The organism is Rhodococcus sp. BP-261, assembly GCF_019835205.1.
Taxonomy (GTDB): domain Bacteria; phylum Actinomycetota; class Actinomycetes; order Mycobacteriales; family Mycobacteriaceae; genus Rhodococcoides; species Rhodococcoides kyotonensis_B.
In genome coordinates this window covers 57,672-115,342 of record NZ_JABUCO010000016.1, presented here as the reverse complement: position 1 = coordinate 115,342, position 57,671 = coordinate 57,672, and the positions used below count along the sequence as shown (strand labels likewise).

Genomic DNA, 57,671 nt, shown 5'->3' with positions numbered 1-57,671 from the left:
CGGCCAATGCCTGCCCGGAGGTGGCGCCGTAGGTGGCGATCGCGACGGCGATGGCGAGTTCGAAGTTGTTGCCCGCTGCGGTGAACGCGAGGGTGGTGGTGCGTTCGTAGCCGAGTCCCATTGCGGCGCCGAGGGCGTAGCCGCCGCCCCACATCACTGCGAAGTAGACCAGCAGCGGGATCGCGATGCGGACGACGTCGAGGGGTTGGGAAGCGATCTGATCACCTTGCAGCGCAAAGAGAATGACGATCGTGAACAGTAGTCCGTAGAGTGCCCACGGTCCGATCTTCGGAATGAATTTTGCTTCGTACCAGTCGCGGCCTTTGGTGCGTTCGCCGAAGTAGCGGGAGGCGAATCCGGCGACGAGGGGGATGCCGAGGAAGATCAGTACCGATTTGGCGATCTGCCAGGGTGAGGCCTCGATGGTGGTTTGCTCGAGTCCGAGCCAGCCGGGCAGGACCGAGAGGTAGAACCAGCCGAGGATCGCGAACATGATGACCTGGAAGACCGAGTTGATCGCCACCAGCACGGCGGCGGCTTCGCGGTCACCGCAGGCGAGGTCGTTCCAGATGATGACCATCGCGATGCATCGGGCCAGGCCGACGATGATAAGCCCGGTCCGGTATTCGGGTAGGTCGGGTAGGAACAGCCAGGCGAGGGCGAACATCAACGCCGGCCCGAGGATCCAGTTCAACACCAGGGATCCGGCGAGGAGTTTCTTGTCGCCGGTGACGGTGTCGAGGCGGTCGTAGCGGACCTTCGCCAGCACCGGATACATCATGATCAGTAGACCGATCGCGATCGGCAGCGACACCCCGTCGACCGAGATCGAGGAGAGGGCATCGTTCAGGCCGGGGATCAGTCGGCCCAGAAGCAGGCCGGCGAGCATGGCGACGCCGATCCAGACCGGCAGGAACCGGTCGAGAGTGGAGAGCTTGCCGACGACAGCTGGGTGGTTCGAGGTGTTCGAGGCGGTGCTCATGCGGTCACCAGGCCGGCATCGTCGGTCGCCGGGTTCGCTGCATCGAGGACATCCGAAAGCTGTTGCAGCGCAGACGGGATCACCCAGTAGTAGACCCAGGTTCCGCGGCGTTCGCAATCGAGAAGTCCGGTCTCACGGAGAACTTTGAGGTGGTGGGAGATCGTCGGCTGCGACAGGTCGAACTGTGGGGAGATGTCGCAGACGCAGGCTTCGCCGCCTTCGTGGCTGGCGACGAGACTGAGCAGGCGTAGGCGGACCGGGTCGCCGAGGGCTTTGAACATGCGAGCGAAGTCCACCGACCGATCGACCGTCAGTGGTTCGCGGATCAGCGGTGAGCAGCACTCGTCGCTGGAGATGTCCGTGATCGGTAAGGACTGTTTCGACATACGTCTATATTGATGGTTACCGAATCAGACGTCAAGTGAACAAAGCGCCAACTCGCCGCATGGGTGGATTCGACGCATCTCCGCTTGAAGCGGTGACGATCCGGGAATCTTCGAGAAACTAGGCCGAGGCTTGCTCTGGGGATGCCAAACCAAAAGATGTAAACCTTGGTCTTATTGTGAACTAGCAACTTTCACAGACCGGCTAGAGAACGACGGCCAACGCCGCACCTTCCCCGGAAAGTGGCCGTGTTGTGTCGACGTGTGTTGGCGGACGAGTTGGCACTCGGGGTCTGCGCGGAGCCACCGAGGTCGACGCCATAACTGCGGTACACCCTGGTTATCGAGCTTCGATGACGCCCATCATGCCGAGGTCTTCGTGGTCGAGGATGTGGCAGTGGTAGACGGTGCGGCCTGGGTAGTCGTCGAACGCCACGCGGACTGTCACCCGGCTGCGGGCGGGGATGTTGACCACGTCTTGGCGGATGATCTCGGTGATCTCCCGCCCGCCGGTGCGCAGCAGTTGCATCGGCCACACGTGCAGGTGCAGCGAGTGGTCCATGGCCGAATCGTTGACGAGGGTCCATTCCTCGACGGTGCCTATCCGCACCGTGTGGTCGGTGCGGGCGGGATCGAATTCTCGGCCGTCGATCGTGAACCGCATCCCACCGGCACCCATTCCCATGCCCATTCCCATGCCGAGGGTGAACGTCGCGGTGGCGGCGACGGTTTCGCGTCTGAGGTCGCGCGGTGTGGGCTGAGGTCGCGCGGTGCCGGTTGTGGGCCGGCGATACCCGAGACCTCCAGGGCGGCGAGGATCGTCTCCGTTGCGTCCTGGCCACGCGGCGGGATATCGCGCATGCCGGGGTTTCCCATGCCCATCCCCATGATGCCCATGGCGCCCCGGTCGACGGGCAGCGCCCGCAGTTGGGCCGATCCCGCCGCGGTGGACACCGTCAGGTCGGCACGGTTCCCACCGGCCAGCACGATTTCCTGGACCGGTCACGGCGCGGGGAAGCGGCCCGAGTCCAGTCCGAGCAACTGCAGCTGTTGCCCGTCCAGCCGAAGCCGCAGGTACCGGCTGACGCAGGCGTTGACGATGCGCCACCGCTCCCGCGTGTCGGGTGCGGCAGTGATGGTCGGACGGTGGCTGGCCGTTGACCAACACCAGGTTGCCTTCCCGGCCGAGCATCCGGTCCATCATCGAGGCGGGAGCGATCCGACCGGTGCTGTCGAGAGTCAGATCGGAGATCACCAGCACCCGGTCCCGGGTGACCGGTATCGGCTTGGGGTCGTCGACGATGATGGCCCCGTACAGGCCGCCGAAGATCTGATCGGCGACGAGGCCGTGATGGTGCGGGTGGTACCAGTACACCCCGGGCGGGTGCGTGTCGAGCAGCCGGTATTGGTAGTCGAAGTCCTGGCCAGGCTCGATCCGCAGGAACGGGTTGTCGCCGTTGCCTGCCGGGGAGACGTGCAGCCCGTGTAGGTGCAGGTTGGTCGGTTCGGTCAAGCGGTTGCGCAGCGTCACCCGGAGCCGGTCGCCGGGCCGGATGCGCAGGGTGGGGCCGGGTACGCCGTTGTTGAACCCGAGGACCCGTGCCCGGCCCCCGGCAATCGGGAGGTTTCCCTCGGCCGCCTCGAGGTGCGCCCACCGGTCGGTGTCCTCGGTGCTGGTGCGGGCGGCGACCATCTCGGCGGTGTAGGCGGCACGGACGGCGGTGGGCATCGCGGTCATGACGCGGTCTCCTTCGAGTCGGCGGAACGAGATTCGACGAACAGGGCGGCCAGCAGCAGGATCACCCCACAGGTGAGGAAGGTGTCGGCGAGGTTGAAGGTCGGGAACCACCCGGTGTGCAGGTAGTCGGTGACCTTCCCGTCGAGGGTGCGGTCGATGACGTTGGCGGCGGCGCCGGCGAAGATCGCCCCGAGCCCGACGATGGTGGGCCACGAACTGGTGGGCGCCGCCCGCCACGCATACACCGCGACCGCGGCGGTGATCAGCCCGGTCACCGTGAGCAGCACCGGGGCCGGCAACTGGTTCCCCATGCTGAACGCCACCCCGGTGTTGTAGGCCAACCGCAACTGCAACACACCGAGGTCGATGCTGCGGGCGCCGGTCAGGGTGTGCTGGGCGACCGGGTCGACGACCAGCGCGACCGCGACCAGCCCGGCAGCCACGACGACCAGCAGGCGCCGCGACCGCCGCGACCGCGACACCGGTGCGGCGGTCACGGGTGGGCCGCGGGCGCCGGAACCGGTGCGGGCGCCTCCGCCGCCGGGCCGGTGAGGCCGCGGGCGCGGCCGGCGCGGACCCCGTTGCCGATGACCACGATCTCGGCGACCTCATGGACGAGGACGACCGCGGCCAACCCGAGCACCCCGAACAGCGCCAGGGGCATCAGGACGGTGATGATCGCCAGCGAGAGGCCGACGTTCTGCAGCATGATCGCCCGCGACCGCCGCGCGTGTTGGAGGGCCTGCGGGAGGTGCCGCAGGTCCTCACCCATCAGGGCGACATCGGCGGTTTCGATGGCGACGTCGGTGCCCATCGCGCCCATCGCGATCCCCAAGTCGGCGGTCGCCAGGGCCGGGGCGTCGTTGACACCGTCCCCGACCATCGCTGTCGGCCGCTCCTTGCGGAGGACCTCGACGATGCGGGCCTTGTCCTCCGGGCGCAGGTCCGCGTGCACCTCGTCGATGCCGACATCGGCGGCCAACGCGTGTGCGGTGCGCTCGTTGTCGCCGGTGAGCATCGCGACGGTGTAGCCGTCGCGGCCGAGTCCGGTGACCACCTCGCGGGCCTCGGGGCGCAGCTCGTCGCGCACCGCGACCGCCCCGATCAGGCGACCGTCGCGTTCGATCAGCACCGCGGTGGCCCCGGCGTGCTGCATCCGCTCGATGTCCGCGGCCAGCGGGCCGGGGTCGATCCACCCCGGCCGGCCCAGGCGGGCGGGGATGCCGCCCACGTGGCCGGTCAGTCCGGCGCCGGGGACGGCGTCGACGTCCTCGGCCGGCGTGTACTCGTCGACCGCGGCGAGGATCGCTGTGGCCAGGGGATGTTCGCTGCGGGCCTCCAGGGCGGCCGCGACAGCCAGAACGTCGTCGGGGGAAGCATTGCCGGTGGTCGCGACGTCGATGACCTCGGGACGGTTGCGGGTCAGGGTGCCGGTCTTGTCCAGGGCGATACCGCGGATCCGGCCCAGAGCCTCCAGCGCGGCGCCGCCCTTGACCAGGACACCGAGCTTGGAGGCGGCACCGATCGCGGCGACCACCGTCACCGGAATCGCAATCGCCAGCGCACACGGGGAGGCGGCGACCAACACCACCAGGGCCCGTTCGATCCACACCAGCGGATCGCCGAACACACTGCCGATACCGGCGATCAGCACCGCGGCGACCATCACACCCGGGACCAACGGCTTGGCGATCTTGTCCGCCAGGCGCTGCGCCTCACCCTTGCGGGACTGCTCGGCCTCGACGATTTTCACGATCTTGGCGAGCGAGTTGTCCTCCGCCCGGGCGGTGACCTCGACCTCGAGGACACCGGTGCCGTTGATCGATCCGGCGAACACCTCCGCGCCCGGTCCGGCCTCGACCGGCACCGATTCGCCGGTGATCGCCGAGGTGTCCAGCGCGGTGCGCCCGGACCGGATGGTGCCGTCGGTGGCGATCCGCTCCCCGGGCTTGACGATCATGAGCTCCCCGAGCGCCAAATCCGCTGGGGGAACGGTCTGTTCGCGGCCGCCGCGGAGCACGGTCGCGGTGTCCGGGACCAGGGACAGTAGGGCGCGCAGGCCGCGGCGGGTGCGGGTGACCGCATACTCCTCGAGCCCTTCGCTGATGGCGAACAGGAAGGCCAGCATCGCGGCCTCGCCCACCTCGCCGAGCAGGACGGCGCCGACGGCGGCGATCGTCATCAGGGTGCCGACCCCGATCTTGCCCTTGGCCAGGCGCGTGAGCGTGGAGGGGACGAAGGTGTAGCCGGCGACGACCAACGCCACCGCTTCCAGGGCCAGCTCCACCGGGCGCGGGCCGTCGGCCCACCCCACGGCCAGGGCGGCGACCAGCAGCACCCCGGCGACGGCGGCGGCCCGGATCTCGGTGACCTGCCACAGCTTGTCGGGTTCGTGCTCCTCGTCGCCCTCGGGGCGGGGTTCGTCGTGGCCGCAGCCGCAGGCGTCGCTCACGGGGTCACCCCCGCGCCGGTGTCGGTGCCGTAGTTCGGGCACAACGCGACCGCGTTGCCGGTGGCGGCGAGGAGGGTTTCGGCGGCGCCGAGCAGGTCCAGCAACTCCGGGCGGGTCAGCGAGTAGAACACCTGCCGGCCCTGCGGTCGCCCGGTCACCAGGCCGCAGTCCCGCAGACAGGCCACGTGCGCCGACACCGTCGACTGCGCCAACCCCAGCTCGCCGACCAGGTCCGCCACCCGGGACTCCCCGTCGGCGAGGCGCCGCACGATCGCCAACCGAGTCCCGTCGGAGAGGCTGTGGAACAACGCCACCGCCGCGTCCAGATTCGATCCGGTGCCCGCCGCGGCGAGGCACCCATCCGCACCATTAATCGTCATACGACGATAATAACCGTGCTCCGGCGATGCCGAAAGGGTCACATCGACAATCGAGATACCCATAGGGGGTATTTTTTAGGGTTTCAGTAGTAAGGGCGCAAAAACCAACGAAGTTTGCGTAGCGCCTGGTCAGTGGGTAGACGGACGCTCTGTTGGTGGCCGTTATCGGTGGCTGCGTTCGGGGCCGATGAGGCTGGTGATGCCGCGCATTGCTGCCGGTGAGGGTTTGAAGTAGCGGCGTAGGTTCTCGGGTTTGCGGTGGCGGGACTTGGCCATCAGCTCTACCAGGCTGGCACCGGCCTCGCCGAGATGCGTCAGGCCGGAATGCCGAAGTTCGTGCAGATCCCAACCGGTGCCGGGCCCATTCGTCGCGGTGGCGGCATCCAGCACGGCGCGGGCCTGGCCGTAGGACAGCCGTGCCAGCCCGGTGTCGGGGCAGATGTCCCGGTCGGCGGCGGCCTTGCCGGGGCCCGGTCGGCGGTGGGTGACGAACAGCGGTCCGCGGGTGCGGCCCTTGGTGAGGCGTGGCAGGAGCCGGGCGGTGCCCGCGCCCCAGTACACGAGCTCGTGCTCGTACTCGTGGTAGGTGGCACCGCGGCGGCGGGTGCGGGGCTTGGCGCCCTTGGACTTCACCGGGCAACACCGCCCGGCCAGATCGAGGTCCTCGATGTTGACCTGGAGCAGTTCCTCGGTGCGGGCGCATGTTTCGTAGAGCATCCGCCACAGCGTCTTCTCCCGGATGTCGATGTCGCGGCGGGCGATGAGCCGGTCGATCGCGGTGCGCGAGTGCACCGGGGTGTTCGAGTCCGGTGGAGTGGAGCGTTTCACCCAGGCCGGGACCGCCGGGGCGAGGTGGCCGTGCTCGCGGCACCACGCCCAGCCACGACGCGACCGCGGCGCGGCGGGCGTTCCAGGTGTTGACCGCCGCCTCATCCCACAGGATTTCGAGTGCTTCGCCGATCTCGTCGTCGGCGACATCGGCGAGCCGCCGGGTCTCGCCGAGCGTGGCGGTGGTCTTGTCGACGGCGATGCCGTAGGAGCGGCGGGTGTTCGGGGAGCCGATCGAGTCGAGGAAACTGTCGCCGGCGGCGCGGACGGTGACCCGGACGGCACGGTGGCACCTCCCTCACTGGGCTTGCCGCAGATAACGGGGCCGCGTCGCGCACCGCCGGAGCGGAGTCGGCGCAGGCCGGATGTCATGATGCTACAGATAACGGGGTGTTATCCGTGGCAAGCCCGGGTGCGGTCAGCTGTGCAGCAGGTGCCCGAAAATGGTCGTGCCGAGGTGGTGGGCGTCGGGGAGTTCGACGATGACGCAGTCGCAGCTTCGGCAGTCGTGTCCACCGCCGACAACCCGGCCGCCGATCGGCGCAGGGCAGCATGTGTCGCCACACAACCCTCCCCCTACAGGGGCATCGGACCGCACAGCATCACACCGGACGCGGCCAGTAGGCCGGTGACCAGCGGGCCTGTGGCGATGAGGGCGGTCGCCGTGGTGAGCAGTGCCCGGGTCCGGGCACGTTCGGTGGGCCTGGACGGGGCGGCCAGTCGCTGCGCACGATCGAGCACGGCGATGCTGGTGGCGCCCACGGCGCCGGCCGGCAGGGGAGCACCGCCGGAGAGTGCGATCAGCCCCGTCAGTACGGTGCGTGACCCATGGGTGCGTGCGGCGCAGTCGTCGGCACACATTTCCAGGAGCCGGGCGACCTCGGTTTCGGCGAGGGTGAACAGCGCCATCCGTGGCAGGCTGGCGGCAAGGCCTCGGAGCAGGGCAAGCAGTGGCAGGTGCCGGCCGGTCAGATGGGCGCGTTCATGCGCGAGGACCGCGTCGAGCTGGCGGCGATCGAGGGCGTCGAGTGCAGCGCTGGTCACCACGATCGCGTTCGGTCTACCCGCCACGCAGTACGCGGCCCGCTCGGGGACGTCGAGGACCACGGCATCGACCCCCGCGACGCGGCGCCCGACGAGGCGGGTCATTCGCGCGTGCCCGTGTGTGGAGCTGCGCATGCGCAGCAGACGGCGGCACAGCCGCCCCACGACCAGGGAAACCGCCAGGATCGCCAGCACCGCCAGCACCACGATCCCTGCCTGGACGGCGATCCCGGCGCGGCCGCTGACCACGTCGCGGAGTGTGGCAAAGCACGACCCGAGCAGCGCCCGGCCCGGTTGGGTTCCGGTGAGCACCAGCTCCGCGGCGACGACGGCCCCGGCGGCCACCCAGGACAGCACCACGCTGCCCAGTGCTGCCATCCACGCGGTGACCCCGAGTCGCGGGGCAACACCGTGGTGGGTCAACCGCACCAGCAGCGGCGGGGCCAGGACTGCGACGACGAAGCTGTAGAGCAGCAGGCAGGTGGCGACACTCATCCCGCGTCCTCGACGGGGCTCAGGCGCTGCAGGGCCGCGCGGAGACTGGCCGACTCCTCGTCACTCATCCGATCGACGAAATGAGCCAGTACGACGTCGGTGCGCCCGCCGCCGTCGAAGGCGTCCCGCATCAGGTTGGCGCTGTGCTCTTCGCGGGTGAGCGTGGGCCAGTACCGAAAGGCCTTGCCCGCCTTCTCCCTGGCGAGCCAGCCCTTGCGATGGAGGTTGTCCATCGTCGACATCACCGTGGTGTAGGCGATGTCACGCTGCTCGGTGAGTTCATCGAAGATCTCCCGAACCGTCGTCGCTCCCTCGCGGGCCCAGACCCGATCCATCACGACCGCTTCGAGCTCCCCGAATCCCCGCACACGCACTGCATACCTCCACTGTCGGCGTCTCAAGGGTACGTCGGTGGTGCTGCCGGCGAACACACCCACCAGGGGCTCCGCGGACTCCGGAATCCTCGTTCGGGTGCCGGGCATCGGGCGCCGCTACCGCCAGATACTATCTACGTACGGAGATCGTAGATAGCCCGGAGGGGTCCTCCGGGCGCACGAGAGCTAAGGAGTTCACGATGGACATGCTGGCGAACCTTCAGGCCTGGTGGAGCTGTCAGATGATGATGCTGGGCGGTCAGATGTGTGACATGTGCGCGAACATGAACATGTGATGGCGATCGACCATTCGAGATGAGCATGAAGCGAGTGCGGTGAGCAATCCGGCCGCGGGCGCACTGCTCACCCCCGGACTCCGGCGCGCTCTCGGTGAGCGCGCCGGAGTCGGTTCGACGTGATGTCCCTGACCCGCGGCCTGGCCCGGGTGGTGCTGGTGCTCGTCGCGCTGGCCGCCGCCGCGCTCGGGGGTGCCGGCCCGGCCGCCGCCCACCCGACGCTGCTGTTCACCGAGCCCGGTACCGACACCGCGGTATCGGAGCCGCCGCAGTCGATCACCCTGCTGTTCAACGAGGCCGTCGCCCTCGGCCCACACCCGGTCAGGGTGCTCGATGGCGCCGGTCGGGACATGCCGGTGGGCGCGGCGACCACCGGCAAGGACGGGCGTGCTGTCACCGCACCGGTCACCGGTGCGCTGACGCCCGGCACGTACACGGTGCGCTGGCAGGTGACCGGGAGCGATGGCGACCTGGTCGAGCAGGACTTTCGGTTCGCGGTCGGCACTGCACTGACCGGCGCCGGATCCGAGGCCGGTCAGACGATCGCGTGGCTGGATGCGGTGTTGCGGTGGATGCTCTTCGGCGGGTTGGCGGTGGCGCTCGGCGGACTGATCGGTGAACGATTCACCTCCTCGGCGCGGGCGGAGAATCCGGCGCTCCCGGCGCTGCGGTCCCAGGTCGCGGCCGGGGCAGCGATCGGGTTGGCCGGGGTCGCGGGCCTGGGGGTCCGGCTCGTTCTCGGCGCGGACACCGCCCTTGCCCTGTGGCAGGGCGGGGCGGGTCGAGTGTTGACGGCGGAAGCTGTGGGCCTGCTGGTGACGCTCGCCGTCGTCGCGGCCGGCCGGGGCCGTTGGGCGATCTGGCCGCTGCTGCTCGTGGTCGCCGCCGAGGGGGTGCGTTCGCATGCCGATACCGCCGAGCCCGGGTGGGGCGCTGCGCTGACCGGTGTCCATCTCGCGGCCGCCGCCCTCTGGGTCGGCGCGTTGGTGCACACGACCCGGGCGGTCATCGCCTGGCGACGCGAGCCCGCGGCGGTGCGCTGGGTGTTGCGCGGTTACCTGCGGCTGGCGGGATGGGTCTTTGCCGCCGTGGTGGTCACGGGGGCGGTGAGCATGCTGGTGCTCATTCCGCTGCCCGCGTTGGTATCGACCACCTATGGGCGGGTGCTGCTGGTCAAACTCGCCCTGGTGACCGTCGCCGCCGGCCTGGCGCTCGGCGCGCGCCGGCTGGTGCTGCGTTCGCCGGGCCGAATGGCCGCCGTCGCCACGGTGGTGCGAGCCGAGAGTGCGGTCCTGGTGATTGTCCTGGCGGCCAGCGCGGTGCTGGTGTCCTCGCCCCCGGTCAGTGGCGCGCAGCAACAACCGCCGCCTCCGGCGCCGCAGGGCCCGGTGCTTCCGCTCGGGACACTCGCCGGGCAGGTCGGGGTGAGCGTCGCCGCCAGCGACGGGCAGGCGGTGGTGCGGTTGTCCACGCCGCGGCGCGGTGACTACTACGCCCCCGAGCCGGATCAGGACTTTGCTCTCACCGGCCGGCTCGACACCGGCGACGCCGAGGGCGGGGCGTTGTCCTTCCGCGGGTGCGGGCAAGGGTGTTTCGTCGCCCCGGCGCCCTGGACCGACGGTGACAATGTGCTCAGCCTGCACGCCGAAGCGGACGGCTGGCGCGGGGGCACGATCAGCGAGCTCATCGCGTGGCCGCCGGCACCCGCGGCCGCCGATCTCACCGATGCGGTCGCCCAGCTGCGCGCCGCCGGCACCGTCACCGTGTACGAGGCGGTGACCAGTGACACCACGACCGGCACACCGGATCCGATGCGGCTCGATCTTCCGGCGGACTTCTTCCTCGCGCAGGAACCGTACGCGGACGGCACCGCCCCACTGGCGGTGCGGATCTCGCGCGGCGACGAGCCGGTACGGCTCGCCCTCGGTTACCCGGCCGCGTCGATCAATGTCCTGCTCACCCTCGACGAGCAGGGCAGGATCAGCGAGGAAACCCTCGCCGATACCAAACACCTGGTCACCCGCCGATTCCTCTATCCCGACCACGAGTGAGCCGAGTTCGCCTCAGCCGCAGCCCATCCCCGGCATCATCGCAGTCATCGCAGAGGCGGCCGGGGACCCGGTGAACGCCGCCAGCAGCCCGACCAGCGCCGCCGCCGCAGCAGCGAGCAGCGGCGCACGGCGTTGCCACACCGGGGTGGGCGGCGCCGGGGGCGGGGTCGGGAGGTCGCGGGTCACCGCCGCGAGCTCCCCGAGTGTGCGCGCGCCGTACGCCGCCGCCACCCGATCGGAGTACTCGCCGAGGGTCAACCGGCCGGTGCCGACCTCGCGTTCGAGGGCGCGGACGACTCGGCTCCGGTCCGCGTCGGACGCCCGCATCCACGGCTCAGTCATCGCCGACACCTCCCTGCGCAGCACACGGCGTCGACATCACGGCTCCCGCGGCTCGGGCCGCTCGCCGCGTTCGGCCTTGAGCGCGTCGAGTTCTTCACGCATCTGCCGGAGTTGCCGTGCGGTCGCGTCGTCGACCGGTTTGTCCGAGTCGGCCCCGTTCTTGCCCTGCCGCATCATCATCCACATCATCAGGCCCATCCCGATCGGGCAGGCCAGGATCGCGAGCCCCCAGAACAACTGCTGCATGGCTCCTCCGACCGGGCCGGGGCGGCCGTCGACCAACCCTCATCTACTATCTCCGTACATAGATAGTAGATGATGGTTCGGGTCCGCGGGGCTTCTCGTCCCGGCCGATCCACGAGAACGAGGAACCAATGATCGGCACACACGCCGCGCCGAACCCAAACCTCAGCGTTCCCGTCGCCGCGGTGGCGGGACGTGTCATCCCGTCCACCCGCGTCCTGGATCGTCAACACCGCGTCGCCGCCGTCCACCTCAAAGCCCTTCCGGCGGAGGATCTCGAGCCGGTAGTCGAGCGCATCGCAGGGGAACCATGAGCTACCTCGCACTCGGTATCGGCACCAGTTTCCGCACCGCCGCCGCGACCGGGCCGATGATCTTGGCCCTCGGTGCCAGCATGCTGGCCGGGATGGTGTCCTTCGCCTCCCCGTGCTGTGTTCCCCTCGTCCCCGGATACCTTTCCTACCTGGCAGGAGTCTCCGGCGCGGACCGGCCTGCGGCAACCGTGGCGGAGGCCGTTGACAGGCGGGCCGGCCGCTGGCGCGTCACCGGCGCCGCCGCCCTGTTCGTCGGCGGGTTCACCGTCGTGTTCGTCCTCACCACCGCATCGGTCTTCGGGGTGATCGGCGTGCTTGCGATCAACCGTGAACTGCTCCAACGACTCGGCGGCGTCGTCACCATCGCGATGGGGCTGGCGTTCGTCGGGTTGATACCCGCCCTGCAAAAGGACACCCGGCCGACACCGCGCCGCGGGTCCACCCTCGCCGGTGCCCCCCTGCTGGGTGCGGTCTTCGGGTTGGGGTGGACGCCGTGCCTGGGTCCAACCCTCGCCGGAGTTCTCTCGGTCGCCGCCGGGACCGAGGGCACCACCGCCGCCCGCGGCGTGACACTGATCGTTGCGTACTGCCTGGGCCTGGGGCTTCCGTTCATCGTGCTTGCATTCGGCTCCACACACGCACTACGCGGTGTCGGATGGTTGCGCCGCAACGCCCGCACGATCCAGGTCTTCGGCGGGATCATGTTGATCGCCGTGGGTACAGCCCTGGTCACCGGTCAGTGGGAAATCTTCGTCGGGTGGCTCCGCGCGGAGTTCGTCTCCGACTACGTGACTCCGATCTGATGATCGGTGCCCCTCGGTCTCATACCCGATCCGACGGCGGCCGCGGCCACCCTGTCCCGGCCGGCAGCAAATCCGGCCAAATCTCGTAGCCCCGCAGCAGCATCCGGGGAACCGACACTCGCAGAAAGACGCCCCCATGCTTGGCAAACGCACCCTCCTCATCACCCTGTCCACACTGAGCGTTACCACCGTCACCCTGGCGGGGTGCTCCGCGCCAGACCCGACCCCACCGCGCACCCCGTCAGTGCCCGCAGTGCAACTGACCCCCGAACTCCACCACCTGCACGGCCTCCACATCAATGCTCAGGGAACCGTCCTCGCCGGCACCCACACCGGGCTCTTCGCCATCGAATCCACGGGGAACACCGAACGGGTCGGCGACTCCGACGACGACCTGATGGGACTGACCGGCGTAGCGGGCGCCGACACCATCGTCTCCTCCGGGCATCCCGGCAAGTCCAGCTCGGCGCCCAACCCGCTGGGGCTGCGGAACAGTACCGACGGCGGACGGAACTGGACGGCACAGTCCCTCGTCGGTGAAGTGGACTTCCACGCGCTGACCACCGACGGCACACTCCTCGTCGGTTTTGACGGCACCAGCGGGCTGATCATCTCCACCGACGGTGGCACGACCTGGGCCTCCGGCGCGGCCCTTCCTGCCGCCTCTCTCGCGATCACCGACACCGGCGTGTGGGCGGTGACCGCAGACGGACTCCAACGCAGCACCGACACCGCCGCAACGTTCTCTGTCGTCCCCGACGCCCCCGCCCTGACCTTGCTTGCCGCCGGCCCCGACAACTCACTCTGGGGCGTCGACGTGGACGGGAATGCATGGCGCAGCCGAGACGGACAGACCTGGCAGAAGAATTCCTACGTCGGGGACGTCGAAGCCCTGACCGCCGCCGATTACGACACCGCCTACGCTGCAACCGCCCAGAAGCTTTACACGTTGACCTGAGCCGAAGGTGAGGTGGTGAAGTGGGGGCAGTGTTGTCGCCCAGGTGCAGCGCCATGCGGGCGAGCCGGCCCGACGACGTCGTCGTCGAAGTCCGCAACACCGGCGGCGCCCCGCTCGATGCGGCGGCGGCGTGGCTGGCCACGCAGTGCTCCAAGAAGGCGATCACCGAATTGATGCGGATCGCCTGGCGCACAGTGGGGTCCATCATCGCCCGAGTGTGGGCTGACACCGCTTCCGGTATCGGTGCGCTGGCAGGCCTGACACGGATCGGGATCGACGAAATCTCCTACAAACGTGGCCACAAGTACCTGACCGTCGTCGTCGACCACGACACCGGGCGTCTGGTGTGGGCTTACCCGGGCCGAGACCGCTCAACCGTACGTGCATTCTTCGACGCGCTCGAGAAGTCGGGTGAGGGGAGGTGCGCCCGCATCACTCATGTCACCGCGGATGGCGCCTTGTGGATCTCCGATGTGGTCCGCGACCGATGCCCGGGTGCGATCCGTTGCGCCGACCCCTTTCACGTAGTCGGCTGGGCCACAGAGGCACTCGATGCCGTACGCCGCCAGGCATGGTCCGACGCCCGCCGCGGGAACACTCGACCGCACGGCTGGATCAATGGGCGACGCTCCACCGTCTCCACTGGTCCCGCCCGGGCGTTGCTCCGTTCCCGTTACGCGCTGTGGAAGAACCCAGAAAATCTCACTGATCGCCAACGCGTGAAGCTCCGCTGGATCGCATCCATCCACCGATCCACGTCTTTATCGCGCGTACCTGCTCAAAGAAGGGCTCCGCACTGTCTTCAAGCTCCCCGTCGACCAGGCCGCCGAAGCACTCGATCGTTGGGTTCAGTGGGCACGACGAAGCCGTATCGATTCTTTCGTCAACCTCCAAAGACGCGTCGCCGGCCACCGTGCACAGATACTCGCTGCCATTGAACACGGCCTGTCCAACGGGCTCGTCGAATCCATGAACACAAAGATCCGACTCCTCACGCGCATCGCTTTCGGCTTCGCCCGACCAGATGCGCTGATCTCCTTGGCCATGCTCACCCTCGGAGGGCACCGTCCGGGACTGCCCGGACGTAGATAACCCCACACATCAGTCACAAGGGCCAGATTTATTGACACTCCGGGCCTGTCGGCATGGTAATCGGCTCATGGCCGCTCGATGGTCTCGGGCTACAGGCTGCGTGTGGAGGCCCAGCGTCCGCTACCGGGGCGGCGATCGATCCACTCGTCTATCTCGCTGGGTGAGTACATCGGTTCCCGCCCTTGGTATTTGACCGGTTTTGGTGCTTGTCCGCGTGCGACGTAGGACCGCCATGTAGACGCGGCGATCGCCTTGCCGCGCCGCTGCTCGATCACGGCGAGAACCTCCGGCAGTGAGATCAACGTTTCTTGCCCATCGGTCATGGTGGTGGCGCCCATCCTCATCTCGTACGCCACTCAGCAGCAGCGAGTTTCGATCATACTACAGCGTATCGCTGTAGATAAAAACCTTGATAGTACAGCGCAACGCTGTAGTATGGGATGTATGACCACGACGCATACCGATCCGTTCGACTTCGCCGCCCTGATCGCCACGGCAGAGGCGGATCTTGCACGCCGCGAGGGTGAGCGTGAACGCCGGGAGCTACTCGATGCCGAGGCCGAGGAACGTGAAGCTCTGGCGCAGATCGCCGAGCTGCAGCGCACCGGCCGCGAGCTTCCGGTGTGGGCATTCGAGTTTCTCGACAGGGCATGACCGTGCGGCGATCACCGGCCACCGTGCCCGTCGCAGTGGGCCGCGACTACGGCGACGGGCAGCTGTTCGAGGTGTGCGCTCTTCCAGGGTGCAGCTACCCGGTCACCGAACTCGGTCAGGCCTGCACCAGCTGCCAGAGCGCATTCGGATCGATGCTGCGCGCCACCGAAGGGACGCTGCGCAGCCGCGACGAGATCGCCACCGAGTTGCGTGAGCGCGACCTCGTCGTACTCGACCAGTACCGTCGACGCACCACCAACACCGTGGAGGTCGAGGGGGACAGCGAACCGGAACGTCGCAGAGGTCAGATGTGTTGGCTGTGCGAGCAGCGCCGCACCTGCACCGCGTTGGAGACCGGCTGGGAGTGCGACACCTGCCGCGAGGTCACCGCCTGACCGACGACCGCGACGCGCTGGCGAACGAGGCCGCCGCCGCGGTCTACTACCCGGGGGACACGAACACCGTAGGGGGACGAACACCGATGAACGCTCCATCGCGACTCGATCGCGCACTCACCCAGTACACCCGCGCCACTGCCCGCATCGGCGCTGCCGCACGCGACGGCGCGGGCGGGGATCTCGCCGCGATGTTGCGCACGCGTCGGCAGTGGGAGAGCGAGGCCCGCGCCCAGGGCGCGAGCACCGCGGACATCGAAACCGCCAGCCTGACCGGGCTTACCTGAACCGAGAGCCGAGGACGATGACCGCGCTGCACGCAGTACCCGAACCCGACCCGAACGAGCGCCGCGACGACGACACCGAGGTGGACGAATCGGGCACCTACGACCTCCACACCGATCCGGAGGCACTGCTGCTGTGCGCGCTGATGTGGAGCTACCACCCGAATGCCGACACCAGCGAGATCGTCCGCATCACCACCACGTTGACCGCCGCCGACTTCGAAGACCACACGCACGGACGGCTGTTCACCCTCATCGCCGACCTGGTCGCCGACGCGGCACCGTTCGACGTCGCGTCGGTCGCGAACGCACTGATCCGCTCCGGCGGGGCCGGACAGAAAGACGGGCCGCTGCGCAAACGTCTGCTCAACATCGGCACCCTCGGCGCGTTCGCCCAGAACGCCACCCACACCGCCGATATCGTTCTCTCTCAGTCCTATCGGCGCAGCTTCCACACCACCGGGCGTTCCATCGTCCAGGCGGCCGACGAGCTACCCGAGGAAGACCTGTTCGACCACCTGCTCGAGCACGGCCGCCGACAACGCGCGGCCTTCAACCGGCTCAACACATTTCGACAACGCTGACCACGGCCGACACCACCAGCTCAACCATCACACACGAGACGGGCACCCACATAGACTGTGTGGGTGCCCGTCTCGTTGGTCGTGGTGCGGCAGGGCTGTTCGTGATCCTCCCGTGCGGCCTAGCCGAGTCCGTGATCGGCGGTATGGCTGGAGGCGGCGTGCACGGTCGGTGGTGTCGTCCGCGGCGAGGCAGCTTCGACGGCGGGGGAGCGGCGCGCAGGCGAGAGCTGAGGCGGAGTGCTGACCAACCCGCGCGGCCGCGTCGGTACCTCGGTTGCACGCGTGGGCGCTTCACGCGTCGCCGACATCGAGGTGTCGTCCACTGCGTTCGCAGTGCTGCGGCTGCGAAGTTCGTCGAGATCCTGCGCGAGCGCGGTGATGTGCTCGGCGTCGACGACCGGGTCCAACGCGGCAATGTTCGCCCGCAGTTCCTCCACATGCGTGTAGCGGTCGGCAGCCTGCTGGTCGACCTCGGACAGCTCGGCGACGTGAGCAATCCGCAGCACCGTGTCCCCGCGCATCGGCGTGACCTCGCCGCCCAACTGCTCCGCGAGCTCGTCAGCGACCGCGCGTGCACTCTCGTAGTCGTAGACCCGACATCGGTGCGCGAGTTCGGCAACGGATCGGGCCGGGTCGAATACACCTCGACCTCGACCGCGTCGGGATGGTCCAGGTCGATCCCCGGCGGCGGTGTGCGAGTCACGGCGGCGTCGACGACCGCGGTCACCTGCGCCGGTGGCGGCAGGACGGTGCGCCGCACACCGGGTGCGTAGTTGGGGTTCGATGCCAGCTCCCCTGCCAGCTCGGCGGGGGAGCCGATGAACTCCACGTTGGTCCCGGCGGCTTGTCCGGTGTCCCCGATGATCGACACAGCGACCTCGGGTACACCGCGCGTTTCCGAGAGCGCAGCGGATTGGGTGAGAGCGAACCGAGCAGCGGCAGTGTGGGTGTGGAACGCGCCGCGGTAATGCAGGAAACCGGGATCCTGGTGTTGGTCGAGGAACCGGATCTCCACCGAGATCTGCGGACCGGTCTGATCGGATGTGGGTCGTGCTGAAGTCATGGAGATTCTCCAAAGTCATTGTGGCGCTCAGCGAGGTACCGGCCTTCGGGGCGGACGCCGAGCAACGAGGACGGAAAAGAAGTGGGATGGGTCGAGTTCACGCGGGCGGTGAGGTCAGAAGAGCTGCGAACCCACTCACGTAACCGGCGACGACCAAGGTGTTCCCGACCGGATACGGACGGGCAATACGGTTCGAGGAGATGACGAGCAACCCGGCCGCCAGCAGCAGCAGACCGGTCGTCAACAGAACCCACGCGACCTCGATTGCGCCGACGAGCGTGTTCACTGCTCGCTCGGCGGCGCGTCGGGACGGCCGGTGTCATCTGCGGCGTGGTGCGGGCCGGAAGAGCTGCTGGCGGGGTAAGCGGGCGTCGTCTCGTCCGGAGCGATGTCGCTGGGTCGTCGTGGGGCGCTCGACCGCGCCGCCTTGGTGGTGTTCTTGCGGGATGCGGTTTTCTTCTTCGCCGGTGCCGTGGGTGCGTTCAAGCCGCTGGCTTTGAGTTCAGCAGCTGTCCATCCGGCGGCGAGTGCGTCGTTGTAGGCGTCGGCATGTTCGGCGTCGGCGCGGTCGGCGAGACGGGTTGCGGCCGCGACTTTGTCGCGGGCCTCGGCGGCTGCTTGGGCCGCGTCGATGAGTGATTCGACGAACTTGGTGCGCGCGAGCGCGGCATCGCGTGCACGCGCGAGAACGGTCTCTCGATCGAGAGCGAGAACAGGAGTGACAGACATCAGAGGTGAGGGCCTTTCGGAATCGGAGAGCGCAGATTCCTCACCCGGATAAATACCGAGCGCTACGAGAGCTGACCTACGCGCCGCACAGGAATGCGGGCACGGTCGATTCGGTATGGGTGAGGTGCGCTCGAACGTGACCCTCATCGACGTTCGAACTGGGCCCGAGTCTAAACCACTACGACGACAAACGCTCCGTCTCGCTGTTCACCGCTGCGGCACACCTTGTCATGAGGTCGACGGGCGTGACGAGATGTGATTAGTCGTCGAGCCGAAGACCCCACGAGCAGAACGTCACTGGTCATACGATGGCCGTTCCGATGCACCTTCTCGAAGGGATAGTGACGATGGCGTTCGGCCGCAAAAAGGAACCCACCTCCGACGTCGAAGCCGCGATCGCGAGCTACGACATCACTTACAAGGGCGGTCTCCGCGAGCTACCCAAGGCCAAGATCGGCAAGATCAAGCTCGAGGTCTACGCCGACCGGTTCGAATTCAAGCCGACGATCGGGTCGAAGTTCTGGCAACCGCTCACAGTCCCCTATTCGACTGTCACCGAAGTTACCGTCACCGACCGCACCGTGAGCACCGCCGAAGGGCTTCTCGGCGGCCTGGACTCCCGTCAGCTCAATCAAAAGAACAACATCCACTTTGGATTCGGTGACCAACTACTGCGCTTCGAGATGCTCACTGGTGTCACCGTGATGGGCCAGGCGAAGAAGTGCCAGGAGTTCGAGGACTTGCTGCGCTCACACGGGATCTATGGCCGGTTCGCCGGTGCGGCCGTGCCCGCAGCACCGGCCGGATCGAATTCGATCAGCGACGAACTGACCAAGCTTGCGAGTCTGCGCGATGCAGGCGTTCTGAACGACGACGAGTTCGCGGCTGCGAAAGCGCGACTGCTGAGCTGAGGCGCAGTCGATGAGCCAGGTGAGGGACGCCGCGCCTCCCTCACCTGGACCACCGATGCGCCGGGCACATTCGAGCGCGACGACCATAGCTCGCGGTGATCGCGTCGCCGTCTGACACGATCACCGCATGGCTGTCACCCTCCCGCCGCCGCTGACCGCAGACACAGACGACGCGGCGGTTGCCTTGCTCGAGCAGTACTACGGCCACACCTACCTCGGCGCCGATTGCTACACCGGTGCGTTCTTCGACAGCTGGGCACCACAGAACTACATCGCGGACAGCAACCGATTCACCGCGGACGATCTGGTCGCGATCACGTTCTTGTCCGTCGCCGTCAAAGTGGGAGCCGCACGCCAACTCCTCGTCACCCGCGCCGCACGATTCACCGAATTGCTCGATGCTGTCGGCCCGGACCGCGACCTCGTCGACGAAGCAGAGCAACTCACACCCGACGCGCCGATCCTGCTGTTAGAGGACGAACTACGCGCGGTGACCGATGTCGGTCGCACCATTGCAACGAAGTTGATGGCCCGCAAGCGTCCGCGCCTGGTTCCGATCTACGACGTCGTCGTCGGACGAGTGCTGAACACCGTCGCAGTTCACCGAGATCCCATCCGAGAAGCACTGCGCGCCGACGACGGTGCGCTGCACACGCGACTGCTCACGATCCGTTCGAAGGCTGGTCTGCCCGATCACATCAGTGCGCTGCGTGTCTTGGACGTCATCTGCTGGATGTACGGCACAGCACACTAACGGCGGCACCGAAGACTCAGTAGTAGTCGTAGCGGTACGGATCGCGGTAGTAGTCGCGGCGGAGTGGGCGCCGGTCCGCAACACCGCTCGCGCCGCCGAGCAGAAACAGCGGAGCCATGAAGAACAGCACCGCAGCGATCGCCAGAAAGATAGCGATGAACGATGCCGATACGACCCAGATCGCGACGATGACCGCGATCCCGCCGACGATGCGCAGAATGTTCGCAACGACACCCTTCCAACCGGGATCGTTGTCGACGATGTAGTGCACCAAGCAGATCACACCGCACACAGCGAGAATGGAAAGCGGAACGAGCGGGCCGGCGGTGTCGGACAACAAAGACAGATCCACGGGTCCAACTCCTTTCTCATCTTCCGACGGGTGTCGGTTCTGTTGTTCCTACATCAGGGGTCCGACACAGTCGCTGTGCGCGGGCGGTGTCAGAACAGTGTCGGTGCGGCGTCCCCGGCGATGGAGTGGCCGGCGAGAGCGGCGTGCAACAGCTCCGGGTCGTAACCGTGTTTGAGTGCGTCGCGAATCGCGACGGCACGTCCGTAGCGTCCGCGTGGATCACCACCGGCCGGGGTCGGTCCGATGTGACGTCCCATCGCAACGGCGTGCGCAAGGTTCGCTGATTGCGTTCCGAGTTTGAGGTGCCCGTCCTCGACACGCACGCACAGGGTTTCGTCGCAGTCGTGCTCGCCGACGATCCCGTCACCGAGGTCTCCGTGCGCGAGCAACAACGCGAACCGGTGCGCCGACAGAGTGCGTGGGGTGTCGCCGTCGGTGAAGGTGAATCGGCCGTAGCCGTCCGGAAAGGACACAGCTGAGCGCCACCACCAATGTGTCGGAGTTTTGACGACTTTCTTCCAGAACCGCGCCACTGTTTTCTCGGCCAAGGGTTGTTGCAACGGCCGCCACAACCGGCGGTTGGGAACGAGCGGTGCGATGTCGGTGTCGTCGCCGAACAACGCAAGCTGGACCGGCGGGGCAGGGGTGAGCGCGGGCTCGTCGTAGTCGTCGAACAACGACAGCTCGGTCATCTCACTTCCCGCCATGGGGCACCCTTGTCAGTGCTACGTCGTAGCCGCGTCGGACACGGCGCGAGCACCGGTGTCGGCGGGGGAGGGGCCGGACTGATCGGCGACAGCCGGGTCGTCTGCGGCCGTCTCGGCATCGGCATTGTCGGCGTCGTCGTCGGCTGTGCTCGGCGCAGACGCCGAGGTGTCGAGCAGTGCAACGAGCTTACGTGCCTGCCCGGTTCCGAGTCCGAGGATTTCGGCGGCTTTCGCGAGCGTGCCCTCCCGTCGACGGATCGCGTCGATCGCGTTCGCCATCACCAGCTGCGCCGCGTCGATCTGTTCGACGGCAGCGAAGTATTCGGTCATCGACGCGATGTTCGCGTCGTCGCGCGCCTTGCGGTCGGCGACCAGCTTTTGGTGCGCTGCCCGCGCCCGAGCACGCGCGCTCTGTCGTGCCTGCGTCGATGCCATGGCGCTCACCTTAACCCGAACCACCCCACAACCGCCGATTCCTGACACAACCTCCCCCCGTTTCACGAATCCGACCACCGAAACCGCCCGACCCCCAGACCCAATCCAGACCCTCCCTAGTCAGTTACCAATCCCGAGCCCAGAACCCACACACCTCATGCACTATGGATGCGTTCTGCGTTACCGCTGGTAGAGTCCACGCTGTGATGGGTCTGCACAAGCTGACCGCTGGGGACGGGTACGAGTACCTGACTCGGCAGGTGGCGGCTGCGGATTCGACCGAGCGTGGGGCCTCGTCGCTGGCCGATTACTACTCGGAGAAAGGGGAGTCTCCGGGCCGTTGGGCCGGGTCTGGTCTGGCGGAGCTGGGGTCGGTCGCGCAGGGTCAGCAGGTGTCCGAGGCACAGATGAAGGCGCTGTTCGGTGAAGGTTTGCACCCGAACGCCGACGTCATGTTCGAGTTGGCGATCGCTCAGGGCGCATCGGCGAAGGATGCGGAGAAGGCCGGCAAGTTGGGCCGGGCGTTCAAGATCGATTCCGGTGCAACGGCGTATCGGGTCGCGTGCGCGGAAGCGTTCGTCGCCCACAATCTTTCGCGCGGGGAGAAGTGGAACGCCGCGATCGAGCCGGAGGAGCGTGCGCGGATCCGCACGGTCGTCGGTACGCAGATGTTCACCAAGGAATACGACCGGCCACCGCTGGATGAGCGTGAACTCTCGGGCTGGGTGGCGAAGATCGGACGGCAGAAAACCACCGCCGTTGCAGGTTTCGACTTGACGTTCACACCCGTGAAAAGTGTGTCGGCGTTGTGGGCTGTTGCACCGCGGGAGATGTCGCAGCAGATCGAGGCCGCGCACGAAGCCGCGATCGCCGCCGCCATCGACTACTTGGAGAAGCACGCGTGCTTCACGCGCGTCGGGACCGGTGGTGTCGCGCAGGTCGACGGCAACGGTTTGATCGCCGCACAGTTCACCCACCGCGACTCCCGTGCGGGCGATCCGAACCTGCACACCCACGTCGCGATATCGAACAAGGTCGCCACCACCGGGCCGGACGGAACGACCAAGTGGCTCGCGCTCGATGGGGCTGCGTTGTACCGCAACAACGTTCCCGCCTCCGAGGTCTACAACACCGTGTTGGAAGCGCAACTGCGTGACCGCATCGGGGTGCGGTTCAGCGAGCGCCCGTCCGAGGATCGGTCGAAGCGGCCGGTGCGAGAGATCGACGGAATGGACGACCGACTCGCGCAGCGCTGGTCCTCGCGCAGTGCCGCGATCAAGGCACGCACCGCCGAACTCGCCCGCACCTTCCAAGCCGATCACGGCCGCGAACCGACCGCGATCGAAGCGATCTCACTCGCGCAACAAGCAACGCTGGAAACCCGTGCCGCCAAACACGAACCGGTCTCCCACGCCGACCAACGAGCAGGGTGGCGTAGCGAAGCGATCGAGATCCTCGGCTCCCATAAAGAGCTGTCGAGACTGGTTGCCTCGATCACCGGACACCCACCGGCGGTACGCACCACCGAGTTAGATATGGCGTGGGCTGCGAGCACCGCCGATCATGTTCTCGACATCGTCTCGCGGAAGCGATCACGGTTTCAGCGGCACAACATTCGTGCTGAAGCGTTGCGGCAAGTGCGCGCAGCGAACCCCGATACCGCGCGGATTGACGAGCTCGTCGAGATCGTCACCGACATCGCCTGCGGAACGGGAATGTCGATCGACCTCTCCGGCGCCGCGCACATCGATCCGGCCGCGGAGATCGCACCGACAGCGATGCGTCGACGCGACGGACTGGACGTGCACACCCGCCACGAATCAGCACTCTTCACCACCGAATCGGTGCTCGACGCAGAAGCGCGGATCGTCGCCCTCGCACAGCGCACCGACGGTGTCGCGGTCGATGAGAAGCACGTCGAGATGGCGCTGCTCGAATCGTCGGCGAACGGCCGCGACCTCAACGCCGGACAACGATCCTTGGTGCGGGCGATGGCGACCTCCGGTGCGAAACTGCAACTCGCACTCGCCCCCGCCGGCACCGGCAAGACGACCGCGATGAAAGCGCTGACCGTCTCGTGGCAGAACGCGGGCGGCCGCGTCGTCGGATTCGCACCGACCGCTGCCGCCGCCGCAGTTCTGCGTCAAGACATCTTGACGACGACGGATACGTTGGCGAAATTCGTCGACATCACCCGACACCTCCGCGACGGCGCACCGGTCAATGTGCCCGAGTGGTATTCGGCGATCGGGGAGCACACGCTCGTCATCGTCGACGAAGCCGGAATGACCGGCACCCTCGACCTCGACGAAGCCGTCTCGGCGCTCGCCGCACGCGGTGCGACGGTGCGGTTGATCGGCGACGATCAACAGCTCGCCTCCGTCGCCTCCGGCGGAGTCCTGCGCGATATCCACGACCGCGTCGGCGCACTCACGCTGTCGCAGGTGGTGCGTTTCCGCGACCCAGCAGAAGGCGCAGCATCACTGGCACTGCGCGACGGCGACGATTCCGCGCTCGGCTTCTACCTCGACCACGGCCGCGTCCACGTCGGGTCCATCGCCACCGCCACCGACGACGCCTACACAGCGTGGGCAGCCGACTACGCGGGCGGCAAGGACGCGATCATGCTCGCCCCCACCCGCGAGCTCGTCGCAGAACTCAACACCCGCGCCCGCACCGACCGACTCGCCGCCGCCACCGACGAACCTGTCGGCCCCCAAGCGGTCCTTGCAGACGGGCTGCAGGCCAGTGTCGGGGACACCGTGCGGACGCGCTCGAACGACCGCCGCAACGCACTGTCGAAGACCGACTGGGTCCGCAACGGCGACCGCTGGATCGTCGAAAAAGTCGGCCGCGATGGATCACTGCTGGTGCGGCATCTCGAACTCGGTCGCACCGTCACCCTCGACCCGGACTACGTCCAGTCGGCGACCGAACTCGGCTACGCCGGCACAGTGCACTCGGCGCAGGGCTCGACCGCCGACACCTGCCACGTCGTCGCCACCGGTGAGGAAACCCGCCAGCTCGCCTACGTCGCCCTCACCCGCGGCCGACAAGCGAACCACCTCTACCTCGCCACCGCATCCGAGGGCGACCTGCACACCGCGATGACCGAACGCGGACTACTCCCACCCACGGCGGTGGATGATCTGCGGGGCGTCCTGCGCCGCGACGGCGCGCAAGTGTCCGCACACTCCACCCTCACCGCTGCCGACGATCCACACCGCAACCTCGCACCAGCTGCACGTGCCTACGACTACTCCGTCGCCACCGGCTCCGAGATCCTCGTCGGTGCGGAGGTGATGGCCGCGATCGACATCGCCGCCGAAGAAGAAGCACCCGGCCTGACCGACGAACCAGCATGGCCGACCCTGCGCGGACACCTGGCCATCATCGGTGCGCACGGCCGCGACCCCGTCGCCGCGTTGCGCGCCGCCGTCGCCCAGCGCGAACTCGAATCGGCGGTCGACAAAGCTGCCGTCTTGGATTGGCGTCTGGACCCGACCACGGGGCATTCGGCCGGGACCGGACCGTTGCCGTGGTTGCCCGCCATCCCGACCCGGTTGGCCGAGCTACCGGAGTGGGGCGACTACCTCACCGCCCGCGCCGACCTCACCACCGCACACTGCGACGCGATCCGCGCCGACACAGCATCGTGGACACCGACCACCGCACCGGTGTGGGCGCGCCCGTTCCTCACCGCAGACCCCGACCGCGACCCCGACGTCGATCTGGACCTGCTGGCGGATCTCGCGATCTTCCGGGCTGCGCATGACGTCGATCCGATCGACCGCCGACCCACCGGACCGGAACAGCTCGCCGCCGCCTCGGTCAAAGCCCAACGCCGACTCGACACCCGCGCCGCGGCCGTTATCGGATCCGGCAACGATGCCGTGGCGCGGTGGCGTCCGTTCGTCGACGAACTCGACATCCACATCGCCCGCGACCCGTACTTCCCGATCCTCGCCGACCGATTCGCCGCCGCTGCGCGCGCAGGCGTCGACGTCCACACCCTCGTCCGCGAGTCCTTTATCGCCGCACCGTTGCCCGACGAGCTACCCGCCGCCGCACTGTGGTGGCGACTGTCGCGGGAACTGTCCGTCGCCGCGCACGAGAGCAGTACCGGTGACGCCACCGAACTCGCCCCGACGTGGACGGGCGAGTTGATCGAGATCCTCGGCTACGGACCCGCCGTACGCGTGATGTCCGACCCCGCCTGGCCCTCGTTGGTGGCCACCGTCGACGCCGCCGACCCGAACGCGTGGACACCAGGGCAGCTGCTCGGAACGGCGTACGAGTTCCTGCACGGCGGCATCGACCCGGTCGACCACGGCGTCACACTCCCCGCCCACGAACTCGCCACCGCCCTGGCATGGCGGGCGGAAATGCTGGTCCGCGAGAACCACGCCGCCCGCACCTACATCGGCCCCGACACCGAACCGATCACGGCCGAGGACGAAGAAGCACTCGCACCCGTCGACGAGACAATCGGGGACACCACCGGCGACGTACTACCGCCCGAATTCGCCGACCCCGACAACCTCCCGCCCGCCGTCAACACACGCGCCGATACCGGGCCGGTCGACGCAATGTCACCGTCGATCCTCGACGCCTCCGACGCCGACTACCAGGCATCGCTCGACCAATTGGATGCACCGGTCGAGTACGACGATGCACCGCCGCCACCGGAATTCGACGACACCTACGCACCCGACGACGCGTCGGCGCCGAGCAGCCTCCCGGGTTACGACGACGTCGACCCGGACGCCGGTCTCGATGTGCTCGACCGGCTCGCCGACATCATCGCTGTCGCCCCTGTCGCCCCTGTCGTCGAACTGCCGTACCCGACGGTCAGCAGCGAAGAACGCGTACGACTACTACGGATCGACCTCACCCGCGCCCAAGCAGCGGCCCGCGACATGCTCGAATCGATCGACAACGGCACCAGCCCGGCGCTCACGTTCGCCGACCCGATCATCCTCGACCTCCGCGCACGCGCCGACCGGCAAAAACCCGCCCGGATCGCCAAGCTCGACGCCGAACAGGACTGGATCGACGCCACCCTCGAAGCCGAAGCGCTATGGCACCACATCGACACCGTCCTGCGTCCCGCCGTCGACACAGCCTCCGACACCGTCGACGACGGCCTGCCCGAAGATGCTCGGCCGCCGTCCGAGCGCCAACTTGCGCAACGTGAACTCGACTACGAAATCTGGCGCGCCGGATTCGTCGACGACACCGCCGCCGCAGCACGGATCCGCGCGCAGGAGGCCGCCGCCGAATACGCGGCCGTCACCGCATCCGACGGCGGCGAAGTCACCGACATCGACGTCATCACCGCACGCGCCACCGCCACCGACATCGACCTCGGCACACTGGCAGAGCTCCGCGCCGACGCCGACAAGATCGAAAGCGCGCTCTGGCGGGCCGAACACTCCGCCCGCCGCGCCGCGATGAACCCTTCCGTCGCAGAACGGGAGCAGGGCGTCGACGTCCCAGCCGGGACCGACGACGCAACAGTCGAACCGCGCGACCTGACGGCTACAACCACAGCAGTCGACGTACCGGCCCGGGCCGACGTGGTGCAGACCGACGTACCAGCCCCGGACAAGGCCGTGGAACCAGTACCGGAGCTCCAACCCGAGAACACACTGTCCGACGCCGACGCAGCCCTGCTGGCGACGATGCAGCAGAACCCGATCCGACTCGTACCGGACGCAGAACTCAACGCACTCGTCGACCGAGCAGGACGAGGGCGGACCGAACCCACTGTCGTCGCCGATACGGAGAAGCTGTACGCCCGACTCGACGAACAAGCATCTGCAATCGCCGCCGCCCAGGAGCTCGAAGCAGAGCTGGCCCGTATCACTGCAGACTACGAGACGGCACGCAGTGAACACACCACCCTCGCGGCCCACATTCCCAGCGCGAAGCGGCGTGAACGCAAGACCCTCGAACCCGCCGTGACGGAGGCTCGACTCCGCGAAGAACGCCTCGCCCGCCAGGTCCGCGACACCCAGCGTGCTGCGCGCGACGCAGCCGGACGTGTCGGCGCCGACCCCAGCGAGTGGCCGGCGATCTCGGCGCGCGCCACAGACCCGGACCGCCGCGCAGCCGACCGCGCAGCGGCCGAAACGTTCGATACTGCGATCACCGAACGCGGCCGACGTCTACGAGCGATCACGATGGCCGCGGGGCGTTACGCCGACGAGATGCGACTTCGTGACAGTGCCGGAGCGGCACAGAGTATGAACCCGCCGAGGATCGAGGGAGTCACCGATCGAGCATCGACCGGTCGAACCGCTGCGGCCAGCGGTGCTGGCGAGCGTCCTCGCGGTCTGGTGGCGCCGACGACGAGCGCGAAGACCGGATCGGGTCGGTCATGGCGTGAGGGTGTGGAAATGCCCGGTGAGCAGACGACTCGGAAACCAGAGCAGGAGGTAGATCGCGGGCTGTAGGCAAGACACATCGAAAGCCAGAACTCCGGAAAAGTTGTCGGTTGAATGAACGATATGGAGCGCAAGAGATCGTTGCTAAATTTCGCTTCATGCCCCTCACGTCCAGGCCCGTTAAGCGGCTCTTCGCCACGATGTGCGGAGCAGTGCTCCTTGTGGCCGGTTGCAGCACTGATGAGACTGTGGCGGTCGAGCAGGCGAACGATAGCGGTTCCACCGGTTCGGTGGTCGAGACCAACGGCTCGACCACAACGTCGGCAGCAAAGAGCGTTTCGGACCTGTCCGACTTGAGCGGAATACTCGTAGGGCGCTGGAACGGAAGCAGCATGCCGTACGAAATCGGCACCATCGACCCCGAAACCGCCGAATACACGAAGTACATCGAGTTGGGGGGCCGTACATTTGAGGAAGGTCCAGGGACTGCCCTGTCCCCAGAACTGACCCGTCTTGCGGCGCGAAAGACGGAAGCCGATGGGACCGAACGCGCCGGTTGGTACGACCTGGACGGGACATTCGTTCCCGGCGGCCCCGAGATCGTCAACGGTAAGTTCGCGCAAGCTCAGCATTTCGAGTCAGTCAGGTTCGACTACCAAGGTCGACTCAACTACGCCGTGAAAACCGAGGGAACAATCGATTGGCGTTACTTCGTCGTTGACCCCGACACCCAGCAATCGACCCAGATCAACTCTTCTGGCGGATACGGGGTTCAGTTCCTGCCCGACGGAACCTACGCTCAGCCACAAAGCTGCTACCACGAGGTCTATTCGTTCACACCATCGAACAAAGCCCTGTTCGTCGACTACGGAGAGGCGAGTGACTCTCAGATTTACCTCGCAGACTTTGCCTCGCTCCCATCTCTCGCGAGCTGTGGCCCGACCGGCCAGAGACTTTTGCCGGAAACGAACGTCACTCAGGTCGCTCAACCTGTCATGACAAAGGACCAACAAAGTGTGGCATTCCTGCTTGGTCGTCCAAACAATCAAGAGCTCTACACAGTCGACCTTGCCGGCGGCGAACCCAAAGAGGTACCCGGCGACTGGTCAGACTTCACGCTGATGGAATGGCGAAGCCGGTAAGGGATTGGGGTATTTCGCAAAAATATCGACCTATATTCATCTCGTTCAGCTACGAATGGCGATGAAATCCGTTGCTTTTTCGCGACTGTAGGGCTTTGTCCAGAGGGCTTTGTCCAGCTGCATCAGGTCATTCGGTTGAATGACCTGATGCCCTTGATGGAGTTGTTAGTCGTATGCTTCCGTCTGTGACTATGTACATCCGACCGGCCTTCGGCCTGATCACGATGGCAATTGCCGTTGTCATGTCCGCGGCCGCGTGTAGCGGGGGGGACAGTGGATCAACCGTCGATGCAGCGGATTCCACACAGACATCGCTATCTGTCGCGCAACCGGGATTGCCCGAGAGCGGGTATAGCGGGCAGTGCGGAACTGACGGGGACAATCTCAGTTACGACGAATTAGGTGCGTCCGCGTTTGTGGGGTCAGGGCCCCCTGAGCTTCTCAGGGGGGTCGTTGATGCCACTCCGGCCGGGGGCCAACGAAATTTTCTCGACGGCTATTGCGCCGCCACAGTAGCCGCTTACGGTCCTGACGACGCGGTCAGCACCGGCGTGATCCTCGGTATGACAGAGATTGCGGAGACCAGGGCACACGCGCTCCTCAGTGCGTACGACAGTTGTTTAATAATCCAAGCGAACAGAAATCCATCCGAGACGTTCGAGCCGGATCTGCCGGGCACTTCTCCCACCAACGAAATTCTGAAAGTAACCAATACCTATCTCTGCCCGCAGATCGCTTTTCCTCAGTTCCCGTCGTGATGTACGTCGTACGTTGGAACAGTTGACCAAACGAAACACCGTGGCAATGCAATCCGTGGATGTATAGGTCTCTGTGCAGCGGTAGACCCGTTCGAACATCAGCGTTCGGAGCAGCCTGATTGCGCTGTCGCCGAACGGTATAACAGATAGAATTACTGCGGTCCGCCACCAATTAATGACGGACCGCATTTGCCGCGAGCCGTGCTGACTAGCTGTCGAGGTCGTAGCCCCGATCCGGTGGCGCGCCGGGTGTCGGTGGTTCCAGCTCGTTACCGGAGTCCTGCCATCGGCCGATGCCGTCGTTGTCCACGGCGCCGAGGAACCTACCAGGACGAGTTGAGGGGTCGCCTTGTTCTAGCCTTGCGACCCCGGTGTGCTGTGCTTTCGCTTCCTGGGCTGCGATGAGTTCGTTAGTACGCATCATCGCCCGCACGTCGTCGGCGGTGTCGAATCCGAGTGCTTCGACGACAGAGGGGGTGGGGTTGAGCTTGAGTGACCAGCCGGGTTCTCGTCCTTTCGCTGTTGCTCGTTCGGTGCGTGCTGCCTCCCGGGCGAGCGCTTCGGGACTGGACTCGGCTTCTTTGATCTCCCGGCGCAGGCGAGCGACTTCGTCGGAGAGGTCTTTGAGCTGCACCGCTTTCGGGAAGTCGGACAGCTCGACGGTCTCGAGCACCTCCAGTCGGTGCTCGTCGCGATCGAGTGACTGCTCGGCTTTCCCGAGGTCGGTGTCGACGGTGTAGGCCATGTTCTCGACCCGGGTGAGCAAACCGAGCGCGTGCTGGATGCCGTCGGATTCGTTCATTTTGGGATACAGCTCGGATTGGACGATGGTCTTGACCGACGATCCGAGACCGGAGAACGACACGTAGAGGGCGCTGTCGGTGGCCGGACGCGCCACCTCGATGTCGAAGCCGCTCATCTGCGCGATCACCACTGATTTGGTCGCGCCCTGACCTTTGAGGCTGAAATACGCCGATTGCAGCGCTTTCGTGATCGCTGCCGCCGCTTCGGGACGGGTGCTGTGGAACTGGCCGCGCACGGTGATGCCGGGCCACTGCTGGGCGTCCCGCCTGCTTTTGAGCTTGGGTGCGGCAGCGGCCAACCCTGCGACGCGGTCACGGGCGCGGGGCACTTCTCTTCGGAGGCGGTCGCGGTCGCGTTCGATGGAGCGTTGCTCGGCGAAATGCGAGTCGGCTTCGGACTGGAGCTCTTGGAGCTGGGAGTCGAGTTCGATCTGCTTGATGTAGCGCTCGTCGCCGGTGGCCAGGGCTTTGGTCATGGCCGAGTTCTCCGCGAGCGAATCCGCGTCGAGATCCTGCACGCGGCGCATCGACCGATCAGCTTTCTTGAGCTGTTCGATGAAGTGCGCTTTGCGGTTGATCGTCTGCCACATAACGGTGTCGAACGTCTTTTCGGCGACGTAGTTGAACACCCGCACCTCACGGTTCTGGTTGCCCTGGCGGATGATTCGGCCTTCGCGTTGTTCGAGGTCGGCAGGGCGCCATGGCACGTCGACGTGATGCAGCGCGATGGCCCGGTCCTGAATGTTGGTACCGGTGCCCATCTTCTGGGTCGAGCCCATGACGACGGTGACCTTGCCGGTGCGGCACATCTCGAACAGCCGCGCTTTCTCCGACGGCTTGGCGTAGTCGTGCACGTAGGCGATCTGCGCGGGTTCCATTCCGCCGGCGAGCAGCTCGTCCCGGATGCCGTCGTAGATCGACCACGATCCGTCGGTTTTCGGGGTGGAGCGGTCGCAGAACACGATCTGCAACGCCCCCGGCGTCGGATGCGGCTGCCCGGCTGTGTCGAGGTAGGTGTTGTCCCGGTTCTCGTTGTGCACCTCCAAAATCCGGGACGCGACGATATGGGCGCGGGAGTTTTCCGGGGGTGCGGGATCGAGATGGGCGGCGCGCGGGTCGAGGGTGACGTTGCGGCCATCGTTGGCGATCTTGAGCGCGTTGTCGAGGTCGGGTCGACGCCGGTCTGCGTCGTCGGCGCGGAACCCCAGGTCGGCGATGAAGTCCTGCACCTCGAGAGCGGGGGTGAACAGGACATCGGTGTTGCGGCCCCCAACTTTGACCGGCAGGTCGGCCGGCACTTGGTCGCGGGTGACGGCGTCGGTGAACACGCTCGTCATGCCGATCAGGTCGCCGACGTTGGTGAACTCACCGATCCGAGTCACCGCCCGCAGTCTCGATCCGGAAGAGTTCAGTTCGACGCGTTCGACGGTGTCGGTGAACGTCGCGCCCCAATCCGCGATCTCGGAGACCCCGGCGTCGTCGAGCAGATCGGGGCGTAGGTAGTGCTGCATCACCCACAGCTCGGCCAGGGAGTTCGCGACCGGGGTGCCGGTGGCGAACGTGGCCACGCGTTCGGTGTATTCCTCGGCCGAGATGCCTTTCGCGGTGGCCTCTTCTCGGCGCATCGCCCGCAGATACCGCAGTTTGAGGTCCATGTCGGTGGCCCGTTTGGTGCCCTCGTTCGCCAGTTCCGCGACGTCGGAGGCTCGCGCGAGGTTCTTGTACTCGTGGGCTTCGTCGACGAACAGGTAGTCACACCCGGATGCCTCGAACGTCAGCCCGAGATCCTTACCCGCTTGATCGAGCGCGGTCTCCAGCTTCTCCTCCAGCCGGGCCTTCTTCGCTTCGAGCCGTTTGATGGACAGGTCCGACAGATCGCGGTCAAGCTGGGCATCGAGGTCTGCGACCTGGCTGCGTATGTACTCGGCCTTGGTGCCGGGGTCGACACCGATCGCCGAGAACGCCGACTGCGGAACGATGACCATGTCCCAGTCCTGCGACGCGGATTGAGCGATCAGCAGCCGCCGGCCTTCGGCGTCGGTGGCCGCCGATCCGGAGAGAATCCGTGCGCCGGGATACCACTGCCCGGCTTCACGGACGACTTGGTCGATGATGTGGTTGGGCACCACGATCCACGGCTTGTCCGCCAACCCGAGACGCTTCAATTCCATTGCGCCCATGAGCATCACGCCGGTCTTGCCCGCGCCGACGACGTGATCGAGCAGCACGGTCGGCTCCGCAACGATCCGGGCCACGGCGTCGCGTTGATGCGGATGCGGATTGAATGTCTCACCGAGGCCGGGCAACGCGAGATACGCGCCGGAATGGACCGGTGCGACAACGGAATTGAACTTCTCGTTGTAGATGTCGAGGAGCTGTTCGCGGCGGGCGTCGTCGGTGTGCAGCGCCCACTGCCCGAACTCCTGCGCCAACCGGCGGGCTTTCGATTGGGCGGCGCGGGTCGCGGCGTCGTGGACCAGGGGAGCGCCGGCGCTCTCGCGGAACTCCTTCGACGTCCCGATTTCGATGGTGGTGTTGTTGAGCAGATCGACCAGCAACTCCTGCCATTCGTAGTCACCGGAGCGGACACCGGCATTGCCGATGCCGCGGTCTTCGGCAGGCCGGTATTCGAAGTTGAACGAGGTCGACCACGTACCGCGTTTGGGCACCAACCCCCACTTGAGATCTTGTTCGTGGCTGCCGCGATAGGGATTGACCACCACCTCCCATTTGCCCGACGCCCGCTCGACGACGACGTCGGTGTACTCCGGTACTTCGAACGCTTCCCGAACGAACTGGGTGTAGGTCTCGATCGGCACCCACGGCGCCCCGAGGGCGACATCGACATCGGTCTTGCGCGGCGGAATCGCGGCAGCAAGCGCGTCCGCGTTGACCCGATACCGCGGATCGAGCGCCGCGACTTCCTCGACGTCGGCGAGTTTGCGGCGCACGTTGCCCGACAGATACGTCGACGCGGGCACCCACCGCTCCGGATCGGCGAGGGTGCGGAACGCCTTGCCCTCCATCTCCGCTTCGGCGTCCGCGCGCTCGACCCCGAGGAGCTCGGCGATCCGGTCGACGTCCAGGCGGGCGTGCTCGTCGAGGCTGATGGCCATCGCTTCGTCGACCGATTCGGCGTACTCGCGGACCTCACGGGCGAAGAGCACATCGGCGTGGAAGATCGCCGCCTTGCGGGCGGTCATCGTCGACTCGTCGAACTGTTCGAGCGCGAGCACCGGGGCGAACGTCGGATCGTTGCGGATCGCGCGCCCGAGGTGGTTCTGCAGCTTCGTCGGGGTGCGCGGATTGATCCACGCCTGATCCGACAGGCGCGAATACACGTCTTCGGGAATGTCCCCGGCGTACGGGTCGCCGGCGACCCCTTCATCCTTGCGCCAGGTCTCGATCGACTTCGTCAGAGCGGCGTCGTGCTGGGCGTCGGTGAGGTCCTTGGGCACGGTCATGGTGAACCGGTTGATCGGGCCGTAGCGGGCGACGTAGGCGTCGTACTGCTCGCCGAGGATCTCCCGTAGCGCTTGCCGTTCCCCCGGTGTGGTGGCGGTGTCGCGTTGCGAGTCGATCACCGCATGGGTCGTATCGCGCAGCGCGAGGAGGGCTCCCCATTCGGCGACCTGCTTGGCGCCGCGAGTGCTCACCGACTCCCAGCCGGTGTGCATCCACCGCTCGATCACTCCGGCCTGGGCGTCGTGCCGCAGCGTCCCGACCGCGAGATCCTCAGCGGCCGCGCTGCGGCCGACGGCGAGCAGGCCCCGTTCGAAATCCTCACGGGTGGGCCCGAGGGTGTCGGTCCAGGAGGCGGTGTGACCGAGACCGTTCGCTTTCGCGGTGTCGACGATCGAGGTCAGGGTCTCCTCGACAGCCCCAGCGAGCTCCACATCGTCTCGGGCAGCGACGGTGAGCGAATCCCCGGCATACATGCCGTGCCCGACACGTAGCTCGCCGAGCACCCAATCGGGGTGATCGCTGTAGACGGCGTTGATCGGGACGGCCTTCTCCTCGCCGGCCTCGTCGAGGGCGGTGGCGTTCTCGAGACCGAGGAACCGCGTGGTGAGCGCAGACATCTTCTTCTCGTCCTCGCGGCGGCGGAGCACGAGAATGTCGGTGACGACGTCGGTGCCGGCGACCCGCCGGAACGCGTTCGACGGCAACCGGACTGCGCCGACGAGATCACCGAGGGCGGCGATGTCGCGGCGGGCGCGTTGATTCTGGGCGTCGAGGGTGTAGCGGGAGGTCAGCACCGTGACATAGCCGCCGGGGGCGGTCAGCGCCAACGATTTGACGATGAAGTGGTTGTGGATGGTGTGTTTGGACTGGTTGTGCACCGGGTCGTAGAGCCGCACGTCGGCGAACGGGACGTTGCCGATCGCTGCGGTGAACGAGCGCTGCGGCACCGCAGTCTTCTCGAATCCTTCGGCGCGGATCTGCGCCGACGGTGACAGCGCGGCCGCGATCGCAGCGGAGGTGGCGTCGAGTTCGACGCCGACCATCTGCGCCGACGCCGGGGCGTGGGTGATGAACGTGCCCGATCCGCAGCCCGGTTCGAGGACGCGGCCGCCGGTGAACCCGGCTCGAATCATCGCCCGCCACATCGCATCCGCGATCGCTGGGTCGGTGTAGTGCGCGTTCAAGGTGGTGCGCTGCGCCTGCGACCAGGCGGTGTCGTCGAGAATCGCGCGCAACTCTTCCCGCTCGCGACTCCAGTCCTCGCGCCGGGGATCGAACACCTGCGGGGTCGCGCCCCAGCTCGACCACCGGGCCAGCACGTCCTGCTCGGCTGACGTCGCGTAGCGCTGCTGCTCGGTGACCGTCGACAACACCCGCAGCGCGTCGATGTTCGCCCGCACCCGCGCTTTCGTCCCCGACGGCACCAACACCTGCGGTCCGGAACGGAAGTCGACCGGCGTAGTGACTACCGGTACCGACACCACCGGAGCCGGCACGACCGGTTCGTCGACGGCTGGTTCGACATCCTCGCGGGAAGGCGAGTACGGCTGCGACACAGCAGATTCGATGCCGTCCGGCGCCGTAGTAGACAAATCGACGACCCGGCCGCTGTCAATACTGGTATTGCTGGCATTGCTGTCGGTGGCCGCGGCGGCTTCGGCGATCAGGACGGCCGGGTCGCGCGGCGCGGGGAGCGGTGCGGCGCCGACGTCGGTCGAGGCGGGGTCGATCGGTGCTGCCCCGTCCGCGTCGAACGCGAACAGATCGAGTTGCGCATCGGAGGCGCTGCGGCGCTTTACTTTCCGGTTCGCTCGTACTCGGCCGTCCGCTCGTCGAGCAGGTTCGTGAACGATGGATACAGCGGGTGCGTCGTCGACGTCGGATACGGTTGATCGTCCTCGATCCTCGCCTGCAGCAGATGGCTCGCGAAGTAGTGGAACTTCCCCGGCCGGTCCGCCCACAGCTGGAACATCAGATTCCGCGCCCACTTCTCCGGGTCCGCGCAGTTGAGCGGGTTGCGCCACCTCTCCGGATCGGACCGGTGCACCTGAATCCGCGCCAGCTCGCGCTCGGTCTGCACCGACGTCGGCTCCTCGTCCTCCGGAAAGTCGTCCAGGTTCTCCGGGAGCTGGCCGTAGATTTCCTCGTCGATCACGAACGTCGTCGCCTCCGCCCACGCCTGCTCGATCAGCCCCGTCTGTTCCAGATACGGAGCCGGGTGACCGTTGTCCTGCACGTAACGGCGCAGCGCCCGGTCCTGCATGTGTATCTTCATGTTGTCGATCCGCTCGGCTATCCGCTCGCTCTCGCGTTCGAGGAAGTCCTGCTGATCCTCCGGGCTCAGCTCCGGTGGCAGTCCCACGTGCTCGAGATAGAGCTTCATCACGTCCTGGGTGCTCGGGTCGATCATGGCTATCACTGTCCTTCATCTCGGCGAACAAATCGAGCTGGTTGTCATCGGCGGGCGTGGCCACGGGTGTGCTCCTGGAGAGGTGTGTCGACGATCGACGTCAGCGGACCCGCCGCCGCGTACAGGGCGGCAGGGTCGCTAACGTCGTCGTCGGCCGGAGCACGATCCGGCCGCAACGGCCCTGGTGGGTCTAGCCACCCACCAGGGCCCCGGTGGTTGTCGGGGTTGGTTGTGTCAGGTTTTCTCGGGCGTTCAGGCGGTCAGATCGGCGAACCAGCCCGACGGGGGAGCGACGAAATGGAACCGCAACGGCACCGTGGCGGTGTGCGATTCGCGCGAGCACCGGTACATAGGGCCGTTCTCGGCGTCGAGCATCGTGCGTAGCTGCGGATCGCCGTGGTGGACCCACCAGGCCGACATCGCGGCCCCGTCCTCGGCGGCATTGGCTGCCTCCCACGCCGACCACAGTGAATGCAGCCGGACCACGACCTCGGGGTGTTCCCACCAGCGTGGGCAGAAGGTGCGGTGCTTGCCTGCGGTGGAGGTGAGCTTGCGGGAGACGATCGCCGAGAGCCACGAATCGAACCAGACATCGAAGGAGGGGAACTTCGTCTGCGGGACAGCCGATTCCTCGCCGTCGTCGTTGTCGTCGGGTGGGGGAGTTGCGGTGCTCATGCGGTGGCCTCCGCATCGTCGTAGGAGTCTGAGTCGTCGAGATCGGCTGCTGCAGCGAGGTTTCGGGTCTTGTCTCCGATCGAGTACAGGGCGAGGGAGTCCTCGATGCCGGTCTTGTTCGGGCCGCTGTCGCGGTACCAGTCGAGCTTGGCCACCAGCACCGGCTTGTTCCCGGAAATGAACACCAGGGCACGTTGTTTCGGCAGCGACGACAGATCGTCGACAGTGAGGATCGCTTCTTTCGACCAGGATTGCGACCGCGAGGACGAGCCGCCGCCGAACAGGCCGCCGCTGTTGGAGGTGGACCAGCGCTCGACGTCGTGGTCACCGACGATGGAGGAGAAGTCCGCGAGAGCGTTCTTGTCCTTGAGTCCGCCGCCGTACCAAAGGAAGTTCGCGGCATCGACGAGCTGCTTGACCCCGTCCGCGCCCCACACTCGCTGCGCTCGGGAGAGGTTCTGCACGATCGTCATCACGCAGATTCCTTGCGAACCCAGGTGCGAGTACCAAGCCGGAAGCTCCGGCAGGCGGCACACGTTCGCCGCCTCGTCGAGAATGCACAGCATAGGCACCGGCAACCGTCCACGCGGCGACAACCGCGCGGTCCGCTGGGCCGCGTCGATGATCGACCCGATCAACGCTGTGGTCAGGGCAGCGGAGGAGTCGGGGCCTTCCTTCGACAGGGCGTAGAGCGTGTCGGTGGAGGTCACGAAGTCGTCGACCACGAACTCCGGCAACGAGTGTGGGTAGCGCACCGTACGCCCGATGGTGGTGTCGGGGATTTCGGCCAGCGACAGGTCGGCTCGTTCGGGCGGCAGAATGCTCATCGCGTAGGTGCGTTCTTCGAGCAGTCCGACGAACCGGCGGGCCATGTCGTAGAGGCCGTCGCGTTGCCGCGGGTTGAGCTCGCGCACCGACTTCAGACGCAGCGCCACGATGTGGTGGCCGTGCGTCTCGAGGATGTGCTGGGGCAGCTCGTTCTCTTCGTCGGAGAGCCAGCCGTAGACGTGCAGCAGATCCCCGCCGCCGCAGGACGCGGCGAGCATCATCTGCGCCAGCAGCTCCTGCGCGCCGCCGTCGAAGTAGGCATCCACCCGCGCCGCATCGTCTCGCGAGGCAGCCGCGAAATACGAGGCCAGCTTACGGGCCGCGACGATGGACACCACCGAACGCAACGGATTCCAATAGAACCCGTCCCCGGCGACGTGCGGGCCGTCGGCGATCGCCTGCAGGTCGTAGCGCCACACCGCGCCTGTGCCTTCTCGGATACCCCGGGTGGCGTCGTGGCCATCACGCTTGTTCGAGGTGAACAGCGCCGGACCAGGGGCGGTGCACAGGTTGTCGATCGCCAACGCCGCCGTCTTACCCATGCGCGGTCCGGCGAGCGCGAGGATCATGTCCTCCCACGAAGCGAACAGCTTCTTCCCGCCCTGCACCGTCCGCCCCACCAGCACACCGATGTCGGCGTCGGTGAGCTGGTGATCGGCGTCCAGATCCCCGCGCAGTGAACGTGCACGGGCGGCGGCCTGCGTGCCGGTGACCCCGGTGAGCTTCGAGGTCGATCCCATCAGCCGGGCTTTGTCGTCGATCGCCGTCGTCGACTTCTTGCCCAGTGCCGCAGCGAGCACCCCGGCCAGACCTGCCCCGACGACCAACAACACCACTACCAACACCGTCGACATGGTCGGCCAAGCCAGGTCGCCGCCAGCAACTTCTATCAGCGCAGTGAACGGGTTTCCGGGTACCTGCCCGCTGGTCCCGGAGAACACATGCCCGAGCCACAGGGAAAGGTAGGCGGCGGCGATGACCGCGATGAACACCCCGGTCAGGTACAGCGGCAGCAGCGAGTTTTTCGTGCCCGCACCTTGCGAGGTCGGGGTCGTTTTCACCATGCGCCGACCTCCGCATCGTGCGAGACAGTGTGCTCGACGTCGATCACCTCGGCGTAGTCGGTGATGTCGACGACCGTCTCGAGTACCGGGGCAGGAAGGGTATCGAGCAACGGTTCCGGCTCCACGGCACTGCCGGCGGCGGTGTCGAGGGTGTCCTGCGCGATGGCCTCGACTTCGCTGTCGCTGACTTCGGAGGTCACGTTCGGCCACGTCGCAACGTTGTCGTCGGGGGCGGTGTCGGTGGACAGGTCGGCGATGGTGGTCTCGATCGACGGCACGTCGATACCGGAATCGGCGAGCCGGTCACGCCAGGCCTGTTCGTGGATTTCGGTGCGCGCGAGCATCTCGCGGGCCTCGGCGCTGTCGGTGAGGGCGACTTCGCTGCGCGCGGTCGCGGCAGCCACGGCGGCGGCCGCGGTGTAGATCGCCGCGCGAGCGATCGCCGCATCACCGTCGAGATGATCGATTGGCCGCTCGTACTGGCGGACCGCGCGGACCTGGACGACCTGTTCGCGCACCTGGGTGCGGGGCGCATTAGCTCGTTGGGCCAGACCTCGGTGGGCGACCGCAGCGACAGCGGCGCGGCGACCACGCAGATACGCGGCATGTGCCAGACGAGTACGGCGAGTCTGTTCGTCGGCGGAGAAGGCGGTCATCGACGATCACCGCCCACCACAGGCGCGGAAATCAGAAACGGATTGTCGGACATGAGAAGGGTCCTCACTGGGAGCGTCGAACCAGCCCACGACGCGACATGCACCGGACACACGGAAATCGTGTGCAGCGCAACGTCGTTGCTGGAGGTGACGCTCGACCGTGACCCTCATCGACGGTCGAACACCACCTACCTTAGCCGAAGACCGACCCGAACACATCCACGCGGCATTCACCGCTGCGACTTGTCGAAGCTACACCACATCTGTCAAGATATCTTGACATCGGTCATTCGTTCAGTTTGTGTCGAGGGCGGGCCGAATACGTACGCTGCCAGGATGGCGGAGACAGAGCTGGACCCCAGAGATAACCCGGAGTACGTCACGCTATCGGCTGCTTCGAAAGAGTGTGGCGTCAGGGTTCAGGTCTTGCAGGAACTGGTGTCTTCGCGCGCATTGATACACGGTGTAGTGCGTAGTCGACGCGGTCATGCGTACCTTCACCGTGACAGCGTGCCGTCATGGACACAGGTGGAGCAGCTGGTGTTGAAGCTTTACACCGCGCAGCTCGACCGGGTCGACCGCACAATGCGCGTCGTCGAGACGGAGGTCGAAGCTCTTCGTCTCGACCTCACCGAGGCTCAGGAAAATCCTGACGCGCCCCTAGGGGACGATCTGCGTGGTGCGTCGATTTACGCGTACGACCGTCAGACGTCCAAGACTCTCTACGGGGCATTGACCAAACTGCAAACAGACGTTATCGAGCTCGAAGGTCTCAAACGCCACCTCGACGACATCAGACGTGTGGTTTAACTTTCCGAGATGGGAGGTGGGTTGAGACTAAGGCCCCCACCCACTTCCCACCTCGTGGAAGGTGGGTTGACGCCTTGAAAGACACCACCCACCTCCCAGGCGTTGCCTTATCTCCGGTGATCTGAGATCAGCAGAATTACGACAAGGACTACCACGAGTAGTTCCATCTCTTACCCCCTTATCCCAGTCGTATTCGGATACCACTCCGAGCGACGTGAGACAGTTCGGCCGGGGGTCAGAAATCGACCAACGCCGAGTTGAACTGTAGCGGCGTTCTGCGCCTGACGTCAGCTTTTCGACGCCGGTCATGGAATGGCGCACCGCACAGTCCTAGTTCTGCTTGTGCGAGCCGTTCTTCGGCTGCAGTGAAATCGGTGGTGTAGGCCAAGTGTCGCCGGTCGTAGATGTAGGAACGGACAGATGTGGAGACACGGACACGGCCGCCACATCGCTGTCGGCAATGACGAAGAGCGAGACGCCCTGGGATCCGCCGACATCTTGACCTGGCTGCACAAAGGAGGGAGCGAGGGCGATCCGATCAAGACCCCGCCGTACATCGCTACGTTTCTCGTACTCGGCCTGACACATATCCTCGGCGCGGAACGTTCCGACCACCTCGACCTGACCCATCCGTCACCGCCTCGGGTCAAGGAAGCAGGTGCGACTTGGATGGTGGGATTACGACAAGTATGCGTTCACTCGATCGTACAATTTCTTCGTGTCAGACTCGAACTCCCTTCTAAATTGTTTATTGTTGTCAAACAAGCCAATCTTTTCAGGGCGGGGGCTGACCGCCGGTTTAGTTCGTATGTCGTCGGCCGCAATCACCTCGAAATGGCAGTTTGGAAACTGTTTTCGGTACTTTTCCGCTAGGATAACTTTATCGCCATCGAGTATTTCGACAATTTTTTTGTATCCCATCGACTCAAGAAGCTCGATCAAGATTCCCATTTTTTCGGCACCCCCCGAACCCCAACCAAAAAACGAACCTGCCATCTGGTCACCCAGTACTTCGTCGATTTTCTTGAAGAAGACGACGTCTTCTTGGCCTTCAGTCAAAATCACGTTGTCCTCAAGAAAGAAGACTTCCACGGCATCGAGGCCCAATGTGTGTGGGTTAAAGAGATCGTTTTTCAGCTTGCTCAACCGTTTAACGACGTTGGGGTCCGCTTCGCGTAGCCGAACACCATCTTTTCCGTCCTTGAAGGAGCGGATTATCTTTGCGCCGTTGGCAAGGTCGCCCCAGTCGATAAAGTAGGGGGAATGCGTCGAGTAGATAACTTGATGATCGCAGGCGAACTGGCTGATCACTTCCCTTAATCTTCGCTGCAATTGTGGATGTAGCGATAGTTCTGGCTCGTCGATCACGACCAGGGAATCATCTTTGGCGTCGTATATTCCATCGAGAATGGAGATTAAACTAACGATTCCCTCTCCTAAACCTTCGCTGGTGTGACTTTGACCGTTCTGCCAGAGAAAATTCAGATAGTATTGTCCGGAGTCTTCCAGATCAATCGTCCAGGTGGGTGTTGGGTGTACCACTTGGGCAAGTAGTTTGTTGAACTCTCGCTTGGAATCAACATCGTCGTTGATTTTAAACAGCCGGCTAGCGAATTGACTATCCAGAAGCTGCGACCTTAGGGGTGGGATTCCGTATTGCGAGGAAAAGAATTCGCGCTCAATAGGAGTGGTTTTGTTGAAAAATGCATTAAATCCTCGGCGGGATGGAACCACTAAAAGGTCAAGTTCTGAAATTTCCTCAGTTTTCCAGAAAGTCTGACTCCCACCTGGTTCGATAGACGCTAACTCTTTCGTATTGTCATCCGCATCAGTAATACTCATTTGCACTTTATCGCCGAACTGGGCATTCCGCTTGCCTGACGAGAAGGATGATGTCGCGTGTTGCGCGAGCGCTCGCATCGCTTCGATCAAAGTTGACTTGCCGCTATTATTCGCGCCGACGATTATCGTCAGTCCGCTCCCTGGTGCGCCATCGGGGAGCGCAAGGTCGATCTTCTGCAGTTCGTCAAACCCGCGTAGCCCACCTACCTGAATAGAGCGAAATTTAGTCACCTATTTACCTCCTCGTGATACGACGGCCAGCACTAATCGATCCTGCGAGATTGAAACCTTCAGTCTCCCAGACCGACAACCGTCCGAGCTGAGTGTAAGGCTCCTAATAAGGCCCGGGTCGACATGTCCCCGGTGATAGACCCGCGGATTTTGCGGGCGCGCGGGGACGTGCGGTGCCTCAGTAATGACCGTTGTCGGGACAGTCGACGGTGAGACACCGACCGCCATTGGCGCAGAAAACTGCGTTGTTCGGCCGCAAGGTAGTCCTAGCAGGACAGTCAGGGGTGTGGTTTGGTCCAGGTCAGGGCGTATCGCCACAGGGGCAGTTGTGTCCAGATCATCCCGGGGAGAATCGTTTTCGCAGTGGAGCGGACCTGTGTGTATGTGTGTCGAGGAGGCCATACCGTCGGCGCGGTGTGCTCCCACACGCCGTATCGCCGCGAGTAGAAGTGGTGTTGTGCGAGCCCGAGGATGGAATGCAGGAGGTCTGTGGGCCTTGATGACTTGGCGACTCCCACCACGATCAAGACGCCACCCGGCGAGGTGAGCTCGGCAAGTCGTTGCAGAGCCTGATTCGTATCGGGTAGGTGGTGGACGGTCGCGATCGAGGCGACAACGTCGAACGTTGTCTCGGCGAACGGGAAGGTCATGACGTCGCCGTGCACCCATTTCACGCGTGGCTCCTCGGTGCGGGCACGTTCGAGGACGGTGTGATCGAGGTCGATGGCGGTGACCGCAGGGATCACGTTGGAAAGTTCGGCGGCAAGGAGGCCGTCGCCGGTCCCGACGTCGAGGGCTGTGCGCGCTCCCTGGGGCACTGCGTCGAGCACTCGGCGGTGATAGTGGATGTTGTGATTCCACCGTCGCACAGGGTCGGTCATCTTTTCACCGTGCCCACCGAACCGGCCAGGTGCAACAGATGGACGGAGTACCCCGCTGCGAACACGTCGAATACTGGCGAAAGGCGCGTCTTCGCGTTCGCATTGCAATGCCCCGAAAACGAACGTTACTGAGACGGCCGCAGATGAGACACCGGTCGAAATCGGGGTGTAGCCGGCCACGCATCGGCCGTAGCCGTCCGAAGGCTGCTCGGTAGGTGTCCTGCCGCCGAATCGACTGTCAGTTTCAGAAGTGGGCGTCATAATTTCCTGGGGTTTTACCTCCGATTGCAGTCGTCTTCTGACATTCTGACTGCAGAAGTGGACTGCACAATCGGTCGATCACACAGGCCTGGCGTTCGGAGGCTGCGATGGACGCGGACAAGTTCGACGTCGCAGAGACTGGTGTGCTGACCGCGTCGGCCGAGCAGTGGGAGCAGGCACGGTCACGGTTCGCAGTGCTCAGCGAACTAGCGGATCGATCCTCGATCGGCACCGCAGTGGTCGAGGATGCAGCACAGCAGTTGGGGGTCTCGCCCCGGCGTGTGTACGTGCTGTTGTCCAAGCTCCGGAATGGGGGAGGGTCGGTCACAGATCTGTTGGTCTCCGCTCCTGCAGGCGGGCGCGGCCGTTCCCGCGTGCCGGCCGAGGTGGAAGAAGTGATCGCCGAGCACATCAACCGCGAGTTTCTGGCTCGCCAGAAGCTCAGTGTCGCCGCACTGCATCGACATATCGCGCTGGCCTGTCACCGTGCGGGACTCCCTATTCCAGCCCGCAACACAGTCGCCGCGCGGATCGCAGCAATGCACCCGGGCCGCGTCGCACGGTCACGTGGCGGACCGGATGCCGCTCGATCGCGGCAATCCGCTGGCGATGTCCCGCCGCCGGTGACGGCGGTTCTCCAGCAAGTCCAGATCGATCACACCGTGGTCGATCTGATGATCGTCGACGAATACGACCGGGTGCCGATCGGACGTCCTTATCTCACGATTGCTATCGATGTCTTCAGCCGCTGCGTGCCGGGCTTCGTGGTCACACTCGACTCGCCGTCCGCAGTGTCGGTCGGGTTGTGTCTGGGCCGGGTGTGCTCGGACAAAAGCGTATGGATCGACGCTCTGGGGCTCGGCGCGGATGTGCGGTGGCCGATGGCCGGAAAGCCGCGCGCCTTGTACGTCGACAACGCCGCCGAGTTCAAAAGTGAAGCGCTACGGCGGGGTTGCGAGCAACACGGTATCGACCTCGGCTACCGCCCACCCGGCAGGCCGCAATACGGCGGGATTGTCGAACGCATCATCGGCACCGTCATGACCCAGGTTCACGAGCTCCCTGGCACCACGTTCTCGAATCCAACGCAGCGGGGCAGCTACGACTCGGAGGGCGCGGCAGCTCTGACGTTACGAGAACTGGAACGCTGGCTGATTTTGGCGATCGCGGCCTATCACGCGGACGTGCACACCGGCCTGAGCCGGAGCCCGGCTGCGCAGTGGACCAGCAGCACCGACGCCGATACCGCTCTGGCGAGCTCGACAGTGGTGGATGAGACCGCATTCTTAGTGGACTTCCTCCCCGTCATCCGGCGCCGACTGACCCGGACAGGGTTCGTCATCGACCACATCCAGTACTTCTCGAACGCGCTGAAACCATGGATCGCCAGGCGGGAGAAGTTGGGTCAGTTCGTTATCCGGCGTGATCCACGTGATCTGAGCAGGGTGTGGGTCCTGGACCCCGACAGCGGCGGCGGGTACGTCGAGGTGCCATACCGGACGATGTCACATCCGGCCGTGACAGCGTGGGAACACCGGGCAGCGGTGGTGCGCCTTCGAGAACAAGGCCGAGCAAGTATCGACGAACACGCTCTGTTCGCGATGATCGAGCAGATGCGTCAGATAGCCACGTCCGCACAGAGGGACACCAAGCGGGCCCGCCGTAATCGCACTCGCCGTTCTCATCTGAGCAGCATCACCACACCACCGGACACGCAGAGCCCGCCCGAGCTCGGCCCAGGCACCGACGACGTGCCGGTTCCGATCTTCGACGACATCGAAGAGTGGTGAATGGATGAACCACGACCCCCGAAACGCTCCCGCCGGCGACGATGACGACCGTAGTTGCGAAGACATCGACGTCGTTCGTGCGGACCTCACCCACCTGCGAAGTTCGGTCAGATCGATTGCGGTTCTTCCTGCCGCGCAACGCATCAGGCATATTCGTACTGAACGGTGGATCGGGTATCCGCGTGCACGGTCGGTGATCGAGGATCTTGAGACGTTGCTGGTGTGGCCGGATCGGCAACGAATGCCGAACGTGCTTCTGATCGGACCGACGAACAACGGCAAGTCGATGATCATCGAGAAGTTCCGGCGTGCGCACCCTGCTGTCAGCTTGCCCGATCGCGAGCAGATACCGGTGTTGTGTATGCAGATGCCTCCAGACCCAGCACCCGCACGGTTCTACCTGGCGATGCTTGCTGCACTCGGAACGCCGATCCGCCCGCGGAGCCGAGTCCACGAACTCGAACGGCAAGCAATCTTGCTGCTGCGAGCGACCGGGGTTCGGATGCTGATCATCGACGAGCTCCACAATGTTCTCGCCGGCCGCGACAACGTGCGCCGAGAATTCCTGAACCTGTTGCGGTTTCTAGGCAACGAACTGCGGATTCCTCTTGTCGGAGTGGGCACCCGAGAGGCGTACCTCGCGATCCGTAGTGACGCACAGTTGGAGAACCGTTTTCACCCCATGACGCTGCCGATCTGGACCAACGACATCGACACCTGCTCCCTGCTGGCGAGCTTCACCGCCAGCTTCCCGTTGCGTGCGCCCTCGCACCTGACGTCGGCGGAGATGACCGATTACCTCCTCACCCGGTGTGAGGGCACCATCGGCGAACTGGCCACGCTGTTGACCGCGGCCGCAGTGACCGCAATAGAGGCTGGCGAGGAAGCGATCACCTCGCAGGTGCTGACGCAGACTGCCTACTCCGGGCCCACCGAACGCCGTCGCCACTTCGAACGGCATCTGGCATGACATCAGCCGATGCCTCGCCAGCGCCTACAGCGTTCGACCACAGTGGGCATCCGCGGTGGCCGCTGCACCCGCAACCATTACCTGGTGAGACTCTGATGTCGTGGCTTGCCCGGACTAGCAGACTGTATTCGTTGATCGGTACAGCGGATCTTCTCGACGGGCTCGGTGTCGACACTTCGGGCGTGGACCTCGACCGCTACACACCCGAACCGGTGCTATCCGCGCTTGCCCAGAGGAGCACCTGCACAGCGGAACGGCTGCGTGAGATGACGTTGGCGGGTTGTACGCCCTGGCTGCTCGACAGCACCGACCCCGGCGGATGCGACTTCGACACCTACGTCCATCAGTTCTCTGTCCTACTACCGGCGGGTCTGGCAAGGTCAGATCGACGTCGACGCGCACCGCCCGCCGGCACGTGGCTTCCCTGGGTGAGCAAGCTCGATACGCGGGCATGCCCCTTGTGTATCGACGACCTCGACACAGACGCCGACATCGCGGTCATGATGGCTCATCAGTACCCGATGCTGACCAGCTGCACGAAACACCTCTGCCGGCTCGAATTCTGTGCTGTCATACCCGGCCGACTGGTCTTTTGGGACAGGACACCGCCAGGCTCGGACGAACACGCACCACCGATACCCGTACCGGCAGTCGTCGCAGAAATCGACAGACGCACCGCCGCCGCGTTGACGTGCGGGTCGGTCGAGCTCGGCGGAGGCCGTGTTCATGCCGGAGTGTGGTTCAGGCTGCTGCGTACCGTCGTCGACGAGGTATCGACACCGCTGGTCCGCACCGGATGGTGGGCGAAGCCACTGAGCGCGATCTGGAAGTCCACCGGCCATTCTCGCCCGCTGCGGACATCGTGGGTTCCGTTCGAGCAACTGCGGTGGGACGAGCAAGCGAAGGTTTTGTTTGCAGCCGCGACCGCGATCAATGCGGTCGAGAACGATGAGATAGCCGCGAGCGGTGCTGATGCCTGCTTGCTGCGGCCGCGACGGTACGAGCCGGTCGATCCGGGGGCCGCTCCGACGAGGTCTCGCAGTCCGGTACCCGCCCGCAGCGCTTGGGACGGTGTGATTGCGGCGATCGATGCCGCTGTCGCCGCCGCCCGCGTCGACAGCGATGCCGCCCGATCTTTGTTCGGATTCGCTCGAACGGGGTGCCGCACCGAAGATGACGTCGATGAGCTGGCCTATGCCTTCGTCGAGCTCGGTATTCGACTGGACTGGGACTGAAGCGCGCTAGATCGCAATCGCCACACGTTTCTCTGCGCTTTCAGGCGGAATTCGATCGCACCCTGTAGTCACCCACGGTTTGTGTGCGGTGACCCACGAGAATTTTCCTTCCCGCACCATCTTCGATGAATCGCCAGGTGAGCGTGTTTTGAATCCGAAAACTGTGTCGGAGTTGCCCGATACAGTTCTGCCCATGACAGAACGCCAGCTCACCGGCGGCTCGGCCGCGATTCCAGCTGTCTTGCCGGGCGGTACTGCGGCGGTGTTTCCGGATTTGCCGCCCGAGGTTGCGGCTCGGATCGAGCGATCGATGGCCGCGTCACGCTCCGCGGGGACCCGCCGCGCCTACACCTCGGCGTGGCGACGCTTCGAGACCTGGTGTGCCGTCGCCGGGCACCACGCGTTGCCGGCGCACCCTGCGACGGTGGCTGCCTATCTCGTTGGAGCGGCCGACACACTCACAGTCGAGGGAACGCGGGCATATGCACCGTCGACGTTCGGTAAATGGGTCGCCGCGATCGCCGATAGTCACCGCGCTACTGGCCACGACAACCCGTGCGGCCACGAGATGGTGCGTGCCACCGTTGCCGGTATCCGACGGGATTACGCGTCGGCGGGGGAGCGACCCCGCAATCCGCGTGCGCCTCTGTTGACTTCCGACATCACCACGATCGTCGACCACGCGCGTCGCAGTTCGATCGGGTGGGCGTCGGAGGTCCTCGAACGGCGTGACACCGCGCTGCTGCTGATGGGCTACACCGGCGCGTTTCGGCGGGGTGAACTCGTCGCTCTCGAATGCCGCGATGTCCGCCGCGACCGTCTCGACGGCGCGCACGTACGTATCCGCAAATCGAAGACAGACCAGGACGGTGCCGGAGCAGTGAAGGCATTACCGTTCACCGGCCGCCACGAATCCTGCCCGGTCTGTGCATGGGTGCGATGGCTGCAGATCGTCGCCGCGTTCGACACCGGCGGCAGAGTCGCCGTCATCCGACTGCTCTCTCGCGCAACAGAATTCGACTCTCACGTCTGCCGGGGAACTCTACCTACGGCCGACAGACGATCGCCAGTGTTTCGATCTGTTCGTAAGAACGGAAACATCTCCGATACGCCGCTGTCCGGAGCTGCGGTACATGCGGCGATCCGTCGACGAGCTACTCGAGCTGGATACGACCCCGACACCGTCGCCCAACTCGGCGGGCACTCGCTGCGTGCAGGATTCGTCACGCAAGCCTTTCGCAACGGTGCCGATGCACACACGATCATGCGCCAGACCGGGCACACCATACCCGCAATGGTCGAAACATATGCCCGCGAGCACGCACCTCTGGTCGGCAACGCCGTCACCGAACTCGGTCTATGACCGGGCGCGTGACTGCATCTGTGAGCGGTGACGGGGCGACCGAGGCAGATGCTGACCACGATGACCGCGCCGGTTCGATACGGCCAGCGGATATCGCGAACGCGGCGGTGCCGAAGCGTGATCGGCACACGTGGTCTCTGTTCGAGGACTGGTGCACCGCCCATGACGAACCACCACTGGCGGCCTCTCCGGAGTCACTTGCTCGGTTCCTCCACGCGCACCCCGCCGCGCCGACGACCCAACGCCGCCGGATCGCGGTGATCGACGCCGCCCATTCCCGGCACCTGTTACCCCCTCCGGGTCGCGCGGAGGCTGTCCGGGCTGCACTGGATGGGGCCCGCACGTCGCGCCTGCACGAGCTGGCGGTCGTGATCGGCGGCATCATCGCGCGTCTCCCCGAATCCGGTTGGCCGTCAGCACTGTTCGCGCGGCGAGATGCCCTTGTCCTGATCTTCGCTTCGACCGGTCTGCCGTACACCCAGATCGCGGCCCTACGGCACTGCGACGTCACCGCCGATCCGAGGATCGACGCCCTTCGTATCGACACAGGCCGCGGCGTTCATATCCTCACCTCCCTCGCACTGACGGGGACGGGTATCTCGCCGCGGATGGTGTACCAACGCTGGTTGGAGGTGCTCGGCCATCACACGCGGTATCCGAGCACCCGAATGCTCGCCGACGCTCTCGATGCCGTTAGCGGCACCGGAATCGGAGGATACGACCGGTACGTCGATTCGACCGATCGACAGCCGCTGTCGACTCCTATCGACCGGTGGGGCCACACCCCGTTGACTGCGACCCCGCTCACGTCCCGTGCGGTCGCCGGCATCGTGCGAATGCACCTGGACGGACGTGCGCCCACCCACCTGCAGCCCACTGCGCGGTCACAACAGCCGGAGCAGAGCACGGCACCGGATCCAGTACCGCGGGTCCTACTCGACCCCGGCTACTACGAACGCGGAACGCTTGCGCGTAGACACGCCCACGGTCTTCTCGACGACGTGGACTCCGTCCTCGCCGATGTCGAAACCCGCGCGGACAGCCTGTTGGAAGCACTCGTCGACTTTCTCGAATCGGAGACCGCACGCGTACCGGCCGACACCGTCGAGTGACAAGTGGTTGGTACTCGGGTTTGCACACACTCTTCTTCTCGCGGCAGGGAGGCGGTGACGTCTCCGACATCTCCGAGATGAAGATCGACCAGGCCGCGAACGAACGAGGCATCGATCTGACCCCGTCTGTGTGGTCTACGTCGAATCCGCGTCGTCCGAGAGTGGCGGGTTTCGGAAATCTTTCGGAGAGCGTCCGGTCCAGCGTTTGAAGGCGTGAGAGAAGTTGGCGAGGTCGCTGTATCCGAGTTCAGTAGCGATCTCGCTGACCGAAACCGATCGGTCGAGGAGCCGTAGCATCGCGTGCTCGTACAGCAGCGATTGGCGCACCTTGCTGTAGGTGGTTCCTTCTTCGGCAAGCCGCCGTTTCAACGTGCTGCTCGACATCGACAATGCTTGTGCAACATCACGGTTGGTTCGCTGTCCGAGGTCCTTCTCCAACAGTTGCCTCACCTTCTCCGTAGATGACATGGACCCACTTCGCTGGGCGAGTGTTCGCTGCAGATCAGCGATAGCGAGTCGATATGCGAGAGGGTCCGAGAACCGACAAGCCTTGTTGAGGGTGTCCTCGGGTACGTGGACGAAGGAAATCGGAGCGTCGAAGAATCGGCGATTCGACCCCGGACCTTCGTCGTGGCTCACCACCTCGGCCGGCTCCGGCCAGCTCAGATGGAGTGTCACCGGCGATATGTCACCGGCGAGCATGTCCAGCAGTCGTAGTAACGCCGACCCACCGTAGGTGATGACCAAGCAGTCCAGTGCGGAATCGCCTGTATGCGCAGTGAGCCCGACGATCAGACCGTAGTCGCCAGTATGGAACTGCGACTTCAACGCCGTGGAGATCAATGGCAGGTATGTCAGGAGATCGACGATCTCGGCGACCGAACCAGCACTGATCAACGGTGAACTCAGAGGCCCGAACGATGTCAACTGGGCCTGCTCGGCAAACGCAAATCCGAGTCGAGTGGCCTGGGCGATATCGAGTTCGGGGTAGACCTCCCGAAACCACCGTATCGGTGCCTGAACGTCATGCTGAATGAGCGTCGCTTCACTGGTTCCTTCGCGGTGCATGATCGCACGAAGCCGCGCGGCGGCGTCCGGGTCGAGTGCGCGGCGTTCGAGCAACTGCACGAACGCAAGCGGCGGCACACCCTCATCGCTCAGCTTCACGGTGACCCCTTTGACCCGAATTCACAAGTTTATGACTCCACCGAACATAGCCGTCACCCGCGTTCGCGACGACACTTTCCTCAATCACGCCGGAAACGAGGAGTTGACATGGCAGCTGTAACTTTCGTCGCCCACGATGGTGAGAAGCACGAGGCGGCTCTGGTCGAAGGTCGATCGCTGATGCAGATTGCAACCGACAATGCTGTGCCGGGGATCGATGGAGACTGTGGAGGGGAAACGGCCTGTGGCACCTGCCATGTGATCGTCGACCCGCAGTGGTCAACAGAGGTGGGTCTGTCCGGCGCCGACGAGGAGGAGATGCTGGCGATGAACCCCGAGCGTGAACCCACTTCTCGGTTGTCGTGCCAGATGGTGGCCTCGGAAGCGTGGGATGGCCTGATCGTTCGAACACCCGAATTCCAACTGTGATGTGCGAAAGGCAGGCACGACAGCATGAAAGTTTCTGAGTCGATCACCGACAAGGTCCAGTCGACCATCCCGATAGGCCTGCAGATCCAGGGCGCTCATCTCTACGACAAGACCCGACGATGGGTGACTGGAACGAATGGCAAGAAGATCTTCGTCGAAAGTCCCATCCCACCGGTCGAGGATGTCGAGCTCGCCGACATCGACCTCAGTAACCCCTTTCTCTACAGACAGGGGCGGTGGCAGTCGTACTTCGAGCGCGTGCGTAACGAGGCCCCGGTTCACTACCAACCCAACAGTCCGTTCGGCCCGTTCTGGTCGGTCACGCGCCACGCCGATATCGTGGCCGTCGACAAGAACCACGCTGTGTTCTCGGCCGAACCGTTCATCGTCATCGGCGTCCCGCCCCGGTTTCTCGATATCGAGATGTTCATCGCGATGGACCCACCACGCCACGACAAGCAGCGCGCTGCCGTCCAGGGGGTCGTCGCACCGAAGAACCTCCGGGAGATGGAGGGACTGATCCGATCGCGCGTACGGGAGGTACTGGACGACCTCCCCTTGGACGAGCCGTTCGACTGGGTGCAGAATGTCTCGATCGAGTTGACAGCTCGGATGCTCGCAACTCTTCTGGATTTCCCCTACGAGCAGCGCCGCAAACTCGTGTACTGGTCTGATCTGGCGACCTCGATGGAGCAAGCCAACGGTGGGCCCTCGGACAACGACGAGGTGTTCGAGGGCATGCGTGACATGGCCCGTGGTCTCAGCGCTCTCTGGCATGACAAGGCAGCCAGGAGGTCTGCAGGGGAAGAGTCCGGTTTCGATCTGATCACCATGTTGCAGAGCAACGAGGACACCAAGGATCTGATCGATCGTCCGATGGAATTTCTGGGCAACCTCGTACTGCTGATCGTCGGTGGCAACGACACGACGCGAAACTCGATGAGCGGTGGCGTTCTTGCGTTGAATCAATTCCCCGACCAGTTCGAGAAATTGAAGGCCAATCCCGATTTGATCCCCAACATGAATTCGGAAATCATCCGATGGCAAACACCCTTGGCGTACATGCGCCGAATCGCCAAAGCCGACACCGTTCTGAACGGACAGTTCATCCGCAAGGGCGACAAACTGGTGATGTGGTACGCCTCGGGTAACCGCGACGAACGCGTTTTCGAGAATCCTGATGATTTCATCATCGATCGCGCCAATGCGCGCAATCACATCGCGTTCGGATTCGGTGTACACCGGTGTATGGGCAATCGACTGGCCGAAATGCAGCTGCGGATTCTGTGGGAGGAGTTGCTTCCCCGCTTCGAGAACATCGAGGTTGTCGGCGACCCCGAGTACGTTCAGTCGAATTTCGTCCGGGGCATCAGCAAGATGATGGTGCGCCTGACGCCTACTTCCAGCGCATGACATCGCAACGGGCGATCATCGTCGGCGCAAGCCATGCTGGGGCACAACTGGCAGCAAGTTTGCGCCAAGAAGGTTGGACAGGCGACATCGTCCTCATCGGTAACGAGTCTGCCACTCCCTATCAACGCCCCCCGCTGTCGAAGGCATACCTGGCGGGCAAATGCGTACTCGACGACATCGCCATTCGCAGCACGGACTTCTACTCCAAGCAAGGTATTCAGCTCTTGAACGCGCAGGTGGAGGCCATCGCTCGATCGGACGGCAACGTCGTTCTCGACACCGGGGAGAAGCTGGCCTACGACAAGCTCGCGCTGTGCACGGGAGCCCGCCCTCGTCGGCTCACCGTTCCCGGGGCCGATCTCCACGGGGTGTACTACCTGCGCACCGCAGCGGACGTCGAGAGGATCCGTATGGCCACCGGCCCTGGTCGGCGGGTGGTGATCGTCGGAGGCGGCTATATCGGACTCGAGACAGCGGCATCGCTGCGCGCACTGGGCGTACAGGTCACAGTCCTCGAGGCAACTGCGCGTGTCCTCGAGCGGGTCACTGCTCCCGAGGTATCGACGTTCTTCGAGCGGATACATCGCGAGCAGGGTGTCGACATCAGAACGAACGCCATGGTCGAAGGCCTGTCCGGTGACCGTGAGGTTCGTGAAGTCAGCTTGGCCAGCGGAGAATCGATCCCCGCAGATCTGGTCATCGTCGGTGTCGGCGTCGAGCCGAACACCGACCTCGCCGCCGATGCGGGTCTTGCCATCGACAACGGCATCGTGATCGACGATCACACTCGGACCAGCGACCCCGACATCATGGCGGCGGGGGACTGCGCGAGCCACGACATGGCCCGTTACGGCCGTCGACTACGGTTGGAGTCCGTCTCGAGCGCAGGAGAGCAGGCCAAAGTCGCTGCCTCGACCGTCTGCGGGAAGTCCAGGAAAATCGAAGCGTTGCCGTGGTTCTGGTCAGATCAGTATCACTTCAAGCTGCAGATCGCCGGCCTCAACACCGGATACGACGAAGTGGTTCTCAGCGGTGACCCCACCCGCGACAGTGACTTCAGTTGCTTCTATCTCCAGGCCGGTGAGCTCATTGCCGCCGACTGCATAGGTCGCCCGCGCGAGTTCATGTACAGCAAACGGGTGATCGCCCAGCGACTCCCCGTCCAACGCGAAGACCTGATGCTCGGCGGACTCGCGCGCAACTGACCGATCCTTCGGTCGTTGTGCACACAACAGCAACCGGTTTGCTCACAGAAGGAAACATCAGCGATGACCTTGACAGACCGCCCGCCCGGGGCACATACGAAGCAGCCACCACACGCGTACCTGGGAGCAACTGACTTCCTCGACATCGAGCACGAATCCGTGCGGGAGTTCACCGCCGCGGCAATCGGGGATGCGAGCAGCGACCGTGACAAGGCCAAACGCCTCTTCGCCGCCGTCCGCGACAAGATCTGGTACGACCCGTACACCGTGTCGGACGATCCGGCCCACTACCGAGCGAGCTTCGTCCTCGAGACCGGGCGCGCATACTGCGTCCCGAAAGCGGTGCTCTTGACCGCAGTATGCCGGGCGGCGGGTATCCCGGCACTGCTCGGCTTCGCCGACGTCCGAAATCACCTGCAGACCGAGGCGTTGCGCGCGCTGATGGGCGGCACCGACCTGTTCGTCTACCACGGCTACAGTCGCCTCTACATCGAGGGCCGGTGGTTGAAGGCCACGCCGGCATTCAATGTCGAGTTGTGCGCTCGTTTCGGCGTGCCGCCCGTGGAATTCGACGGCGATCGCGATGCTCTCATGCATGCCTTCACCGCAGACGGAGCTCAGCACATGGAGTATGTCCGCGAGCGAGGAGTCTTCGACGACCTACCCTTGGACGCGATCTTGACGGTGCTCCGGCACGCCTACGGCCCCACGATCTTCACGGGCGCTCACCCACTCGATGATGTGTTCACCGGCCGCACCCGATCACCGCACCCGGCCGTACGAAACTCCGGGGATCGAAACCCGCCGCGGGAGTCTCGATGAACCCAAGCGGGGAGAAAATACACCCTGAACCCCGTATCGCGGCCGACTGCCGATCGATCGGAGCCCTCTCCGCGACAACCGCCGGTCGTGAACACTCGGACTACCTCGGACACCTTCGAATTGGGTGAGCCGATACCTGCTGGCAGAGCTGTGCCACATGACTCTCTCGTCGGCGTGGCCGTGTTCTGGCCGACACCGGAAGTAACCCGAACAGACGAGACCCGCTCTTCCGCTCCGGTTGTGGCTGCGCGCGATCAACGACCGATCCGAACGCCTCCCCAGGGCCGAGACGCCGCGCGATACCCATATCCCTCTTCCGTGTGCGCAGCCGCTACCGCGAGAGCGGGCCGAACGGCGTATCCCGATGTCGCATATCTATGCAAGGAGCGCAGCATGATGAACAACGCACCTCACACCCCCGCCAGGACGGTGGCGATCACCGGTGGAGCTCGCGGCATCGGCTATCAGACAGCGAAGGAGTTGATTCGACGAGGCCACCGGGTCGCCATCGGCGACATCGACGAGGCACGTGCGAAGGAGGCCGCCGCCGAACTCGGAGTGAAGATCGTCACCCGACTCGACGTCACCGAACCTGACTCGTTCACAACGTTTCTGGACCTGGTCGAACGTGAACTCGGACCCCTCGACATCCTGATCAACAACGCGGGCATCATGCCTACCGGCCACGCCCACGAAGAGGACGATGCAGTAACCCGGCGGCAAGTCGAGATCAACGTCCTGGGTGTCATCTTCGGGACCAAACTGGCTCTTCAGCGAATGCTGCCGCGCCGCACCGGACACATCATCAACACTGCGTCATTGGCCGGCGAGCTCGCGGTACCTGGCTTGGCGACCTACTGCGCTACCAAGTTCGCAGTCATCGGATTCACAGAGGCCGCACGACTGGAGTACCGCAAGTCAGGGGTTCGACTGTCCACAGTCCGGCCGACGTTCACCAACACCGAACTCGTCGCCGGAACCGCCGGCGCAAAGGGATTACGCAACGCCGAGCCGGAGGAGATCGCCCGCGCGACAGCAGATCTGATCGAGAATCCACGCCCCTTCGTCCGCGTCACCCGTCTCGCAGGCGCAATGGTCGCGGCGGTGAAATTCGTCCCCCGGCGGTTGGCGACCGGACTGGGTGCGGCCCTGAACACAGACTCGGTGTTCCTCGCGGACGTGGACATGGATGCTCGCCGAACGTATCTCGACAGAATCCAGAACAGCTGAGTGTGCCGACACGCACGCTCGACCACCCACCCGAAAGGCAGTCACAGTGACCCACACGACTCTGATCGAGAACTATCCCCACCGGATGGGAGGGCACTGCGGGTCAGGTGCAATGCGAGACCTTCTCCATTGGCACGGTCTGGGATGGGACGGACCACCCGACGAGGGGTTGGTGTTCGCACTGGGTGGTGATCTCGGTTTGTCCTACCTGCGATCGGACGACCTGGTCCCACCGATGTACTTGGTCGGCCGCGGCGCCGACTTCGAGATCGACTTGCCGCGCAGGCTCGGCGGACAAGTCGAGGTTCTCACGACCGACGATCCCGGTGAGGGATGGTCATGGGTTCGCGACGACATCGATGCGGGACGACCCAGTCTGGTCTGGGCCGATATCGCTGAGCTGCCCTACTTACGGGTGAAACTGCAGATGAGTCGCCACGACATCGTGGTGATCGGCTACGACGAGATCGGGGGGACTGCCTCGGTCGTCGACAACGATCGGGCCGACGTGCAGGAGATCCCGCTCGATGCGCTGGCTCGGGCGCGATCTTCCACCTCGTTCCCACAACCGACACGTCACTGCACGTACCGAATCGCATGGCCGCAGACACTGCCGCCCGTGTCGACTGCCGCGGCTGCGGCCTTTGCCCGATCCGCCGCCAGCATGCGCTCCCCATCGACACCGGGAATAGCCGACCGCGTACCAGCGGCCGGTGCCGAAGGATTGGCCGCGGTCGACCAGCTGGCAACCGACGTGAGGAGCTGGGTCGACCTTCCGCCCGATGACCTCGAGACGCTGCTGTTCAGTCTCGGTGTCTTCATCGAAAAGGCCGGAACCGGCGGCGGGCTCTTTCGTCGGCTTCTCGCCGACGGCTGTACCGAAATTGCACGTCTGACCGGTGATCCCGCTACCGCAGACCTCGCGGCGGCCGCCGATCACTGCGCCCAGGCCTGGACCGAAACTGCCCGCGCCGGAACACAACGCGGTCTCGATGCACGAACACGCGCAGCTGCGGTGGCCGTGTCGGCTGCCAGACTGCCTGCACTCGAGCTGATCCTGGCGGAGTCCCTGGAGTC

Annotated in this window: 52 protein-coding genes and 3 pseudogenes (2 of these 55 cut by a window edge); 27 read left to right on the top strand and 28 right to left on the bottom strand. The window is 65.2% G+C overall.

All coding sequences use genetic code 11. The annotated features are described in order from the left end of the window. The 11 genes and pseudogenes from arsB to HQ354_RS17575 all read right to left on the bottom strand — a co-directional run. A protein-coding gene (gene arsB / locus HQ354_RS17615) for an ACR3 family arsenite efflux transporter (RefSeq protein WP_222635245.1) crosses the window boundary here: on the bottom strand, positions 1-982 show its 5' portion. It extends 125 nt beyond the left edge of the window; 982 of the gene's 1,107 nt are visible here — the first part of the coding sequence; the start codon lies at positions 980-982; its stop codon lies beyond the left edge, outside the window. Next, complete coding sequence (locus HQ354_RS17610; RefSeq protein ID WP_222635246.1) at positions 979-1,368, bottom strand: helix-turn-helix transcriptional regulator; 390 nt, start codon at positions 1,366-1,368, stop codon at positions 979-981. The genes arsB and HQ354_RS17610 overlap by 4 nt, the downstream gene beginning before the upstream one ends. A 337-nt stretch (positions 1,369-1,705) precedes the next feature. Then, positions 1,706-2,029 (bottom strand): multicopper oxidase domain-containing protein, encoded by a 324-nt coding sequence (locus tag HQ354_RS25655; protein WP_261768880.1) that lies wholly within the window; start codon positions 2,027-2,029, stop codon positions 1,706-1,708. 338 nt (positions 2,030-2,367) lie between these two features. Then, a complete protein-coding gene (locus HQ354_RS25650; protein WP_308115223.1) occupies positions 2,368-2,466 on the bottom strand; it encodes a hypothetical protein in 99 nt (32 codons plus the stop codon). 196 nt (positions 2,467-2,662) lie between these two features. Continuing rightward, positions 2,663-3,058: pseudogene (locus tag HQ354_RS25645) on the bottom strand (multicopper oxidase domain-containing protein); the annotation flags it as partial. Positions 3,059-3,099: 41 nt separating this feature from the next. Further along, a complete protein-coding gene (lspA, locus tag HQ354_RS17600) occupies positions 3,100-3,600 on the bottom strand; it encodes a signal peptidase II (RefSeq protein WP_222635247.1) in 501 nt (166 codons plus the stop codon). After that, positions 3,597-5,555 (bottom strand): cation-translocating P-type ATPase, encoded by a 1,959-nt coding sequence (locus tag HQ354_RS17595; RefSeq protein WP_222635248.1) that lies wholly within the window; start codon positions 5,553-5,555, stop codon positions 3,597-3,599. The genes lspA and HQ354_RS17595 overlap by 4 nt, the downstream gene beginning before the upstream one ends. Beyond that, complete coding sequence (locus HQ354_RS17590) at positions 5,552-5,935, bottom strand: helix-turn-helix transcriptional regulator (RefSeq protein WP_222635249.1); 384 nt, start codon at positions 5,933-5,935, stop codon at positions 5,552-5,554. The genes HQ354_RS17595 and HQ354_RS17590 overlap by 4 nt, the downstream gene beginning before the upstream one ends. Positions 5,936-6,097: 162 nt before the next feature. Beyond that, positions 6,098-6,763, bottom strand: a complete 666-nt coding sequence (locus HQ354_RS25640) for a site-specific integrase (RefSeq protein WP_308115222.1) — start codon at positions 6,761-6,763, stop codon at positions 6,098-6,100. 576 nt (positions 6,764-7,339) lie between these two features. Then, positions 7,340-8,302 carry a M56 family metallopeptidase gene (locus HQ354_RS17580; RefSeq protein WP_222635250.1) on the bottom strand — a complete coding sequence of 321 codons (963 nt, stop codon included), beginning with the start codon at positions 8,300-8,302 and terminating at the stop codon, positions 7,340-7,342. After that, positions 8,299-8,676 carry a BlaI/MecI/CopY family transcriptional regulator gene (locus HQ354_RS17575; protein ID WP_222635251.1) on the bottom strand — a complete coding sequence of 126 codons (378 nt, stop codon included), beginning with the start codon at positions 8,674-8,676 and terminating at the stop codon, positions 8,299-8,301. The genes HQ354_RS17580 and HQ354_RS17575 overlap by 4 nt, the downstream gene beginning before the upstream one ends. A 418-nt stretch (positions 8,677-9,094) precedes the next feature. On the opposite strand from HQ354_RS17575, the gene HQ354_RS17570 reads away from it, so the two are divergent. After that, a complete protein-coding gene (locus HQ354_RS17570; RefSeq protein WP_222635323.1) occupies positions 9,095-11,023 on the top strand; it encodes a copper resistance protein CopC in 1,929 nt (642 codons plus the stop codon). Between the two features lie 12 nt (positions 11,024-11,035). On the opposite strand, the gene HQ354_RS17565 is transcribed toward HQ354_RS17570, so the two are convergent. Continuing rightward, positions 11,036-11,365, bottom strand: a complete 330-nt coding sequence (locus HQ354_RS17565) for a DUF1707 domain-containing protein (RefSeq protein WP_222635252.1) — start codon at positions 11,363-11,365, stop codon at positions 11,036-11,038. Between the two features lie 36 nt (positions 11,366-11,401). Continuing rightward, positions 11,402-11,611 (bottom strand): hypothetical protein, encoded by a 210-nt coding sequence (locus HQ354_RS17560; RefSeq protein WP_222635253.1) that lies wholly within the window; start codon positions 11,609-11,611, stop codon positions 11,402-11,404. A gap of 194 nt (positions 11,612-11,805) precedes the next feature. Here HQ354_RS17560 and HQ354_RS17555 point away from each other — a divergent pair. The 4 genes and pseudogenes from HQ354_RS17555 to HQ354_RS17540 all read left to right on the top strand — a co-directional run. Beyond that, positions 11,806-11,922 (top strand): annotated as a pseudogene (locus tag HQ354_RS17555) (TlpA family protein disulfide reductase); the annotation flags it as partial. Continuing rightward, positions 11,919-12,725 (top strand): cytochrome c biogenesis CcdA family protein, encoded by an 807-nt coding sequence (locus HQ354_RS17550; RefSeq protein ID WP_222635254.1) that lies wholly within the window; start codon positions 11,919-11,921, stop codon positions 12,723-12,725. The pseudogene HQ354_RS17555 and the gene HQ354_RS17550, both read left to right, overlap by 4 nt. Before the next feature lie 136 nt (positions 12,726-12,861). Then, positions 12,862-13,683, top strand: coding sequence for a F510_1955 family glycosylhydrolase (locus tag HQ354_RS17545; protein ID WP_222635255.1), 822 nt, complete (start codon positions 12,862-12,864; stop codon positions 13,681-13,683). Positions 13,684-13,799: 116 nt separating this feature from the next. Then, positions 13,800-14,775: pseudogene (locus HQ354_RS17540) on the top strand (ISL3 family transposase); the annotation flags it as partial. Positions 14,776-14,864: 89 nt separating this feature from the next. Here HQ354_RS17540 and HQ354_RS17535 read toward each other — a convergent pair. Then, positions 14,865-15,098, bottom strand: coding sequence for an AlpA family transcriptional regulator (locus HQ354_RS17535; protein WP_222635256.1), 234 nt, complete (start codon positions 15,096-15,098; stop codon positions 14,865-14,867). Positions 15,099-15,219: 121 nt separating this feature from the next. Here HQ354_RS17535 and HQ354_RS17530 point away from each other — a divergent pair, with 121 nt between their 5' ends. From HQ354_RS17530 to HQ354_RS17515, 4 genes are read left to right on the top strand one after another with little or no spacing between them, the layout of a single operon-like run. Then, entirely contained in the window at positions 15,220-15,429 is a 210-nt protein-coding gene (locus HQ354_RS17530; protein ID WP_222635257.1) for a hypothetical protein, read from the top strand. Continuing rightward, positions 15,426-15,824, top strand: coding sequence for a hypothetical protein (locus tag HQ354_RS17525; RefSeq protein WP_222635258.1), 399 nt, complete (start codon positions 15,426-15,428; stop codon positions 15,822-15,824). The genes HQ354_RS17530 and HQ354_RS17525 overlap by 4 nt, the downstream gene beginning before the upstream one ends. Beyond that, positions 15,794-16,111: a hypothetical protein gene (locus HQ354_RS17520; RefSeq protein ID WP_222636258.1), complete on the top strand. Its 318-nt coding sequence runs from the start codon at positions 15,794-15,796 to the stop codon at positions 16,109-16,111. Before HQ354_RS17525 ends, HQ354_RS17520 begins: the two co-directional genes overlap by 31 nt. Positions 16,112-16,128: 17 nt before the next feature. Beyond that, positions 16,129-16,692: a DnaB-like helicase N-terminal domain-containing protein gene (locus HQ354_RS17515; protein ID WP_222635260.1), complete on the top strand. Its 564-nt coding sequence runs from the start codon at positions 16,129-16,131 to the stop codon at positions 16,690-16,692. Between the two features lie 119 nt (positions 16,693-16,811). Here HQ354_RS17515 and HQ354_RS17510 read toward each other — a convergent pair whose 3' ends face one another. Beyond that, complete coding sequence (locus HQ354_RS17510) at positions 16,812-17,213, bottom strand: hypothetical protein (protein WP_222635261.1); 402 nt, start codon at positions 17,211-17,213, stop codon at positions 16,812-16,814. Between HQ354_RS17510 and HQ354_RS17505 the strand changes: the two genes are divergently transcribed. Further along, positions 17,181-17,465, top strand: coding sequence for a hypothetical protein (locus HQ354_RS17505; protein WP_222635262.1), 285 nt, complete (start codon positions 17,181-17,183; stop codon positions 17,463-17,465). The genes HQ354_RS17510 and HQ354_RS17505 overlap by 33 nt on opposite strands. A gap of 387 nt (positions 17,466-17,852) precedes the next feature. Here HQ354_RS17505 and HQ354_RS17500 read toward each other — a convergent pair whose 3' ends face one another. Beyond that, entirely contained in the window at positions 17,853-18,041 is a 189-nt protein-coding gene (locus tag HQ354_RS17500; protein WP_222635263.1) for a hypothetical protein, read from the bottom strand. Further along, on the bottom strand, positions 18,038-18,484 hold the full coding sequence (locus tag HQ354_RS17495; RefSeq protein ID WP_222635264.1) for a hypothetical protein: 447 nt from the start codon (positions 18,482-18,484) through the stop codon (positions 18,038-18,040). Before HQ354_RS17495 ends, HQ354_RS17500 begins: the two co-directional genes overlap by 4 nt. A gap of 320 nt (positions 18,485-18,804) precedes the next feature. Here HQ354_RS17495 and HQ354_RS17490 point away from each other — a divergent pair, with 320 nt between their 5' ends. Then, positions 18,805-19,395 carry an SHOCT domain-containing protein gene (locus HQ354_RS17490; RefSeq protein ID WP_222635265.1) on the top strand — a complete coding sequence of 197 codons (591 nt, stop codon included), beginning with the start codon at positions 18,805-18,807 and terminating at the stop codon, positions 19,393-19,395. Between the two features lie 127 nt (positions 19,396-19,522). Continuing rightward, positions 19,523-20,149: a DUF6308 family protein gene (locus HQ354_RS17485; RefSeq protein WP_222635266.1), complete on the top strand. Its 627-nt coding sequence runs from the start codon at positions 19,523-19,525 to the stop codon at positions 20,147-20,149. A gap of 16 nt (positions 20,150-20,165) precedes the next feature. Here HQ354_RS17485 and HQ354_RS17480 read toward each other — a convergent pair whose 3' ends face one another. From HQ354_RS17480 to HQ354_RS17470, 3 genes are all read right to left on the bottom strand, one after another. Beyond that, a complete protein-coding gene (locus HQ354_RS17480) occupies positions 20,166-20,501 on the bottom strand; it encodes a hypothetical protein (RefSeq protein WP_222635267.1) in 336 nt (111 codons plus the stop codon). Between the two features lie 89 nt (positions 20,502-20,590). Continuing rightward, positions 20,591-21,208 (bottom strand): hypothetical protein, encoded by a 618-nt coding sequence (locus HQ354_RS17475; protein WP_222635268.1) that lies wholly within the window; start codon positions 21,206-21,208, stop codon positions 20,591-20,593. 18 nt (positions 21,209-21,226) lie between these two features. Continuing rightward, a complete protein-coding gene (locus HQ354_RS17470; RefSeq protein ID WP_222635269.1) occupies positions 21,227-21,643 on the bottom strand; it encodes a hypothetical protein in 417 nt (138 codons plus the stop codon). Between the two features lie 206 nt (positions 21,644-21,849). Between HQ354_RS17470 and mobF the strand changes: the two genes are divergently transcribed. The 3 genes from mobF (at position 21,850) to HQ354_RS17455 (ending at position 29,932) form a co-directional block, all read left to right on the top strand. Continuing rightward, positions 21,850-28,101, top strand: coding sequence for a MobF family relaxase (mobF, locus tag HQ354_RS17465; RefSeq protein ID WP_261768883.1), 6,252 nt, complete (start codon positions 21,850-21,852; stop codon positions 28,099-28,101). 179 nt (positions 28,102-28,280) lie between these two features. Next, positions 28,281-29,174, top strand: a complete 894-nt coding sequence (locus HQ354_RS17460; RefSeq protein WP_222635271.1) for a hypothetical protein — start codon at positions 28,281-28,283, stop codon at positions 29,172-29,174. A 185-nt stretch (positions 29,175-29,359) separates the two neighbouring features. Then, on the top strand, positions 29,360-29,932 hold the full coding sequence (locus tag HQ354_RS17455; RefSeq protein ID WP_222635272.1) for a hypothetical protein: 573 nt from the start codon (positions 29,360-29,362) through the stop codon (positions 29,930-29,932). A 208-nt stretch (positions 29,933-30,140) separates the two neighbouring features. Here the strand turns inward: HQ354_RS17455 and HQ354_RS25930 are convergent, their stop codons facing one another. The 5 genes from HQ354_RS25930 to HQ354_RS17435 form a co-directional block, all read right to left on the bottom strand. After that, on the bottom strand, positions 30,141-35,756 hold the full coding sequence (locus HQ354_RS25930; protein ID WP_308115315.1) for a helicase-related protein: 5,616 nt from the start codon (positions 35,754-35,756) through the stop codon (positions 30,141-30,143). A gap of 239 nt (positions 35,757-35,995) precedes the next feature. Beyond that, positions 35,996-36,610: a hypothetical protein gene (locus HQ354_RS25630; protein WP_261768872.1), complete on the bottom strand. Its 615-nt coding sequence runs from the start codon at positions 36,608-36,610 to the stop codon at positions 35,996-35,998. 252 nt (positions 36,611-36,862) lie between these two features. After that, on the bottom strand, positions 36,863-37,285 hold the full coding sequence (locus HQ354_RS17445) for a DUF4913 domain-containing protein (RefSeq protein ID WP_222635273.1): 423 nt from the start codon (positions 37,283-37,285) through the stop codon (positions 36,863-36,865). Continuing rightward, positions 37,282-39,177 (bottom strand): type IV secretory system conjugative DNA transfer family protein, encoded by a 1,896-nt coding sequence (locus HQ354_RS17440; RefSeq protein ID WP_222635274.1) that lies wholly within the window; start codon positions 39,175-39,177, stop codon positions 37,282-37,284. Before HQ354_RS17440 ends, HQ354_RS17445 begins: the two co-directional genes overlap by 4 nt. After that, positions 39,171-39,833 (bottom strand): hypothetical protein, encoded by a 663-nt coding sequence (locus HQ354_RS17435; protein ID WP_222635275.1) that lies wholly within the window; start codon positions 39,831-39,833, stop codon positions 39,171-39,173. The genes HQ354_RS17440 and HQ354_RS17435 overlap by 7 nt, the downstream gene beginning before the upstream one ends. A 336-nt stretch (positions 39,834-40,169) precedes the next feature. On the opposite strand from HQ354_RS17435, the gene HQ354_RS17430 reads away from it, so the two are divergent. Next, entirely contained in the window at positions 40,170-40,643 is a 474-nt protein-coding gene (locus HQ354_RS17430; protein WP_222635276.1) for a hypothetical protein, read from the top strand. Between the two features lie 678 nt (positions 40,644-41,321). Here the strand turns inward: HQ354_RS17430 and HQ354_RS17425 are convergent. Further along, entirely contained in the window at positions 41,322-42,716 is a 1,395-nt protein-coding gene (locus tag HQ354_RS17425) for an ATP-dependent endonuclease (RefSeq protein WP_222635277.1), read from the bottom strand. 278 nt (positions 42,717-42,994) lie between these two features. After that, positions 42,995-43,597, bottom strand: a complete 603-nt coding sequence (locus HQ354_RS17420) for a bifunctional 2-polyprenyl-6-hydroxyphenol methylase/3-demethylubiquinol 3-O-methyltransferase UbiG (RefSeq protein WP_222635278.1) — start codon at positions 43,595-43,597, stop codon at positions 42,995-42,997. Between the two features lie 368 nt (positions 43,598-43,965). On the opposite strand from HQ354_RS17420, the gene HQ354_RS17415 reads away from it, so the two are divergent. The 5 genes from HQ354_RS17415 (at position 43,966) to HQ354_RS17395 (ending at position 50,328) form a co-directional block, all read left to right on the top strand. After that, positions 43,966-45,648 (top strand): Mu transposase C-terminal domain-containing protein, encoded by a 1,683-nt coding sequence (locus tag HQ354_RS17415; RefSeq protein WP_073513088.1) that lies wholly within the window; start codon positions 43,966-43,968, stop codon positions 45,646-45,648. Positions 45,649-45,712: 64 nt separating this feature from the next. Next, positions 45,713-46,618, top strand: a complete 906-nt coding sequence (locus HQ354_RS17410) for a TniB family NTP-binding protein (RefSeq protein WP_374107346.1) — start codon at positions 45,713-45,715, stop codon at positions 46,616-46,618. Continuing rightward, the gene (locus HQ354_RS17405) at positions 46,615-47,853 is read left to right on the top strand and encodes a TniQ family protein (RefSeq protein ID WP_261768873.1); all 1,239 of its coding nucleotides are present in this window, start codon (positions 46,615-46,617) and stop codon (positions 47,851-47,853) included. Before HQ354_RS17410 ends, HQ354_RS17405 begins: the two co-directional genes overlap by 4 nt. Before the next feature lie 193 nt (positions 47,854-48,046). Beyond that, positions 48,047-49,216, top strand: a complete 1,170-nt coding sequence (locus HQ354_RS17400; RefSeq protein WP_094721994.1) for a site-specific integrase — start codon at positions 48,047-48,049, stop codon at positions 49,214-49,216. Between the two features lie 8 nt (positions 49,217-49,224). Continuing rightward, the gene (locus HQ354_RS17395; RefSeq protein ID WP_308115220.1) at positions 49,225-50,328 is read left to right on the top strand and encodes a recombinase; all 1,104 of its coding nucleotides are present in this window, start codon (positions 49,225-49,227) and stop codon (positions 50,326-50,328) included. Between the two features lie 135 nt (positions 50,329-50,463). On the opposite strand, the gene HQ354_RS17390 is transcribed toward HQ354_RS17395, so the two are convergent. Beyond that, complete coding sequence (locus tag HQ354_RS17390; protein ID WP_222635280.1) at positions 50,464-51,495, bottom strand: AraC family transcriptional regulator; 1,032 nt, start codon at positions 51,493-51,495, stop codon at positions 50,464-50,466. Positions 51,496-51,603: 108 nt separating this feature from the next. Between HQ354_RS17390 and HQ354_RS17385 the strand changes: the two genes are divergently transcribed. From HQ354_RS17385 to HQ354_RS17360, 6 genes are all read left to right on the top strand, one after another. Beyond that, entirely contained in the window at positions 51,604-51,924 is a 321-nt protein-coding gene (locus tag HQ354_RS17385) for a 2Fe-2S iron-sulfur cluster-binding protein (protein ID WP_054827572.1), read from the top strand. A gap of 24 nt (positions 51,925-51,948) precedes the next feature. Beyond that, the gene (locus HQ354_RS17380) at positions 51,949-53,337 is read left to right on the top strand and encodes a cytochrome P450 (RefSeq protein WP_094721995.1); all 1,389 of its coding nucleotides are present in this window, start codon (positions 51,949-51,951) and stop codon (positions 53,335-53,337) included. Continuing rightward, the gene (locus HQ354_RS17375) at positions 53,334-54,542 is read left to right on the top strand and encodes an NAD(P)/FAD-dependent oxidoreductase (RefSeq protein ID WP_094721996.1); all 1,209 of its coding nucleotides are present in this window, start codon (positions 53,334-53,336) and stop codon (positions 54,540-54,542) included. Before HQ354_RS17380 ends, HQ354_RS17375 begins: the two co-directional genes overlap by 4 nt. Positions 54,543-54,605: 63 nt before the next feature. Beyond that, positions 54,606-55,364 carry a transglutaminase family protein gene (locus HQ354_RS17370; protein ID WP_255123010.1) on the top strand — a complete coding sequence of 253 codons (759 nt, stop codon included), beginning with the start codon at positions 54,606-54,608 and terminating at the stop codon, positions 55,362-55,364. 393 nt (positions 55,365-55,757) lie between these two features. Next, positions 55,758-56,594: an SDR family oxidoreductase gene (locus HQ354_RS17365; RefSeq protein ID WP_094721997.1), complete on the top strand. Its 837-nt coding sequence runs from the start codon at positions 55,758-55,760 to the stop codon at positions 56,592-56,594. Positions 56,595-56,640: 46 nt separating this feature from the next. Further along, positions 56,641-57,671, top strand: the 5' portion of a protein-coding gene (locus tag HQ354_RS17360; RefSeq protein WP_094721998.1) for a BtrH N-terminal domain-containing protein. It continues 34 nt past the right edge of the window; 1,031 of the gene's 1,065 nt are visible here — the first part of the coding sequence; the start codon lies at positions 56,641-56,643; its stop codon lies off the right edge, out of view.

Bases quoted from the DNA above. Each gene is read 5' to 3' on its own strand.
- HQ354_RS17610 (WP_222635246.1), bottom strand. From the start codon at position 1,368: ATGTCGAAACAGTCCTTACCGATCACGGACATCTCCAGCGACGAGTGC.
- HQ354_RS25655 (WP_261768880.1), bottom strand. From the start codon at position 2,029: ATGCGGTTCACGATCGACGGCCGAGAATTCGATCCCGCCCGCACCGAC.
- HQ354_RS17590 (WP_222635249.1), bottom strand. From the start codon at position 5,935: ATGACGATTAATGGTGCGGATGGGTGCCTCGCCGCGGCGGGCACCGGA.
- HQ354_RS17580 (WP_222635250.1), bottom strand. From the start codon at position 8,302: ATGAGTGTCGCCACCTGCCTGCTGCTCTACAGCTTCGTCGTCGCAGTC.
- HQ354_RS17570 (WP_222635323.1), top strand. From the start codon at position 9,095: ATGTCCCTGACCCGCGGCCTGGCCCGGGTGGTGCTGGTGCTCGTCGCG.
- HQ354_RS17565 (WP_222635252.1), bottom strand. From the start codon at position 11,365: ATGACTGAGCCGTGGATGCGGGCGTCCGACGCGGACCGGAGCCGAGTC.
- HQ354_RS17560 (WP_222635253.1), bottom strand. From the start codon at position 11,611: ATGCAGCAGTTGTTCTGGGGGCTCGCGATCCTGGCCTGCCCGATCGGG.
- HQ354_RS17550 (WP_222635254.1), top strand. From the start codon at position 11,919: ATGAGCTACCTCGCACTCGGTATCGGCACCAGTTTCCGCACCGCCGCC.
- HQ354_RS17545 (WP_222635255.1), top strand. From the start codon at position 12,862: ATGCTTGGCAAACGCACCCTCCTCATCACCCTGTCCACACTGAGCGTT.
- HQ354_RS17535 (WP_222635256.1), bottom strand. From the start codon at position 15,098: ATGACCGATGGGCAAGAAACGTTGATCTCACTGCCGGAGGTTCTCGCC.
- HQ354_RS17530 (WP_222635257.1), top strand. From the start codon at position 15,220: ATGACCACGACGCATACCGATCCGTTCGACTTCGCCGCCCTGATCGCC.
- HQ354_RS17525 (WP_222635258.1), top strand. From the start codon at position 15,426: ATGACCGTGCGGCGATCACCGGCCACCGTGCCCGTCGCAGTGGGCCGC.
- HQ354_RS17515 (WP_222635260.1), top strand. From the start codon at position 16,129: ATGACCGCGCTGCACGCAGTACCCGAACCCGACCCGAACGAGCGCCGC.
- HQ354_RS17510 (WP_222635261.1), bottom strand. From the start codon at position 17,213: ATGCGCGGGGACACGGTGCTGCGGATTGCTCACGTCGCCGAGCTGTCC.
- HQ354_RS17495 (WP_222635264.1), bottom strand. From the start codon at position 18,484: ATGTCTGTCACTCCTGTTCTCGCTCTCGATCGAGAGACCGTTCTCGCG.
- HQ354_RS17490 (WP_222635265.1), top strand. From the start codon at position 18,805: ATGCACCTTCTCGAAGGGATAGTGACGATGGCGTTCGGCCGCAAAAAG.
- HQ354_RS17485 (WP_222635266.1), top strand. From the start codon at position 19,523: ATGGCTGTCACCCTCCCGCCGCCGCTGACCGCAGACACAGACGACGCG.
- HQ354_RS17475 (WP_222635268.1), bottom strand. From the start codon at position 21,208: ATGGCGGGAAGTGAGATGACCGAGCTGTCGTTGTTCGACGACTACGAC.
- HQ354_RS17470 (WP_222635269.1), bottom strand. From the start codon at position 21,643: ATGGCATCGACGCAGGCACGACAGAGCGCGCGTGCTCGGGCGCGGGCA.
- mobF (WP_261768883.1), top strand. From the start codon at position 21,850: ATGGGTCTGCACAAGCTGACCGCTGGGGACGGGTACGAGTACCTGACT.
- HQ354_RS25630 (WP_261768872.1), bottom strand. From the start codon at position 36,610: ATGATCGACCCGAGCACCCAGGACGTGATGAAGCTCTATCTCGAGCAC.
- HQ354_RS17445 (WP_222635273.1), bottom strand. From the start codon at position 37,285: ATGAGCACCGCAACTCCCCCACCCGACGACAACGACGACGGCGAGGAA.
- HQ354_RS17440 (WP_222635274.1), bottom strand. From the start codon at position 39,177: ATGGTGAAAACGACCCCGACCTCGCAAGGTGCGGGCACGAAAAACTCG.
- HQ354_RS17435 (WP_222635275.1), bottom strand. From the start codon at position 39,833: ATGACCGCCTTCTCCGCCGACGAACAGACTCGCCGTACTCGTCTGGCA.
- HQ354_RS17430 (WP_222635276.1), top strand. From the start codon at position 40,170: ATGGCGGAGACAGAGCTGGACCCCAGAGATAACCCGGAGTACGTCACG.
- HQ354_RS17420 (WP_222635278.1), bottom strand. From the start codon at position 43,597: ATGACCGACCCTGTGCGACGGTGGAATCACAACATCCACTATCACCGC.
- HQ354_RS17415 (WP_073513088.1), top strand. From the start codon at position 43,966: ATGGACGCGGACAAGTTCGACGTCGCAGAGACTGGTGTGCTGACCGCG.
- HQ354_RS17405 (WP_261768873.1), top strand. From the start codon at position 46,615: ATGACATCAGCCGATGCCTCGCCAGCGCCTACAGCGTTCGACCACAGT.
- HQ354_RS17400 (WP_094721994.1), top strand. From the start codon at position 48,047: ATGACAGAACGCCAGCTCACCGGCGGCTCGGCCGCGATTCCAGCTGTC.
- HQ354_RS17385 (WP_054827572.1), top strand. From the start codon at position 51,604: ATGGCAGCTGTAACTTTCGTCGCCCACGATGGTGAGAAGCACGAGGCG.
- HQ354_RS17380 (WP_094721995.1), top strand. From the start codon at position 51,949: ATGAAAGTTTCTGAGTCGATCACCGACAAGGTCCAGTCGACCATCCCG.
- HQ354_RS17375 (WP_094721996.1), top strand. From the start codon at position 53,334: ATGACATCGCAACGGGCGATCATCGTCGGCGCAAGCCATGCTGGGGCA.
- HQ354_RS17370 (WP_255123010.1), top strand. From the start codon at position 54,606: ATGACCTTGACAGACCGCCCGCCCGGGGCACATACGAAGCAGCCACCA.
- HQ354_RS17365 (WP_094721997.1), top strand. From the start codon at position 55,758: ATGATGAACAACGCACCTCACACCCCCGCCAGGACGGTGGCGATCACC.